At 33.8% G+C, this 57671-nt stretch carries 57 protein-coding genes and 1 pseudogene (2 of these 58 cut by a window edge); 20 read left to right on the top strand and 38 right to left on the bottom strand.

Features of this window, described 5'->3' with window-relative positions:
- From Q7C23_RS19220 to Q7C23_RS19155, 14 genes are all read right to left on the bottom strand, one after another.
- A protein-coding gene (locus tag Q7C23_RS19220; RefSeq protein ID WP_375034010.1) for a DUF3857 domain-containing protein crosses the window boundary here: on the bottom strand, positions 1 to 664 show its 5' end (the start). Its footprint begins 1244 nt before the window's first position; the window shows 664 of its 1908 coding nt (coding positions 1–664); the start codon lies at positions 662 to 664; the stop codon falls past the left edge of the window.
- A 63-nt stretch (positions 665 to 727) separates the two neighbouring features.
- Positions 728 to 1180, bottom strand: coding sequence for a D-aminoacyl-tRNA deacylase (gene dtd / locus Q7C23_RS19215; protein ID WP_375034009.1), 453 nt, complete (start codon positions 1178 to 1180; stop codon positions 728 to 730).
- Positions 1181 to 1266: 86 nt separating this feature from the next.
- Positions 1267 to 2250, bottom strand: coding sequence for a ribosome small subunit-dependent GTPase A (gene rsgA / locus Q7C23_RS19210; RefSeq protein WP_029270592.1), 984 nt, complete (start codon positions 2248 to 2250; stop codon positions 1267 to 1269).
- A 306-nt stretch (positions 2251 to 2556) separates the two neighbouring features.
- On the bottom strand, positions 2557 to 3639 hold the full coding sequence (locus Q7C23_RS19205) for a bifunctional 3-deoxy-7-phosphoheptulonate synthase/chorismate mutase type II (RefSeq protein ID WP_099709674.1): 1083 nt from the start codon (positions 3637 to 3639) through the stop codon (positions 2557 to 2559).
- Positions 3640 to 3651: 12 nt separating this feature from the next.
- Positions 3652 to 4512, bottom strand: coding sequence for a prephenate dehydrogenase (locus Q7C23_RS19200; protein WP_375034008.1), 861 nt, complete (start codon positions 4510 to 4512; stop codon positions 3652 to 3654).
- A gap of 85 nt (positions 4513 to 4597) precedes the next feature.
- Entirely contained in the window at positions 4598 to 5743 is a 1146-nt protein-coding gene (locus tag Q7C23_RS19195; protein ID WP_375034007.1) for a pyridoxal phosphate-dependent aminotransferase, read from the bottom strand.
- 95 nt (positions 5744 to 5838) lie between these two features.
- A complete protein-coding gene (locus Q7C23_RS19190; protein WP_375034006.1) occupies positions 5839 to 6675 on the bottom strand; it encodes a prephenate dehydratase in 837 nt (278 codons plus the stop codon).
- Positions 6676 to 7096: 421 nt separating this feature from the next.
- Positions 7097 to 7369 (bottom strand): hypothetical protein, encoded by a 273-nt coding sequence (locus Q7C23_RS19185; RefSeq protein ID WP_375034005.1) that lies wholly within the window; start codon positions 7367 to 7369, stop codon positions 7097 to 7099.
- Positions 7370 to 7372: 3 nt separating this feature from the next.
- On the bottom strand, positions 7373 to 7597 hold the full coding sequence (locus tag Q7C23_RS19180; protein WP_375034004.1) for a hypothetical protein: 225 nt from the start codon (positions 7595 to 7597) through the stop codon (positions 7373 to 7375).
- A gap of 205 nt (positions 7598 to 7802) precedes the next feature.
- On the bottom strand, positions 7803 to 8012 hold the full coding sequence (locus Q7C23_RS19175; RefSeq protein WP_375034003.1) for a hypothetical protein: 210 nt from the start codon (positions 8010 to 8012) through the stop codon (positions 7803 to 7805).
- A gap of 6 nt (positions 8013 to 8018) precedes the next feature.
- The gene (locus Q7C23_RS19170; protein ID WP_375034002.1) at positions 8019 to 8510 is read right to left on the bottom strand and encodes a hypothetical protein; all 492 of its coding nucleotides are present in this window, start codon (positions 8508 to 8510) and stop codon (positions 8019 to 8021) included.
- 148 nt (positions 8511 to 8658) lie between these two features.
- Positions 8659 to 11055, bottom strand: coding sequence for a ribonucleoside-diphosphate reductase subunit alpha (locus Q7C23_RS19165; protein WP_375034001.1), 2397 nt, complete (start codon positions 11053 to 11055; stop codon positions 8659 to 8661).
- Positions 11056 to 11307: 252 nt separating this feature from the next.
- A complete protein-coding gene (locus Q7C23_RS19160) occupies positions 11308 to 12285 on the bottom strand; it encodes a ribonucleotide-diphosphate reductase subunit beta (protein ID WP_375034000.1) in 978 nt (325 codons plus the stop codon).
- Between the two features lie 332 nt (positions 12286 to 12617).
- Entirely contained in the window at positions 12618 to 13190 is a 573-nt protein-coding gene (locus tag Q7C23_RS19155; RefSeq protein WP_072969681.1) for a DUF3109 family protein, read from the bottom strand.
- Positions 13191 to 13582: 392 nt separating this feature from the next.
- Between Q7C23_RS19155 and Q7C23_RS19150 the strand changes: the two genes are divergently transcribed.
- The 3 genes from Q7C23_RS19150 (at position 13583) to Q7C23_RS19140 (ending at position 15080) form a co-directional block, all read left to right on the top strand.
- Entirely contained in the window at positions 13583 to 14161 is a 579-nt protein-coding gene (locus tag Q7C23_RS19150; RefSeq protein WP_194657393.1) for a MarC family protein, read from the top strand.
- Between the two features lie 107 nt (positions 14162 to 14268).
- Complete coding sequence (locus Q7C23_RS19145; protein WP_056187321.1) at positions 14269 to 14472, top strand: hypothetical protein; 204 nt, start codon at positions 14269 to 14271, stop codon at positions 14470 to 14472.
- 2 nt (positions 14473 to 14474) lie between these two features.
- Complete coding sequence (locus tag Q7C23_RS19140) at positions 14475 to 15080, top strand: FAD-dependent oxidoreductase (protein WP_375033999.1); 606 nt, start codon at positions 14475 to 14477, stop codon at positions 15078 to 15080.
- A gap of 112 nt (positions 15081 to 15192) precedes the next feature.
- Here Q7C23_RS19140 and Q7C23_RS19135 read toward each other — a convergent pair whose 3' ends face one another.
- From Q7C23_RS19135 to Q7C23_RS19115, 5 genes are all read right to left on the bottom strand, one after another.
- Positions 15193 to 15510: a hypothetical protein gene (locus Q7C23_RS19135; RefSeq protein WP_375033998.1), complete on the bottom strand. Its 318-nt coding sequence runs from the start codon at positions 15508 to 15510 to the stop codon at positions 15193 to 15195.
- A gap of 76 nt (positions 15511 to 15586) precedes the next feature.
- Positions 15587 to 15952: a nuclear transport factor 2 family protein gene (locus tag Q7C23_RS19130; protein ID WP_375033997.1), complete on the bottom strand. Its 366-nt coding sequence runs from the start codon at positions 15950 to 15952 to the stop codon at positions 15587 to 15589.
- 18 nt (positions 15953 to 15970) lie between these two features.
- The gene (locus Q7C23_RS19125) at positions 15971 to 17548 is read right to left on the bottom strand and encodes a S41 family peptidase (protein WP_375033996.1); all 1578 of its coding nucleotides are present in this window, start codon (positions 17546 to 17548) and stop codon (positions 15971 to 15973) included.
- Positions 17549 to 17980 (bottom strand): cytidine/deoxycytidylate deaminase family protein, encoded by a 432-nt coding sequence (locus Q7C23_RS19120; protein WP_375033995.1) that lies wholly within the window; start codon positions 17978 to 17980, stop codon positions 17549 to 17551. It abuts the gene before it with no gap.
- Between the two features lie 5 nt (positions 17981 to 17985).
- Positions 17986 to 18579, bottom strand: coding sequence for a HupE/UreJ family protein (locus tag Q7C23_RS19115; protein ID WP_194657399.1), 594 nt, complete (start codon positions 18577 to 18579; stop codon positions 17986 to 17988).
- 171 nt (positions 18580 to 18750) lie between these two features.
- Here Q7C23_RS19115 and Q7C23_RS19110 point away from each other — a divergent pair, with 171 nt between their 5' ends.
- Entirely contained in the window at positions 18751 to 19182 is a 432-nt protein-coding gene (locus Q7C23_RS19110; protein WP_194657400.1) for a TerB family tellurite resistance protein, read from the top strand.
- A gap of 148 nt (positions 19183 to 19330) precedes the next feature.
- Here the strand turns inward: Q7C23_RS19110 and fbp are convergent, their stop codons facing one another.
- On the bottom strand, positions 19331 to 20341 hold the full coding sequence (fbp, locus tag Q7C23_RS19105) for a class 1 fructose-bisphosphatase (protein WP_375033994.1): 1011 nt from the start codon (positions 20339 to 20341) through the stop codon (positions 19331 to 19333).
- A gap of 251 nt (positions 20342 to 20592) precedes the next feature.
- On the opposite strand from fbp, the gene Q7C23_RS19100 reads away from it, so the two are divergent.
- A complete protein-coding gene (locus Q7C23_RS19100; RefSeq protein WP_375033993.1) occupies positions 20593 to 21081 on the top strand; it encodes a GNAT family N-acetyltransferase in 489 nt (162 codons plus the stop codon).
- A gap of 72 nt (positions 21082 to 21153) precedes the next feature.
- Positions 21154 to 22413, top strand: a complete 1260-nt coding sequence (locus Q7C23_RS19095; protein ID WP_375033992.1) for an aspartate kinase — start codon at positions 21154 to 21156, stop codon at positions 22411 to 22413.
- Positions 22414 to 22514: 101 nt separating this feature from the next.
- Here the strand turns inward: Q7C23_RS19095 and Q7C23_RS19090 are convergent, their stop codons facing one another.
- Complete coding sequence (locus tag Q7C23_RS19090) at positions 22515 to 24938, bottom strand: T9SS type A sorting domain-containing protein (RefSeq protein WP_375033991.1); 2424 nt, start codon at positions 24936 to 24938, stop codon at positions 22515 to 22517.
- 286 nt (positions 24939 to 25224) lie between these two features.
- Here Q7C23_RS19090 and Q7C23_RS19085 point away from each other — a divergent pair, with 286 nt between their 5' ends.
- Positions 25225 to 25374, top strand: a complete 150-nt coding sequence (locus Q7C23_RS19085; protein WP_375033990.1) for a hypothetical protein — start codon at positions 25225 to 25227, stop codon at positions 25372 to 25374.
- A gap of 79 nt (positions 25375 to 25453) precedes the next feature.
- Here Q7C23_RS19085 and Q7C23_RS19080 read toward each other — a convergent pair whose 3' ends face one another.
- From Q7C23_RS19080 to Q7C23_RS19070, 3 genes are all read right to left on the bottom strand, one after another.
- On the bottom strand, positions 25454 to 27631 hold the full coding sequence (locus Q7C23_RS19080; RefSeq protein ID WP_375033989.1) for a TonB-dependent receptor domain-containing protein: 2178 nt from the start codon (positions 27629 to 27631) through the stop codon (positions 25454 to 25456).
- Between the two features lie 120 nt (positions 27632 to 27751).
- Positions 27752 to 28807: a helix-turn-helix domain-containing protein gene (locus Q7C23_RS19075; protein ID WP_375033988.1), complete on the bottom strand. Its 1056-nt coding sequence runs from the start codon at positions 28805 to 28807 to the stop codon at positions 27752 to 27754.
- 44 nt (positions 28808 to 28851) lie between these two features.
- Entirely contained in the window at positions 28852 to 29187 is a 336-nt protein-coding gene (locus tag Q7C23_RS19070; RefSeq protein WP_375033987.1) for a helix-turn-helix transcriptional regulator, read from the bottom strand.
- A gap of 178 nt (positions 29188 to 29365) precedes the next feature.
- Between Q7C23_RS19070 and Q7C23_RS19065 the strand changes: the two genes are divergently transcribed.
- The 4 genes from Q7C23_RS19065 to Q7C23_RS19050 all read left to right on the top strand — a co-directional run bounded on the left by Q7C23_RS19065 (position 29366) and on the right by Q7C23_RS19050 (position 35316).
- Positions 29366 to 29575, top strand: coding sequence for a DUF5808 domain-containing protein (locus tag Q7C23_RS19065; RefSeq protein ID WP_375033986.1), 210 nt, complete (start codon positions 29366 to 29368; stop codon positions 29573 to 29575).
- Between the two features lie 324 nt (positions 29576 to 29899).
- Positions 29900 to 33331: a hypothetical protein gene (locus Q7C23_RS19060; RefSeq protein WP_375033985.1), complete on the top strand. Its 3432-nt coding sequence runs from the start codon at positions 29900 to 29902 to the stop codon at positions 33329 to 33331.
- A gap of 63 nt (positions 33332 to 33394) precedes the next feature.
- Complete coding sequence (locus Q7C23_RS19055) at positions 33395 to 34015, top strand: hypothetical protein (RefSeq protein ID WP_375033984.1); 621 nt, start codon at positions 33395 to 33397, stop codon at positions 34013 to 34015.
- Positions 34016 to 34245: 230 nt separating this feature from the next.
- Positions 34246 to 35316 carry a glycosyltransferase gene (locus Q7C23_RS19050; protein ID WP_375033983.1) on the top strand — a complete coding sequence of 357 codons (1071 nt, stop codon included), beginning with the start codon at positions 34246 to 34248 and terminating at the stop codon, positions 35314 to 35316.
- 1 nt (position 35317) lies between these two features.
- On the opposite strand, the gene Q7C23_RS19045 is transcribed toward Q7C23_RS19050, so the two are convergent.
- The 3 genes from Q7C23_RS19045 to Q7C23_RS19035 all read right to left on the bottom strand — a co-directional run bounded on the left by Q7C23_RS19045 (position 35318) and on the right by Q7C23_RS19035 (position 38773).
- The gene (locus tag Q7C23_RS19045; protein WP_375034039.1) at positions 35318 to 36613 is read right to left on the bottom strand and encodes a porin; all 1296 of its coding nucleotides are present in this window, start codon (positions 36611 to 36613) and stop codon (positions 35318 to 35320) included.
- 171 nt (positions 36614 to 36784) lie between these two features.
- Entirely contained in the window at positions 36785 to 37864 is a 1080-nt protein-coding gene (locus tag Q7C23_RS19040) for a sensor histidine kinase (protein WP_375033982.1), read from the bottom strand.
- Between the two features lie 225 nt (positions 37865 to 38089).
- The gene (locus tag Q7C23_RS19035) at positions 38090 to 38773 is read right to left on the bottom strand and encodes a response regulator transcription factor (protein WP_375033981.1); all 684 of its coding nucleotides are present in this window, start codon (positions 38771 to 38773) and stop codon (positions 38090 to 38092) included.
- 233 nt (positions 38774 to 39006) lie between these two features.
- On the opposite strand from Q7C23_RS19035, the gene Q7C23_RS19030 reads away from it, so the two are divergent.
- The 4 genes from Q7C23_RS19030 to Q7C23_RS19015 all read left to right on the top strand — a co-directional run bounded on the left by Q7C23_RS19030 (position 39007) and on the right by Q7C23_RS19015 (position 44677).
- Positions 39007 to 41793 (top strand): TonB-dependent receptor domain-containing protein, encoded by a 2787-nt coding sequence (locus tag Q7C23_RS19030; RefSeq protein WP_375033980.1) that lies wholly within the window; start codon positions 39007 to 39009, stop codon positions 41791 to 41793.
- A gap of 177 nt (positions 41794 to 41970) precedes the next feature.
- Entirely contained in the window at positions 41971 to 43161 is a 1191-nt protein-coding gene (locus Q7C23_RS19025) for a hypothetical protein (protein ID WP_375033979.1), read from the top strand.
- 105 nt (positions 43162 to 43266) lie between these two features.
- Positions 43267 to 43605: a T9SS type A sorting domain-containing protein gene (locus Q7C23_RS19020; RefSeq protein ID WP_072969701.1), complete on the top strand. Its 339-nt coding sequence runs from the start codon at positions 43267 to 43269 to the stop codon at positions 43603 to 43605.
- Positions 43606 to 43696: 91 nt separating this feature from the next.
- Positions 43697 to 44677, top strand: coding sequence for an acyl transferase (locus Q7C23_RS19015; protein WP_375033978.1), 981 nt, complete (start codon positions 43697 to 43699; stop codon positions 44675 to 44677).
- Positions 44678 to 44750: 73 nt separating this feature from the next.
- Here the strand turns inward: Q7C23_RS19015 and tyrS are convergent, their stop codons facing one another.
- Complete coding sequence (gene tyrS, locus Q7C23_RS19010) at positions 44751 to 46046, bottom strand: tyrosine--tRNA ligase (protein ID WP_375033977.1); 1296 nt, start codon at positions 46044 to 46046, stop codon at positions 44751 to 44753.
- Positions 46047 to 46234: 188 nt separating this feature from the next.
- Between tyrS and Q7C23_RS19005 the strand changes: the two genes are divergently transcribed.
- On the top strand, positions 46235 to 47236 hold the full coding sequence (locus Q7C23_RS19005; protein WP_375033976.1) for an NAD-dependent epimerase/dehydratase family protein: 1002 nt from the start codon (positions 46235 to 46237) through the stop codon (positions 47234 to 47236).
- 5 nt (positions 47237 to 47241) lie between these two features.
- Here Q7C23_RS19005 and Q7C23_RS19000 read toward each other — a convergent pair whose 3' ends face one another.
- Genes Q7C23_RS19000 through Q7C23_RS18990 form a run of 3 tightly spaced genes read right to left on the bottom strand, consistent with a single transcriptional unit; the run spans position 47242 to position 49801 of the window.
- Positions 47242 to 47715, bottom strand: a complete 474-nt coding sequence (locus tag Q7C23_RS19000) for a DUF4296 domain-containing protein (RefSeq protein ID WP_375033975.1) — start codon at positions 47713 to 47715, stop codon at positions 47242 to 47244.
- Positions 47716 to 47724: 9 nt separating this feature from the next.
- Positions 47725 to 49065 carry a dihydroorotase gene (locus tag Q7C23_RS18995; protein ID WP_375033974.1) on the bottom strand — a complete coding sequence of 447 codons (1341 nt, stop codon included), beginning with the start codon at positions 49063 to 49065 and terminating at the stop codon, positions 47725 to 47727.
- A gap of 10 nt (positions 49066 to 49075) precedes the next feature.
- Positions 49076 to 49801, bottom strand: coding sequence for a polyprenol monophosphomannose synthase (locus tag Q7C23_RS18990; protein ID WP_375033973.1), 726 nt, complete (start codon positions 49799 to 49801; stop codon positions 49076 to 49078).
- A gap of 105 nt (positions 49802 to 49906) precedes the next feature.
- Here Q7C23_RS18990 and Q7C23_RS18985 point away from each other — a divergent pair, with 105 nt between their 5' ends.
- From Q7C23_RS18985 to Q7C23_RS18975, 3 genes are all read left to right on the top strand, one after another.
- The gene (locus Q7C23_RS18985) at positions 49907 to 50599 is read left to right on the top strand and encodes a DUF4271 domain-containing protein (RefSeq protein WP_375033972.1); all 693 of its coding nucleotides are present in this window, start codon (positions 49907 to 49909) and stop codon (positions 50597 to 50599) included.
- Between the two features lie 14 nt (positions 50600 to 50613).
- Complete coding sequence (locus Q7C23_RS18980) at positions 50614 to 51363, top strand: uroporphyrinogen-III synthase (RefSeq protein ID WP_026983527.1); 750 nt, start codon at positions 50614 to 50616, stop codon at positions 51361 to 51363.
- 283 nt (positions 51364 to 51646) lie between these two features.
- Positions 51647 to 52117 (top strand): Lrp/AsnC family transcriptional regulator, encoded by a 471-nt coding sequence (locus tag Q7C23_RS18975; protein ID WP_041518480.1) that lies wholly within the window; start codon positions 51647 to 51649, stop codon positions 52115 to 52117.
- A gap of 127 nt (positions 52118 to 52244) precedes the next feature.
- On the opposite strand, the gene Q7C23_RS18970 is transcribed toward Q7C23_RS18975, so the two are convergent.
- The 3 genes and pseudogenes from Q7C23_RS18970 to Q7C23_RS18960 all read right to left on the bottom strand — a co-directional run.
- Positions 52245 to 52931, bottom strand: coding sequence for a zinc metallopeptidase (locus Q7C23_RS18970; RefSeq protein WP_375033971.1), 687 nt, complete (start codon positions 52929 to 52931; stop codon positions 52245 to 52247).
- 104 nt (positions 52932 to 53035) lie between these two features.
- The gene (locus Q7C23_RS18965; protein ID WP_375033970.1) at positions 53036 to 53422 is read right to left on the bottom strand and encodes a DNA-binding response regulator; all 387 of its coding nucleotides are present in this window, start codon (positions 53420 to 53422) and stop codon (positions 53036 to 53038) included.
- Positions 53423 to 53449: 27 nt separating this feature from the next.
- A pseudogene (locus Q7C23_RS18960) lies at positions 53450 to 53548 on the bottom strand (DNA-binding response regulator); the annotation flags it as partial.
- Between the two features lie 34 nt (positions 53549 to 53582).
- Between Q7C23_RS18960 and Q7C23_RS18955 the strand changes: the two are divergent.
- Complete coding sequence (locus Q7C23_RS18955; RefSeq protein WP_375033969.1) at positions 53583 to 53984, top strand: MmpS family transport accessory protein; 402 nt, start codon at positions 53583 to 53585, stop codon at positions 53982 to 53984.
- A gap of 71 nt (positions 53985 to 54055) precedes the next feature.
- Here the strand turns inward: Q7C23_RS18955 and Q7C23_RS18950 are convergent, their stop codons facing one another.
- From Q7C23_RS18950 to leuS, 4 genes are all read right to left on the bottom strand, one after another.
- Positions 54056 to 54649 (bottom strand): hypothetical protein, encoded by a 594-nt coding sequence (locus Q7C23_RS18950; RefSeq protein WP_375033968.1) that lies wholly within the window; start codon positions 54647 to 54649, stop codon positions 54056 to 54058.
- A complete protein-coding gene (locus Q7C23_RS18945; RefSeq protein ID WP_375033967.1) occupies positions 54639 to 55109 on the bottom strand; it encodes an RNA polymerase sigma factor in 471 nt (156 codons plus the stop codon). The genes Q7C23_RS18950 and Q7C23_RS18945 overlap by 11 nt, the downstream gene beginning before the upstream one ends.
- A 2-nt stretch (positions 55110 to 55111) precedes the next feature.
- Positions 55112 to 55957, bottom strand: coding sequence for an alpha/beta fold hydrolase (locus Q7C23_RS18940; RefSeq protein WP_375033966.1), 846 nt, complete (start codon positions 55955 to 55957; stop codon positions 55112 to 55114).
- A gap of 293 nt (positions 55958 to 56250) precedes the next feature.
- Positions 56251 to 57671, bottom strand: partial view of a leucine--tRNA ligase gene (gene leuS / locus Q7C23_RS18935; RefSeq protein ID WP_375034038.1) — the final stretch only. The gene runs 1447 nt beyond the window's last position; only the last 1421 of its 2868 coding nucleotides appear in the window; its start codon lies off the right edge, out of view; the stop codon is at positions 56251 to 56253.

The following is a 57671-nucleotide window of genomic DNA, read 5'->3' as shown; positions in this document are numbered from 1 at the left end:
GACTTAAACTTTCCGATTTCTGAGCTAATATATTAGTCGCAACATAACTTAATTGCGTATCAGTATCTAAGGTTTTCTTGATTGCATAACCCGAAAAATGGAATTCTTTCTTTTTGAATCCGAGGTTATTAGGAAAAGTAACATTCAAGACAGATTTCTCAATACTTACAGCATAACCTCCCAAGAAATACCATTGAGGTAAAAAAGCTGTATTTGAACTTTCAATCTCGCTATTGTAAACCACAGTAAAAGGATAAGAAACCGGAGTATATTCTAAAAAAATTACACGATTGTCCGAAAAAAGAGTACTTCCGCTGACAGCACTCTGGTCTTTAAAATCTTTTCTTTTAACTTTCTTGATTTCATTGCCAAAAGCATCATAAACAATTGCTTCAATACTTTTTACTGAAGTTGATTTATCATACCCCTGATAAGCATCGATATCACTTAACCCCGTTCCGTTAAAAACCGTTACCACTCTTTGTATTTTAATATTCATGCTGCGTTGCGAAGTAATGACAATATCCATTTTGTCTAAACGTACAACAGCGTCTGCATTTGCCTTAAGACTATCTGAAATAGTTAATAAAGAATAATCGCTCTTTTGAGCAGAAGAAATAAGCGTAAACAATAAAAAAAACAACGCAAAAAAAGGGCTTTTCATTAGTAAGTAATTTCTTCAAATATATATTATTTTTAGAAATCCTTAACATTTGTTTAGTATTTTTTATTCCCTGTTTTTGCTGTCCATTATAATTGTAACAGGCCCATCATTTAACAGGCTGACTTTCATATCAGCACCAAAAATTCCGGTCTGTATTTTTTTATTAAAGTCTTTTTCCAGGGATTTTACGAAGGTCTCATACATCGGAATAGCAAACTCTGGTTTTGAAGCTTTTATGTACGAAGGTCGATTGCCTTTTTTTGTAGAAGCATGAAGTGTAAATTGGCTTACTACAATAATATCGCCATCAATGTCCTGAACCGAGCAGTTCATGACGTCATTTTCATCACCAAAAATTCTCATTTTAATGATTTTTCCAACCAGCCAATCAATGTCTTCCTGAGTGTCCGTATCTTCAATACCAACTAATACTAATAATCCTTTTTGAATATCGGCAGTTTTATTTCCTTCTACAGTTACTGACGCTTGGGAAACTCTTTGAAGAACAACTCTCATATATTTAGTCTTAAAGTTGGAAAGTCATAAAGTTGAAAGTCCGGAATGTACATTATGACTTTTAGACTTTTGACTTTCGACTGTTTTTATTTCTGGTTTCTGGTTTCATCGCTAATTTTACGATCCTCATCATAAGTGTCTGTACGATAATTTTCTTCATCGCCTTCGAGGATTTTCAAATAACTATTATAACGGGACCAGGCGATCTCGTCTCTTTCTAATGCGGCTTTAATAGCACAATGCGGCTCTTCTTTATGCAAACAGTTATTAAACTTACATTGATCTTTTAATTTGAAAAATTCAGGAAAATAACCGCTAATTTCTTCTTTCTCCATATCTACAATTCCAAAACCTTTAATTCCGGGTGTATCAATAATTTTGGCATTAAAGGACAAATCGTACATTTCAGCAAAAGTCGTGGTGTGCTGACCTTGTTTACTGGCTTCAGAAATGGTTTTGGTCTTAAGATGTAAAGAAGGTTCCATTGCATTTACCAAAGTCGATTTTCCAACACCCGAATGTCCCGAGAACATACTTACTTTACCAATCATCATTTCCTTCAACTCATCAACTCCTTTCATTTCAGTCGAGGAAACACGAAGACATTTGTAACCAATTTGCTGATACACATATTGCATATACAATTGATCTTCCAAAGTTGGTTCATCAAAAGTATCTATCTTATTAAAAACCAAAATAGTCTCAATATTGTAAGCTTCGGCAGTTACCAGAAAACGATCTATAAAATTGAAAGTTGTTGGCGGATTATTAATCGTGATCAATAAAAAAACACGATCAATATTCGACGCAATAATATGCATTTGATGCGAAAGGTTAACCGATTTACGAACGATGTAATTCTTTCTTTCGTGAATATTAAAAATCGTTCCGGTTACTGCATCTGAAGTTTCTTCCAATTCATAATCGACAATATCGCCTACAGCAATAGGATTAGTACTTTTAATACCTTTCATCCTAAACTTCCCTTTCATACGGCATTCTATAAAATCGCCTTGTTCCGATTTTACGGTGTACCAACTTCCTGTAGATTTATATACGAGTCCTGTCATTCTTTAATTTTAGATTTCAGATTTTAGATTTCAGATTGAAATTAAATCTTTGCAAAGATAAATGAATAATTTTAAAGATTGTCCTCGGTTTCATCCGTAGGGATAAAGATTATGATTATTGATTACGTCCCCACGGTTGAAACCGTGGGCTATATATTATAAAACAAAAATCCCCACTCTTCTTTCGAAGAAATGGAGATTTTAAAAAAACAATCTATTTTTAAATCTATGATATAAGAAAACCAAATAACAAAATTCAGACAAAACCAAATTTAACTTATATCACTTATATGTTTTTAGAGAAAATTATGCGTTGAAAATTTTCTCCTGGTGACCAATACTTTCCTGGTGGATTGCTTTGAACATTCTCAAAACAAATTCTTCAGTAAGACCTTTTTTCTCCCCCTCTAAAATCATTTTTCCTAAGATTTCATTCCAACGGTTGTTTTGAAGAATCGCTACGTTTGCATCTTTTTTCACCTGACCAATTTCGTCAGCAACTTTCATACGTTTTCCTAATAACTCTAATAAGTTAGCATCAAGTACGTCGATATTAGCTCTTAGTTTAGTCATTTTTTGGCTGTACTCATCTGTAGTATCATCTGTTTTTCTGATAGTCAAATCTTTAATGATTTGTTTCAAAGCATCAGGAGTCACTTGTTGAGCAGCATCAGACCAAGCGTTGTCCGGATCGTAGTGCGTTTCGATAATCATACCATCGTAATTCAAATCTAAAGCCTCTTGCGTTACTTCAAAAATCATTTTACGATCTCCAGTAATGTGAGATGGATCGATGATTAATGGTAAATCAGGGAATTTATTTTGTAATTCGATAGCAATTTGCCATTCTGGAATGTTTCTGTATTTTGTTTTTTCGTACGTAGAGAAACCTCTGTGAATAACTCCTAATTTCTCAATTCCAGCCATGTGTAAACGCTCAACACCACCTAACCATAAAGCTAAATCCGGGTTTACTGGGTTTTTAACCAAAACGATTTTATCAGTTCCTTTCAATGTATCAGCAATTTCCTGAACTGCGAAAGGGTTTGCAGTTGTACGGGCACCAACCCATAAAACATCGATATCATGTTCTAAAGCTAATTTACAGTGAGCTGCAGTCGCAACTTCAGTTCCCATCAATAAACCAGTTTCTTTTTTAGCTTTTTGTAACCATTTCAATCCAATTTCTCCAACACCTTCAAATCCTCCCGGACGCGTTCTTGGTTTCCAGATTCCAGCTCTGAATACACTAACTTTTGAATCTTTTAATTCATGAGCAATCTTTAATACTTGATCTTCCGTTTCTGCACTACAAGGTCCAGCTATCACAAGTGGGTGATTTAAATTGAAATCTTCTAACCACTTTCTCATTTCTTTTTTATTTTCCATCTTAATTCTAATTTACTTTTTAGTTGTTGTTAATCCGTTTAGTATCTCTTTTATTTTATTTGTGCTTTCCATTTCTTCAAAAATGGCGTTGTAATTATCTTCTTTTAGCAAATCTCTAAACCGACTGAGATTTGAAATATATTCTTCTAATGTTTCAATGACGTGCTCCTTGTTCTGCTTAAAAATCGGTGTCCACATTGCCGGAGAACTTTTTGCTAAACGAACTGTACTTTCAAAACCACTTCCCGCCATGTCAAAAATATCCTGTTCGTCTTTTTCTTTGTTCATTACCGTTTTTCCGAGCATAAACGAACTAATGTGCGACAAATGCGAAACGTAAGCAATATGTTTATCGTGCGAAGTCGGATCCATATATCGAATCCTCATTCCAATTTCGCTGAAAAGCTGTAATGCCTTTTCCTGCAATTTAAAAGTGGTTTTTTCCACTTCACAAATGATGTTTGTTTTTCCTTTAAACAAACCTCTTATCGCCGCCGAAGGTCCAGAAAACTCTGTTCCTGCAATTGGATGCGTTGCGATAAAATTTCTTCTTTTTGGATGATTGGCAACTGCATCACAAATTGGCTTTTTAGTCGATCCTACTTCAAAAACAATTGTTTTATCACCAACCAAATCCAATACTTTTGGCAAAACAACCAGCGCCACATCAACCGGAACCGAAACAATTACGAAGTCAGCCTCAGCCAAACCTTCAAAACTTCCCGCCTGATCGATAACACCCAAGTCAATTGCTTCCTGCAAATGTTTCTCGTTATTATCTATTCCTAAAATAGTAGCACCAGGATGTTGATCCTTGATGTCCAGCACCATCGAACCTCCTATTAACCCTATTCCTATTACGTATACTTTCATAATTCTTTTTTGTTTCTTAACCGCAAAGTCCGCAAGGCCTTACGCAAAGTTCGCAATCTAAAGTCTAAAATCTTGTTTCTTGTTTCTAAAACCGATCTATCGCCTCTTGTACTTTTTCTTCTTTCACACACAACGAGAATCTGATATATCCTTCTCCATTGCTTCCGAAAATTGTTCCCGGTGTGATGAAAATATGTTTCTCGTATAATATCTCGTCAATGAACTTTTCTGCTGATTTGATTCCTTCCGGCAATTTCGCCCAGACAAAAAGCCCAACTCCTTCTTTATAAACTTCACAGCCTAATTTTTCTGCTAGTTTTTCTGTTAATTCTCTTCGGCGTATGTAAATTTTGTTTTGATCTTCGAACCATGATTTATCACAATTTAAAGCAGCAACTGCACCTTTCTGAATTCCGTAATACATTCCGCTGTCCATGTTGCTTTTTACTTTTAGAACCGCATCGATAATTTCAGGATTTCCTAAAACCATTCCAACTCTCCAGCCCGCCATGTTGAACGTTTTGCTTAAGGAGTTTAATTCTAAAGCCACTTCTTTAGCACCTTCAACCTGCAATAAACTTATTGGGTTATCATTCAAAACAAAACTATACGGATTATCATTGACCAATAATATGTTGTGTTTTTTAGCAAAAGCAACCAATTTTTCAAATAACGCTAAACTTCCTCTTGCTCCTGTTGGCATGTGCGGATAACCCAGCCACATGATTTTTACTTTCGAAAGATCTAGTTTTTCTAAAGCTTCGAAATCCGGTTCCCATGCATTCGCTTCTTTCAGATCATAATAAACCGGAACCGCTCCTACCAAATTGGTTACCGAAGTATAAGTCGGATAGCCTGGATTCGGAATTAAAACGTGATCGCCTTCATTTAAAAAAGCTAACGAAATGTGCATAATTCCTTCTTTTGAACCCATCAAAGGCAAAATCTCATTATTCGGATTTAATTCAACACCAAATTGATTCTGATAAAAATCTGCCATCCCTTTTCTCAATTCCGGTAATCCCTGATAGCTCTGATAACCATGCCCGTTTTCATCTTGAATTGCCGCGGCAACCGCTTCAATTACTGCTTTCGACGGACTCAAATCAGGACTTCCGATTCCCATATTGATGATAGATTTTCCTTCAGACATTAGTTGACGCACTTCTCTCAATTTTGATGAGAAGTAGTATTCTTCAACTGTATCTAATCTTTTTGCTGTTGTAATCATTTCTTTTTTTGCTTTAGGCTTTAAGCTGTAAGCTTTAGGCTTTTTTATTCTTTCTTTTGACTTTTTATATTGCTTTAGGCTTTCTTCTTTAACTTCTAACCTATATAAGGCTTTGTATTTTTATATTCTCCTAACACTTTAAAATATTCTGCCATAATGTTTAGTAACGTTTTAGCTTTTGCAAAATCTTCGTATTTCTCAAATGTTACATCCACGAAAAACGAATATTTCCAGGGTGTTTCAATTTTTGGAAGCGACTGAATTTTTGTTAAATTCAGTTTGCAGTCGCTCATTACATTCAAAACTGCTGCTAAACTTCCTCTTTTGTGATCTAATTCAAATTTGATTGAAGCTCTGTTGATTTCGCTTTCCGGTAAAAATGAATTCTGTTTTTTTATAATTACAAAACGAGTCATATTGTTTTTGATCGTTTGAATTTCCGGAGCGATGATTTCTAAATCATACATTTCAGAAGCCGTTTTGCTTGCAATTGCTGCGATTCCGGTTAACTTTTTTTCCTGAATTCTTCTGGCCGTTTCAGCTGTATCTTTATCTTCAACCAATTTGATGTTTGGATACTGTTTTAAGAAATCCATACATTGCAAAATGGCCATTGGGTGTGAATGAACTTCTTTTATATCTTCAATTTTCTGACCTTTTAAAGCCATTAAATTTTGGTGAATGCTTAAATAATGCTCTCCAATAATGTGTAAATTATTCTTATCAATCAATGCATAATTCGGAATAATTGGACCTGCAATCGAATTTTCAATCGCCATAACCGCCTGATCCGATTTTCCTGAAAGAAGGCTGTCGATTAATTCTTCAAAAGACAAACACTCATCAATAGCCACATTTTCAGAGAAATACTCATTCACTACCTGATGATGGAAGGAACCTTTTATACCTTGTATTGCAATTTTAGTTGTCATATATTCAAAAAAAAATCCTGATTTTCATCAGGATTGTATATTAGTTTTATTTGTCTTTTATATTTCTCAAATAACCATAGCACAATCCTCACTTCTACTAAAGAAGAAATAAAAAGAGTTGCTAAAATAAAAACGGTTAGATGCCATTTTGTTTGTGTTATTATTTAAATTCTCTGCGAATGTATAAATTATTTTTAGCGCACCAAAAAAAATAATGTATTTTATGAAACAAAAAAGGATTTCTTAACAAAATCTACCGGTTTTGTAGGATAATTTAATAAATCGATCTTAAAATGCGATTTATACAATTGGGTTTGAGGAAGGTTCTGATATTCTGAGATGCTAAGGCGCTAAGATTTCCTTTGAATTGCCTCCTGCTTTAGCAGGAGGCAATTCAAAACAATCAAATAAATAGCATTCATTATTCAAGAATTAGAAATTCATCGAGAAACTCTTTTTCTTGATTTACATATAAAAAGTAATTTCCAATTTTATTTTGCTCAATTACCGAACGAAGCTCTAATTTTATTTCAAGACAAGGAGTTACAATAAACTCATGATCGACCACTATAGCAATAGATTTTCGAGAAATTAAACATTCTTCCCGATACTCTTCATCAACGTTGTTATAATATTCAATAGCAAGGTTATAAAATACATCTTTGTCTTTAATGATATTAATATCTAAATCCATATGTTATTCTATAATTTTACAATTTACGCCAATTCTTTCAGCTTGTTTTAAGAACTCTTTAGCTATTTCTATATCTTCAATTTCCAAAATTACAATGCGATCATCCAAAAGTAAATCAGTATTTGTTTTAGAATCGAGTAATGAAATCCCAAGTTTTTCATGTTGTAATTTAGTAAGAGATACTTTCTGCAGTCCTTCCCTCCAACTTTCTAATACTACTTTTGTCATAAATACCTTTTATTGCTTCAAATACACTATTTCAATTTTTTACTTTTCTCCAACAAGATTTTGATCGCTCAATATCATGAAATAAAAAAGTCATTTTTCTTATCATCAATCATAATAAATTTTGCTGGTGGTCTATTTTCATTATCGTAAAGCTTTAAAGTATCAACAGAAATTTTCCATATACCATATTCATCATTAGAACTCCTTAAGACATTTTTTCTAGCCATTTTTTTTGCGAATTATACTTTTGTTCTAATATTCTATAGGTATTATCATCTCTTAAATATAAAATGCTTACTACGTAAGCATAGCCAATTGTTGGATAAGAATCAGCAGTAATTCTATATATAATATCTTTCTTCTGGGCATTAATAGAACTAACTGTCAAAAATAAAACTAATATAATCTTCTTCATTCGAAACTATCTTTTAACTGCATTAAAATTCTCTTGATTTATAAGCTTTTTATCCAGCATAAGTTTCAACCAATCCTCAGCTTGTTTTTTAGAAGATTTATCCATTTTACTGATATCAATTTTTGAAAAATCTTGATAATCTTCGTGAACGGCATATTTCTCACACAGAGCTTTGAAATAATCAAAATAACATCTTTCGTAATTGTATTTCACAGCCATGATTTTAGCATAAAACATAGTACTATCAGTTCTTATTTCGAAAGGAGATTCCATAAAGCTATAGAAAAGCTCATCATAAGAATCCCGATCACCTCTATTTTTAATTCTATGAATTAATGTATCATAAGGTGTAGTCATAGTGTTCATCGTTATCACATCATCCTGAGTAACCTCATACAATTTATTATCTTTCTTTACTTCTTCTTCTTTTTGCTCTATCTTTTCCTTACATGAAATAAAAATCAGTAGTAACAATATAAATGCATATTTGCTTTTCATAAAATTTCTATTTAGTTAATTTCTAGTGCCGATTGTAGTGGAAATAGTTCCTAAAAAACAAAAGCAGCTACCATTACGATAACTGCTTTCTATTATTTAAAGATATAAATCTTTTCTCTTTACTCTATTATCTTTCTTCTAAAAAAAATTAAGACCCACACATTTCACAATCCTCAGGACCTGCGGCTTGAGCTTTAAGCAACATCGCTTTATATTCCTCAATATTGATCTCTTCTGTCTCTGCTGCTGCTAAGGCTGGTGCTGTTTCTTCTTTTTTATCATTGTTTAATGTGAATTTAATCGCATCAACCGCTGATTTCGTTCTCAAGTAATACATTCCTGTTTTTAAACCAGACTGCCAAGCATAGAAATGCATTGACGTAAGTTTAGAATAGTTTGCATCTTGCATGAACAAGTTCAGTGATTGTGATTGGTCAATGAAATAACCTCTTTGACGAGACATATCAATAATATCTTTCATCGACATTTCCCAAACTGTTTTGTATAGTTCTTTTAAATCTGCTGGAATCACATCAATATTTTGAACTGATCCGTTGTGACGCATAATTTCTTGTTTCAAAGTTTCATTCCATAAACCTCTTTCTACTAGATCATGAAGCAAATGTTTGTTTACTACAATGAATTCTCCAGACAATACACGACGTGTGTAAATGTTTGATGTATATGGTTCAAATGCTTCGTTGTTTCCAAGAATTTGCGAAGTCGAAGCAGTAGGCATCGGCGCAACTAACAATGAGTTACGAACACCATGTTCTACAACTTCTTTTCTTAATGAAGCCCAGTCCCAACGGCCTGATAATTCTTCATCTTTCATTCCCCACATATTGTATTGAAATTCTCCTTTAGACATTGGAGAACCTTCAAATGTAGAATATGGTCCTTCTTCTTTCGCCATTTCCATAGAAGCGGTTACAGCTGCGAAGTATAAAGTTTCGAAAATTTCCTGGTTTAATGCTTTAGCCTCATCACTTGTAAATGGCATACGCAACATGATGAAAGCATCTGCTAAACCTTGTACTCCCAATCCAACCGGACGGTGACGCAAGTTAGAGTTTTCTGCCTCTTTAACCGGGTAATAATTTCTGTCGATTACTTTGTTCAAATTACGAGTTACACGTTTTGTAACATTGTAAAGTGCCTGGTGATCAAATTTTCCGTTTTCAATGAACATTGGCAACGAAATAGAAGCTAAGTTACAAACTGCAATTTCATCTTTAGAGGTGAACTCCATAATCTCTGTACACAAGTTAGAAGAACGAATTGTTCCTAAATTCTTGTGGTTTGATTTACGGTTTGCTGCATCTTTATACAACATGTATGGTGTTCCTGTTTCGATTTGTGATTCAAGGATTTTCTCCCATAATTCACGTGCACGAATCGTTTTTCTTCCTTTTCCTCTAAATTCATAATCCAAATACATGGCTTCGAATTCTTCTCCGTAAACATCATATAATCCTGGACATTCGTTCGGACACATTAATGTCCATGTTGTATCTTCCTGTACACGTTTCATGAATAAATCTGAAGTCCACATCGCGAAGAATAAATCTCTTGCACGCATTTCTTCTTTTCCTGTATTTTTCTTCAAATCCAAAAATTCAAAGATATCAGCATGCCATGTTTCGATGTAAATCGCAAAACTTCCTTTACGTTTTCCACCACCCTGATCTACGTAACGAGCCGTATCGTTGAAAACTCTCAACATCGGAACAATTCCGTTTGAAGTTCCGTTTGTACCACGAATATAAGATCCTGTCGCACGAACGTTATGAATAGAAAGACCAATTCCTCCCGCTGACTGCGAGATCTTAGCTGTTTGTTTTAAAGTATCGTAAATTCCATCAATACTATCATCCTGCATTGCCAAAAGGAAACAAGAAGACATTTGCGGTTTTGGAGTTCCGGCATTGAACAACGTTGGCGTTGCATGCGTGAAGAACTTTTTAGACATTAAATCGTACGTTTCAATAACCGATTTTAAATCGTCTAAGTGAATACCAACCGAAACACGCATCAACATATGTTGTGGTCTTTCTACGATTTTTCCGTTTATTTTAAGCAAATACGAACGCTCTAAAGTTTTGAAACCAAAGTAATCGTAATTGAAATCTCTTGTATAAATAATATGAGAATCTAAAAATGCAGCATTTTCCTGGATCACATTAAATACTTCATCCGAAAGTAATGGCGCTTCTTGTCCATTTCTTGGATTTACGTAGTGATACATATCTTTCATCGTTTCTGAGAAAGATTTTTTAGTATTTGAATGTAGGTTTGAAATTGCCACACGTGCTGCTAATTGAGCATAATCAGGATGCGCAATAGTCATAGAAGCCGCCGTTTCTGCCGCAAGATTATCCAGTTCAGAAGTAGAAACCCCATCATACAATCCCTCGATAACTCTCATCGCTACCTTAACAGGATCTACAAGCTCATTTAAGCCGTAACACAATTTTTTGATTCTTTCTGTAATCTTATCGAACATTACGGGCTCTCTGTGGCCATCTCTTTTTACTACATACATAAGCTTACTATTTATTAGTTATTGAAAAAATGAAAGACACTAGAAAACGAATTCCAGCCCTTAAACATTGCGTGTTTTTAAATTATTTTTTGAGAATTATCGAATTCTCAATAGTTGCCTGCTCCCAACCTATGTAATAGATCGAAAATGCAAAAAATTGTTACTGAATCTACGATTTGGGAAAGAGATTCAATCTTAAAAAAATGATTTTATTCTTTTAGCGTTTTTGGAGTCGCTAAAATATTTTGTTGTCTAGAAATCTGCGTCAAATGAAATTTTCTGAGCATCGCTGTCTGTGTTCATCACACCTGATTTTTGATACTCGGCAACACGTTTTTCAAAGAAATTAGTTTTTCCCTGAAGAGAAATCATATCCATGAAATCAAACGGATTCGCTGATCCATACACACGATCACAACCTAATTCTACTAACAATCTGTCTGCAACAAATTCTAAGTATTGCGTCATTAAAGTCGCATTCATTCCAATTAAACTTACCGGCAGCGATTCTGTCACAAATTCTCTTTCGATATCTAAAGCATCCACAATAATTTCTTTAATTCTGTCTTTTAGCACTTTGTTAACCAAGTGATGATTATGCAAGTGAACTGCAAAATCACAGTGTACGCCTTCATCACGAGAAATCAACTCATTAGAGAAAGTCAAACCTGGCATTAAACCACGTTTTTTCAACCAATAAATAGAACAGAAAGCACCTGAGAAGAAAATACCTTCAACAGCAGCAAAAGCAATTAGTCTTTCAGCAAATGAATCAGACTCGATCCATTTTAAAGCCCAGTCTGCTTTTTTCTTAATTGCAGGGAATACTTCCAAAGCATTAAACAACTCTGCTTTTTCAGCTTCGTCTTTTACGTAAGTATCAATCAATAATGAATAGGTTTCACTATGAATGTTCTCCATCATGATTTGGAAACCATAGAAAAATTTCGCTTCAGCATATTGTACCTCATTTACAAAATTCTCAGCAAGGTTTTCATTTACGATTCCATCAGATGCAGCAAAAAATGCTAAAATGTGTTTAATGAAATATCTTTCTTCGTCACTTAATTTATTGTTCCAATCTGTCAAATCCTGGTGTAAGTCGATTTCTTCCGCAGTCCAGAAACTAGCTTCCATCTTTTTGTACCATTCCCAAATATCATGATGTTTGATAGGAAAAATAACGAAACGATTTTTATTTTCTTGTAATATTGGCTCGACTTGTGACATGACTTTTTATTTAATTTTTATGCTGAATTTTTACTTATTCAGAACGATTACAAAGATTGTCATTTGTAGCCAAAAATGAAAGCCAAACTTATTCACAATTCGATGTAGTTTTTAACAACGCCTAAAAAATGAGATACTTTTCAGACAATAATTAAATATTTGTAAATGAGCCGTTTAATACAGCCATTTACCCCTAAAGCCCCTGTAAAATATAGACTTTTTGGAATAATAAGCAAGAAATTTTAATTGTTTTTTAAAAGTTTTTTTTGAGTTAAAACTTTATTTTTTGAGTTAAATTACATCCTCTTAAAGCGGTACCTATAGCCCCTCGATTATTTCGAATTTTTAAGCTCTTCCGCTACTTTTTCGAGTTCCAAATACCAGTCTTCACCAAAGCGGCGAATCAAAGCTTCTTTGACAAATTTATAAACCGGAACTTCCAATTCTTTTCCTAAAGAACAGGCATCATCGCAAATATCCCATTTGTCGTAATTCACCGCAGCAAATTCTGTAAAGTCTTTCACACGGATTGGGTATAAATGACAAGAAACGGGTTTTTTCCAATCTACGATTCCCTGGTTATAGGCTTGCTCGATGCCACAAAGCGCCGTTTTTCCGTCGAAAATGACGTAGGCACAATCTTTTTCGTCAATTAATGGCGTTTCAAGATCACCATCAGTTCCCTTTACCCAGGTTCCCTGAGCTTCGATCGCAGCAATTCCTTCTTTTCTTAAAAAGGGTTTTACTTTTGGGTAGATTTCTTCCAGAATTTTAGTTTCTGCTTCGCTTAAAGGCGCACCGGCATCTCCATCAACACAGCAGGCTCCTTTACAAGCTGACAAGTTGCACACAAATTCTTTTTCAAGAATATCTTCTGAAATAATGGTTTTCCCTAATTGAAACATGATAATAAAGTACTGTAATTTATAAAGTACAAAGATAGGCAAAGAAAGCAGATGAAATGAGATTAAATTTTGCCGTAGTATGCGGGAATGTTTTACCACAGAGTTGCACAAAGGTTTTTCACAGGGTATCGCAAAGTTTAATTTATATTTGGTTGTGTTTTTCTACGTTCACAAAGCTTTGAGATTAAACTTTAGTGCAGCTTATTAAAAACCTTTGTGCAACTCTGTGAAAAACTTTGCGAATCTCTGTGGTACAAATGACTATTTGTTACAAATATTACTTTTTTAACACTCAAAACGTGTTTTTATAACAATAATACATCGTATCCAAAAAACACCTATCTTTATTATCTACCTTTGCAAAAATTTTAAACGCTTAAAATCAAAGTAATATGTTAGAAATCGACTTCAAAGAAATCGTCACTGTAAGTATGGTCCTTTTTGCTGTAATTGATATCGTAGGATCTATTCCGATTATTGTCAATTTACGAGCAAAAGTAGGGCACATTGAATCTGAAAAAGCTTCGATTGTAGCCGGACTGATTATGATTGTTTTTCTTTTCGTTGGAGAAGGTTTTCTAAATCTTATTGGAATCGATGTACACTCCTTTGCCGTGGCCGGATCTTTTGTACTATTCTTTTTAGCGTTGGAAATGATTTTAGGTATCCGAATTTATCGTGATGAAGAACCAGGATCGGCTTCTATTGTACCACTTGCTTTTCCTCTAATTGCCGGAGCAGGAACAATGACGACTTTACTTTCACTTCGATCTCAATTTCATACCATCAATATTATCATTGCGATTTTGTTGAATATTATCCTAGTCTATATTGTTTTGAAATCATCCAAAAAAATAGAAAATTTATTAGGAGAAAACGGACTTGGCGTAGTACGCAAGACATTTGGAGTCATACTTTTAGCAATTGCTGTTAAATTATTCGCTGCTAATGTTAAAGGTTTGTTCGTCTAACGGATATTTTTATAAATTTACCCCATAAAATTTCTAAAACAGGACTTTTAACATATTTAGAATATGTATAAAGTTTAGTTTAATTTTTAGACAAACAAACCACCATTATGAAAATCTTTACTTCAATCTTAGTGCTTTTAGCATTAGCTTTAATTGTTTTTAATATTACACAATTAGACTTTAAAAATCCTTTTCAGGGAGATAGCGGTGTAGCACTTATTGGGATCGCAGCTGCATTTTGTGCAGTATTAATTCTTTTGATTTTTAGAATTTCAAAAAGAATTGAAGAGAAAATGCACGATAACAGATAAACATGTTTGACGTTCTTATTATTGGCGGAGGCGTATCTGGCATATCTTGTGCTCTCGTTTTAGGTTCTGCAAAAAACAAAGCCTTTGTTACCGCTAAAAAAACCGGAATCTTCACGCATCAAAAGAATTCTTCGCTGCAGGAAGCGATCTTCTATAATGCATACGGAATAACTCCTGGTAAATTAGGATCTGAATTACTTGTAGAAAGCACACAGGATCTTGCCATGACTTATCCTCATATTACTCAAATTCCAAACGAGAAAGTAATTAAAGTTGAAGGCTCTTATCCTGAATTTACAGTTACTACAAACAAAAACGCATACAAAACAAAAAGCATCGTTATCGGAATTGGTTCTGCCAATACTTTTGACATTGAAGGTTTAATGCAGTATATTGAACCACACAAAAAAGCACTTCCCGAAAAACAACGTATTCAGCTTAAAAACGACGATCATAAAGTGACCGATGGTATTTATGTTATTGGAACTTTAGCCGGCTGGAGAAGTCAATTAGCTATTGCTGCAGGAAGTGGTGCTGCTGTTGCTACAGATATTCTGACTTTATGGAATAACGGCGTGCAGACTCATGCGCATGATAGTATTCGATAAAATTTAAAACATAAGTTTTTATATAATTAAACCATTAAGAGATTAAGAAAAATTAAGACTTTGCGCTTAATAACTTAATCTCTTAATGGTTTAATTTTTTATTTCTCAATTATTATTTTACTGAAATAATCTCAGTTACTTTAATATGTTTTTCCTCTTCTGCTTTCCAGATTTCTCCTTTTACAGAAACATTATCTCCAATTTTTAATTGTTTGTAATTTTCAGGACCACCAACATTTACAATGCTGATCGTTGCGAAATACACTTCTTTGGCAGCTGTAGAGATTTTAGCTGTATAACCATCTTTTCCAGCTTCTATTGAATCTACTTTTCCGGTAACTGTATTAGAACTGCTATCTTTCATAGTTTTACAAGAAATTACAAAAGTCATTAAAACGAATAGAAAGCTTAATTTTTTTAGATTTTTCATATTATATATTTAACCACAAATCTCGAACTATATCAGCGAAGATTCGTTACATTATATTTTAATAAATTATTATTATTTATTGTAATTGAATGCAGCTTCCCGCAATAACTTTTAAGTTTTCATCAAATTGTTTCCAAACTCTGATATACCGAAGCACACCATCTATAGGACTATTATCAAAAGAACCTTTTAATGAAACTGTAACTGCAACTACAGCCGTATCACCAATTAGATTTATGGTTTGATCGGAAGCTTCAATAGTAGTAATTTTCATTTTGCCTGAACGATAGGAAGCCAAATCAAATTCTTTTGTAATTGTATTTCCATCGGGTAAATTAAAAAGCAAATCGTCGTGGAGGATTTTTTCAAAAAACAAAACATCAGCATTTTTAACAGCAGTCAAAAGTTCTATTTCAGCATTTACAACGGCCTCTATTTTCATATTAAAAAGTTTTCAGCGTTATTTTTTCGGATTTTGAACTGCCTTAATCATGGCGTCTTCTTTCAAAATCACATCGTAGTAATATATTTCACCATATAATTGTCTGGCAAATTCAGCAGTGATATAACGATTCACTAAAGGTTTGGTTTTGTCTAATTTCAAATCTAAACCAGTCATAAAAATATAGTTTTTGAATTTCTTGAAATAAACATCCGAGTTTTTCATTTCAGCCAAAAACTGATTAAACTTAAGTCCGGCAAAAGCTTTTCGGTTTTTATCCAATTCCTCAAAAACAAAATGCCCGACTACTCCGGTTTGAAGCAAATAACCAACATTTTCATTTCCGTGCTCTGCTTCCATCGGAACAAAAACATCGGGAACAATTCCACCTCCACCGTATACAATTTTACCTTTTGGCGTTTTAAACTTTAACGAATCGGCTACTTTTATACTGTCTTTTGCATAAAGCTCACCTGATTTTATACGAGATTCTGATTCTTTAAAATATTCTTCGTTTCCTTTTTTATAAGGTTTTTGAATTGATCTTCCGGTTGGAGTATAATATCTTGCCACCGTTAAACGTACAGCAGATCCATCATTGAAATCCATTTCGCGTTGTACCAAACCTTTTCCGAAAGAACGGCGGCCAACAATAGTTCCACGATCATTATCTTGTAATGCTCCTGCTAAAATTTCACTTGCAGAGGCGCTATTTTCGTTAATCAAAACATAGACTTTTCCGGTTTCAAAACTTCCAGCTTTTGTGGCGTATGTTTTCTCTGTTGTTCCGTTTTTATTTTTAGTAAAAACGATCAATTGTTTGTCTTTCAAAAATTCATCGGCAATAGCGACCGCTTCTTCCATATAACCACCACCGTTATCACGAAGATCGATCACAAGCGACTGAATTCCGCTTTGTTTTAATCTTGTTAAACCGGTTTTGAATTCATTAAAAGTAGTTTCGGCAAAACGATTTATTTTGATGTAACCGACATTATTTCCAAGTAACAAAGAAGCATCAACACTTTTTATCGGAATAACATCTCTTTTTACTTTAAACTTCAGTTTCTTTTGTTCCGATTTTCTAAAAACAGTCAATTCAATTTCAGAACCTTGTAAACCTTTTAATTTAGAGAACAAGCTATCGGAAGGCAATTTTCTGCCAAATAATTTCGTTTTTCCGGCAAATAAAATTCGGTCTCCCGATTTTATTCCGGCTTTCGCTGAAGGTCCGTTTTCGATTGGTTTTATAATCGCAACAGAATCTTTATACATATAAAAATTAATTCCGATTCCAACGAAATCACCTTTCATGCTTTCAGCAACTTCAGCCTGTTCGCTTGGCGGAATATAAACAGAGTGTGGGTCTAATTTGGATAAGATATTATCAACTGTCAGGTTTACAATTGAATCTGTATTGATACTGTCGACATATTCATTATTGATAAAATCGATCAGTTTATTAAGTTTTGTTTTGGAGTAATTTTTAGCCAAAAGTCCGTCATCAACGGGAGCATTCATCAGGCTTCCGAGGACAGTTCCGAGAGCAAAAGTCGCTCCGATCACGATTGGCAAATATTTCGAATTAAATTTCATTTACTCTTCTAAAACAGAAAGATGTTCAACTTCTACACCTGCTTTTAATAAAAATTGAATTCCGGCATCATCGCGATATCCGTTTTGGTAAACCACTCTCTTTATCCCGGATTGATGTATTAATTTACTACATTCTTTACAGGGTGAAAGTGTAATATACAAAGTAGCACCTTCACAAGATTGTGTTGATCGGGCTACTTTTAGGATTGCATTTGCCTCGGCATGCAGAACCTCCCAGCGGGTTAATCCTTCATCATCTTCGCAGCAATTTTCAAATCCGGATGGCGTTCCGTTGTATCCATCAGAAATAATCATCCGGTCTTTAACGATAATGGCACCAACCTGTTTACGTTTGCAATAAGAAAGCGAACCCCATTCTCTTGCAATACGAAGGTATGCTTTATCGTACTTATTTATTTTTTTTAAATCCATTTATTTTATCTGTTCCAAATTGGGCTTTCAATAATCATCGGAATCACAACTCCGATAATAAAAGCCGACATTACAAGTGCCCAATCCCGTTTTGAAAAACGAAATACGGTCTGCACGATATAGGATAGTATCAATACTACAAAAACAACAACTAATTGTGCTGCTTCGATTCCTAATGCAAATTCGCCTAAAGGTAGTAATTTTGAGCTTGGCGACCCTCCTAAAATAGTCTTAAAATAATTAGAAAAACCAAGTCCGTGTATAATTCCGAAAAATAACGTCACCATAAAAATTAAATTCACACCTTCATTTTTAGTTGCTTTTCCTGCTGTAAAAAGATGAAATATGGCGGTTATCAAAATGGTGATCGGAATTAAAAACTCTACAATATTTACTTTAATAGCGATGATTCCAAAGACAGAAAGCAACAAGGCCAGGGTGTGACCGATCGTAAAAAGTGAAACCAAAAGCAAAATGCGTTTCCAGTCTTTAAACAAATACGGGATAGTTAAGGCGATTAAAAAAAGAACGTGATCGTAGGCGTGGATATCTAAAACGTGTTTTAATCCTATCTGAAAATAAATCCAAAATTCTGACATAGGGGTAATGGTATTAATTGATTAAGGGGATGTAAACTTACGATTTATTTTGAAAAGTAAAGAAACCGTACTATTAAAACAACGCAGAAAAATAAGTTAAATTTTATGAGAAATTTAAAATGTTAAATTAAAATAAGATTTATCTTTGTTCTATATAAAACCCTATTAATTATGCCATTTTCAGAATTATTTGATAACGAATTCAAACAAAGAAACAGAGGTCATTTCTCTGCAATTGTGCGTGTAGCTTATGCTGACGGAAAAATTAATGACGAGGAAAAATCGTTTTTAGACAAACTAGCTTCAAGATTAGAAATTTCAGAAGAAGAATATACAGAAATCCTTAAAGATCCTTGGCAACATTCTATAAATCCTCCTTATTTATATGCACAGCGTTTAGAGCGTTTGTACGACTTAGCGAGAATGGTTCACGTTGACCACCATTTAGGGGATCAACAAGAAGTTATGTTAACCCGCATGGGATTAGCTTTAGGATTTACGCCAGGAAACGTAAACCATATTATTAGAAAAGCTTTGTCTTTAGTAGACAAAAAAGTAGACTTAGATACTTTTCTTTTCGAAATGGAAAATATGAATAAATAGTAAACAGTGTTCCCTTTTTTAGCGTTCAGTTTCGAACTGAGGCAAAAAACTGAAACTGAGCTTTAAAAACAAAACCCGATAATAATATTATTATCGGGTTTGTCTTTTATAGTTCCGAATGAGACTGAATACTAAAAACTGAACACTGCTAGCTAATTGCTTCTGCCATAAACTCTTCAGCTTTTTCTACCATATTATAACTTCCGCAGAAAAACGGAACTCTTTGATGCAATTCCGTTGGCTGGATTTCCATAATTCTACCGAAACCATCTGTTGCCTTTCCTCCCGCTTGTTCAGCAATAAAAGCCATCGGATTACATTCGTATAACAAACGTAGTTTCCCTTTTGGCGCTTTTGAGCTTGTCGGATATAAATAAATACCTCCTTTAATCATATTTCGGTGAAAATCTGACACTAAACTTCCAATATATCTTGAAGTATAAGGTCTGTCATCCTCTTCACGCTGACAATACTTGATGTAATTTTTTACTCCTTGCGGAAAATGAACATAATTCCCTTCATTTACCGAATAGATATTTCCGTCTTTCGGATATTTCATATTTGGATGTGAAAGATAGAATGTTCCGATTGCCGGATTCAAAGTAAAACCATTCACACCATGTCCGGTTGTATAAACCAGCATTGTTGACGTTCCATAAATTACATATCCTGCTGCTACCTGATTGATTCCCGGTTGTAAAAAATCCTCGCTTGTTACCGGCGTTCCAATTGGTGTAATTCTTCTAAAAACAGAAAAAATAGTTCCTACTGAAACATTTACATCAATGTTTGAAGATCCGTCAAGCGGATCCATTAAGATCACGTACTTATTATTATGACTGTTGTCGCTCCCCTGAACAGTTATAAAATCGTCGTTTTCTTCTGAAGCAATTCCACAGACAATCTCACGGTTTATTAAGGTCTGAATAAATACTTCGTTTGCATAGACATCTAATTTTTGCTGGTCTTCGCCCTGGATATTTTGTTCGCCTGCAGCGCCAATTATATCGACTAATCCAGCCTGATTTACTTTATAGTTGACAACCTTAGCTGCCAAACGTATAGAGTTGATAATTCGGGAAAGCTCCCCCGACGAATACTGAAATGCTTTTTGGTTCTCAATAATAAACTCTCCCAGTGTTTTATTGCGTTCTTCCATTACTATATCGTTGTAGATTTATTTTTAAGTCACAAATATCGTTTATTTTGTGAGAATGATTTAAAAATTATTTTGTTAGTTTGCTACTATTGTATATTTGCTAATTAAAGCCGGAAAGCACATAGTAAAAACACACTTTTTTAGCTAATAAACGCTTAATAATAAGAATATAGAAATTGACCTTAAGAAAAAGTGTACACAAATAAACACTTTAAAACAAAGGGCAATACAGAAAATAAATTTTAAAAATTATGAATATTAGAAAAGGAAATCCTGAGGATATGAAATCAGTTTTAGGATTGATACAGGAGTTGGCAATATTCGAAAAAGAACCTGAAGCTGTCGTAATAACCGAAGAAGATTTAGTACGCGATGGTTTTGGTGAAAAACCATTATTTCATGTCTTTGTTGCAGAGATTGACAATAATGGACAACAGAAAGAAATTGTTGGGATAGCATTATACTATTATCGTTACTCAACCTGGAAAGGAAAAACAATACATCTTGAAGATTTGATTGTGAAAGAAAAAATGCGTGGTACAGGTTTAGGTTCTGCGCTTTATGCTGAAATCATGCAACAGGGAAAAAGAGATAATGTGAGAAGAATTGAATGGAATGTTTTAGACTGGAATACACCTGCTGTTAATTTTTATAAGAATTCAGGCGCAAGAATTCTTGAAGACTGGCAAGTAGTTCAAATGGATGAAGCAGGAATTAATTCATTTCTGGAAAAATTGTAAAAAAACTAGCCACAAATAAAGAACTAATTACTGGCAGAAAAATAAAAAAAAACAGCATATACAAAATTAAAAATGAGAGTATTTAAATTTGGAGGAGCATCGGTAAAAGATGCAGATGGAATTAAAAACGTTTATGACGTTTTACAAAAAGTAGGTTACGAAGATGTGATTTTAGTCGTTTCGGCGATGGGAAAAACAACGAATGCTCTTGAGGTTGTGATCAAGAATTATTTTGAGAAATCGGCAGAGTTGAATTCATCTGTTCAGGAAATTAAGAAATATCACAATCAAATATTATTAGATTTATTTGAAGATGAAAAACATGCTGTTTTTGCAGCTGTAAAGGATCAATTTACAGAATTAGAATATTTTTTAGCACATAATAAATCTCCAAATTACAATTTTGTTTACGATCAGATTGTGAGTTTTGGAGAGTTAATTTCGACTACTATTTTAAGTCACTTCATGAATTTCATGGGAATTAAAACGCAATGGCTTGACGTTCGTAACTTCATTAAAACCAATGCAAACTATCGTGATGCAGAGGTGGACTGGGAAACTACACAACAACTTATCAGCAAAAATGTTCCAAGAAAACAATTAAACATCACACAAGGTTTTTTAGGTGCCGATGAAAATAATTTCACAACCACTTTAGGTCGTGAAGGTTCTGATTATACTGCAGGAATTTTTGCTTATTGCTTAAATGCCGAGAGTGTAACAATCTGGAAAGACGTTCCCGGAGTTATGAATGCGGATCCGCGTTATTTTGAAAATGCGAGTTTGTTAAACCAGATTTCTTATCGTGAAGCGATCGAATTGGCTTTTTACGGAGCTACGGTAATTCACCCAAAAACATTGCAACCATTACAGAAAAAAGAAATTCCTTTATATGTAAAATCATTTATCAACCCATTATTAAAAGGAACATGTGTTTCTAAAGGTGTTGATCTTGAACCACAATATCCTTGTTTTATCGTAAAAAGAGAACAGCTTTTAATTTCGCTTTCTTCAATTGATTTTTCTTTTATCATGGAAGAAAACATCAGTGAGATTTTTGGTTTATTCCACGAATTCAAAATCAAAGTAAATTTAATTCAGAATTCTGCGATTAGTTTTTCTGTTTGTGTAGAAGATAAATTTGGAAATTTCAATGAATTGAATGCCATTCTTTCGAAAAAATTCAAAGTGGATTTTAATGAAAATGTGACTTTATACACAATTCGTCATTTTACAGAACAAGCTGCGCAAACCGTTGAAGACAATAAAGAAGTTTTATTGAAACAAGTGAGTAGAGAAACTATGCAGATTGTGACTAAAGAGCTAAATTAGTTTTAGACAGCTTATATTACTAAAATTCAGCAGAAAAAATAAAGGTCTCACCAAAAAGTGAGACCTTTATTTTTTTATCAGCCAACTCAAAAAAAGGTATTTTATTTTACAATTTTCACAATACCTGATTGTCCATTGCTGGTTTTTACTTTTACCAATAATATACCGTGTTGATTTGATAAATGATCAGAGAACAATGTCACAGTATTATTTGAAACCGTATACATATCTTGCTTTATCAATTTCCCTAATAAATCATAAATCTGAATATTAACCAGAGTTCCGTTTGTATAATCAGGCAGTTCTAATACCACATAATCTTTCATTGGATTAGGATGGGCTTTTATAGAGAATACCTGAGTATCATTCTTAAATTCGTTGTCAGAAATCCCAAGATTTGCATCGCTGCCGGTGTAAACAATTCCTCTTCCTACGGTACTCATATAAACCCTGCCAAAAGTATTCATATCTCCAATTACAAAATTACCATTTCCTGTTCCGCCAAACTCATACGCATCATCATTTACACGAAGCCATGTAACGCCCTGATCAATAGAACGAAACACACCGGTAACTCCATTTACTGTTCCCCAAATATATATAGAAGGATATGTTTTTCCAGGAGCTACTTTGCCAATACCTACAGCTGAAGCAGCTGTTACATTTGCTGAAGGAACAACAAAAGTCAGACCGCCATCAATTGAACGTTTTAAACCTCCGCCATTCATTGCAATCCAGATGTGTCCTGCATTACCGGGAACAGTTCGAATTAATTTTGAACCCCATGAACCGGCATTACCTGCAGAAACAAAATTAACCCCTCCATCAGTACTAATCATCAACAATCCTGTTAGTTGATCATAAACATAAAACTTATTATTGGTTACCTGGTCAGAAACCGGGATTGCATCACTAACACTTATACCGTTACAGGTTGTCCATGTAGTTCCGTTATCAACAGAACGATATATACTTGTTGCACCGGAAGGACAATGCAAAATGATATTCCCATCGTAAGACAAGACTGCTCTGCCTTTTTGTCCCATTAAGGCCGCTGTAGTTTTGGTCCATGTCGCACCTTGATTTCCAGAATAATACATGAACTCCCCTAACCTCACAATTTTGTTTGTGTTTCCCGCAGCATACGTAATAGAAGTTGAAGTACCCATAGTCGGAGCATGTTGCGGAGCAAAAACAGTTACATCTGTATGTTTAAATCCGTCAAAGTCGCCAATTACACTCATTAATGGACCAGATGGAATACTTATTAAATCTAAAGGAACTGATTCTTCAATACCAATTGCATCAAATTTCCAGGTAGTTTTAACTGCATTAATATCATCGCAAGTAAAAAGTCCGTTTCCTGAAACAATACTTGCCTGAGATGTATTTGTCGGATTAAATTTAAAATCTGTTGCCCAGTGTATTGACTGACCAGTAACCCATGTACAGCCATTACTTTCAAAAGAAAATCCGGAATTACCAACTAAATCTCTCCAAGTACTTCCTCCGTCTGTACTTACATAAAAATGATCCCCATATACAGCTGTCCCCCCAGGAGTAGTATATTGGAACGACCATGTGTTTGTCGTTGAAGCGATTAATCGTTGTGGATTTACCGGATCTACATCAATACCTCCAAAAGGCCTTGTAATACCAGCTGGCGTAATGTCTGTAAAAATTCCTGTACTGCTTAATTTTGATATTTTTCCTTGGGTTCCATTCCAGGGTCCTTCCTGGTCAGCATAAGTAATCAATAAAGATCGATTTGAATCTAAAACAGCACGCTGCGGCATATAAGATGTTGTGGCTCCTGAAACAGCAGTCCAGCTAATTCCGCTATCAAGACTTTTGTATAGATTAGAAGCTCCAACTTGTGAAACCCCGGCATAAATAGTTTGTGTTTTACCTCCTGAAACCGAAGCCGGATCCAAAACAACAAAACATACCCCATTTGCATTTGAAGTTGTAGTAACTGGAAAACCTGACAACTTATTCCAAGTCAAACCGGCATCAATACTTTGAAAAATACCATTGTTTCTTGTTCCGCAATAAATAATATTCGAATTATTTGGATCAACAGCTAAACGTTCACCATTCGAACGCCCCATACCATTACCGTGTGCTTTAAATTGAGAAGTCACTTCAATTTCAGTAAATGTATTTCCTTTATTTGTGGATTTTAAAATAGCCGTTTTTCCATTATTAAAATAACTGGTTCCAACCAATAAGTAGACCACATTATTATTTTGCGGATCTATTGCCAACGATTCGACGCCAAAATAACCAACCTGATCTATACTTAGCCAATCCAGCAAAGAGATCCATTTTTTATTAGTAGCATCCCATCTGTAAGCACCGCCAACATCAGTTCTGGCATATTTTAAATCTGCATCATTTTTACTGGTAATAATTCCAGATACAAACCCCCCTCCTCCTATCTGAACATTCTTCCACACATTTTGTGCTTTTCCTGACAAGGAAGCCAGAAGCAATAAAAAAAGTAAAAAATAGTTTTTCTTCATTTTAGTAATCATTTAAATTATGGTTTAAGTAAATTCTTAGATCAAAAATATTCTCAATTAACTATCGAAAATATTTCACATTAACTTATGGTTAAATTGACAACAAGTATACATTTTTATTTTTTAAATAAAAAATATATTCGAAAACGTAACAATTAAAAAATATAATCATTTAAGTGCTGTTTGCATTTATAAAAGAACTATAGCTACAAAATTTATAAAAGCATATTTCAAATATTAAATATCCATTGTTCTTAATTGTTTGTAAAACTTATATCTTTAAATAATGAAATACAATCAAGAACCATCCGAAGAAGAAAAAAATAACTGGAACAACGATCCTAAAAATTGGATCTGGGGTATCTTCTACTACAATCCGCAGGACAAAAGAATATTTCCACCAAAACGAATAAAAACAAATGGGCTGGACCATTAATTTTGGCACCCAATCTCAGTTTTCTTTGCGGTAATATTAATACTTGTTTTACTTATATTGCCAGGATATATCGGGTAATTTACCTCGCCCTACTATTCTCCGTCTGCTCAATTTCTGATTTCTTGTAATTTGTTTTCTTAGAATTTCCAAAGCTATAGATCGCCATAATTCTAAAATAGTTTGTTGTGTAAGTTCTATGATAATATATTTGAGTTTGCCCAACATTATAATCTCCGGAAACCATAAAGTCATGAAAAATATCATTTGCGGTAAAATTCAATTTTAAGGCATCTTTAAAAAAGTTTCTTTCGATTCCTAATGTTACTGTTGAACGGCTATTATCGGTTCGTAAACCATAACTTTTATCCCCCAAATACCAGGCAAGTAATTGAATTTTGAAAAGGTTTGGAATCGAAAATGTATTATTGGAATACAAATATATCTGAGGTTTTATAGGTCCTGACTCATATTCATAAACGTTATCAATAGCTTTCGTTAAATTCATACTTACGGTATTGGTCGAATTCCACCATTTGGCTGCAAATGATTTTGAAAGGGAAGTAAAAAAAGTATGTTCTTTTTCTAAGTTTAAGGATCTCAAAATATAACTATTGGGTGTATCACCTCTCAGTGCTGCCGCAGAAATAGGATCTGTTTTGTAAGTATATCCAATTTTAAAATCAAACTTTTTATACATTGTGCCAATTTCAAATGCATGAATTTTTTCCGGAAGTAAATCAGGATTTCCTTCGATCGTTGTAAAGGGATCCTGATAAATAACATACGGATTTAGCGCCTGATATCTTGGTCTCGTAATTCTTGACACATACGAAAAATGAGCTTTCCAATCTTCAGAAAAATTCATATTTAAAAGTACGTTGGGAAAAAGATTTCCATAGTTTTTCTCGAATTTTTGAACCCCGTTTGCATTTGTGTACAAATTATATTTCGTCCATTCGCCTCTTGCGCCTACAGAAAAATCAAACTTGTCACCAATTGAACTTCCGTAATTAAAATAGGCCGCACCAATACGTTCCTGATATTTAAAATCGCTCGATAGTTCGTCATCAAACTCAAAGTTCATATCATCTGCAGCTGCAATCAAAAAATCTGTAGCTGATTTTATTGTCGCATAACTATACTTAGCTCCCGTTTCTAGTCTAGTGTCTTCTTTAATTTTTTTTGAATAATCGACCTGAGTAGCCATTATATTTATGGCATTACCAACATTATTTTTAAGATACTTTTGTGTAATAACGTCATTTGCCACACCATTTTCATCAATAAAATCTTTTATGGTTCCGTTATAATTAGAATATTGCGATCCAATAAATAATGATGCCCCTCTTTTATCCGTTATTGCATTGTAATTCAAATTCACAAACTGATTCAGCAAAACATCATTTTTATCAATATCAGTAGCATAAAAGCTATTCCCTGAATTATATTCAATTGCATTTCGACTTTCAACCACGCCACCTAAATCTTCAATATTACCACTATAGGCAAGCGAGATGTAATTTTTTCCAGAAAAAGTATATTGAACTCCAAATCCGAAATTAGAATAATTATTAAACTGCCGTTTCCAATCTGTGGTCAATTCTGACCTCATAAATTCCTCCAGATCTGGTCGTGTTCTGGTTGTGTACAGTAGCTCTCTCCCTTTTCCTAATTGTAAACCGTAATTTGTAATAAAAGAAAATTTTCCTTTTGTGTAATTAAAGTCAAGCAGTGTATTGGTACTTGTCCCTGCAAATTCAGAGACAGTTACTTGCTGACTCGCCGTTCCCATAATTCCATTTTCAATATTTTTTTTGGTAATAATATTAATTACTGCTTTCCCTTCGGCATCATACTTTGCTGAAGGATTTGGAATTACTTCAATTTTCGAAATTTGCGAAACCGGGATTGCAGCAAACCTTTCGTAGTTAATCAATATTCCGTTAAGGTAAATGATCGCTTCTCCTTTTCCGAGTACACTAATTTGCCCTTCAGCAACAGTTACATTTGAAACCCTGCTTAATAACTCATTTACAGAACTACTGGTCGAAAGCAATGTATTGGCTACATTTACTTCGATTGTTCCGTTTGAAGAATGCTTTACTAATTGCGTTTGTTTTTTAATGACAACCTCATTTAACTCATTATTCTTGACGACAATCTTATCTGAATTAGCTTGTGCTGTCTGTGCCTTTGCTCCAATCGAATAGAAAAGCAGACAGTAAATGGAGAAGAGAACTGAAACTTGGAATTTCATAAATTTTAGAGATTATAAATTTGACTTTTATGTGACAAAAGTCAATCGAAAATCGCTAAATGAAGTCCCCGAAAATGGAATCAGGAGTACGGATTTATAAATCAATACTCTGTGTAATCGTTATAAAATCTGCAACTGGTAGTTTAAAGGTGTTTTTCCGGTATGTTTTTTAAAAGCAGCAAAAAAAGCCGACTTAGAATTGAAACCTACATCATAACCTATAGATTCTAAAGTGAATTTATCACTTGATTTTATAATTTCGCAGGCTTCGTTTATTCTGAATTCGTTGATAAAACTCGTAAAATTCTTCCCCAGATTATTATTTAAAAACTGAGAGAGTTGGTGACTTGAAATGTTTACTTCCTTAGCCAAATCCTGTAAAGTCAAATTAGAGTTTTTAAACAATTCTTTCTCAATCATTACATTTTCCAATTTTTGGGATAAAATAGCTACTTCTGCTGAATCTATTTTCTTTCCAGAATACTTCTGATTATTCAAAAGAAACAAATCATCGGTCTTTTTTCGGTATAAAAGAATCGAAATAATTAAATAGAGAATAAAAGAAAAAACTACTGCTCCGCTTATATAAGTTGCTCCGGGAGCTCCCATTATGGATAGAAAATAAAAAAGAAATAATAAAAAATTCCCTAGAAAAAGCATTCCAAACCAAGTTTCTGCCGGAGTTGCTTTGTGTTTTCTGCTTATGATTTTTGCCAATATATCTTTGATTGCAATACCTGAAAAAACAATGTATACAAACCATTGAAAATAAATAATTCTTATAAAGTAAAAGCGCCAGAGTTTTGGGTAATCTTCATACGGAAATACAACACCTACAGTAATAATAAGAATCGCCCAGAAAAGAATTGTGAGTTTCCAGGATTTCGGCATTATATTGATTTCTTCGATTGCCGATTTAAGAAAATAATACAAACAAGGACCAATAAAAAAGCAAGCTGTAAGCCCAAATTGTAAATACATTTTTGGCAAAGCCGAATCAAAATACACAAATACCGACTTCCCGATTCGTATGCTTAGGGCAAATAAAAGTGCTCCAAGGAAATAATTGGTCAGGTATTTTTTCTTTGTAAAGAAGAAAAAATAAACACCTAAAATAATTCCGTTAAAAACTCCCAAAGCACTAAAAAAGAATAAAAGCTCCTTACCTGTATCCATGATTTAAGTTTATTTTATCACAACAAAGCTAAAAAAAATTACGGCTATTGGAGTTTTTTATTCGCTTTCAAATCTTTAATTATCTTTTTCAGATCTTTTATTCGCTCTTCATATTGTGCAATTAAAGTATCTGATATTTGAATGGTACCATCTGAAGATGCGGCTTCTTTTTGATTCGTCTCTATTTTCAATAATTCTTCAGAAGTTATATCAAAAATTTTACAGATTTTAAAAATATGATTCGCCCATGAGCTACTTTCCCCACTTTCCATTCTGGCATAAGCTGATTGTGATATATTGAGATAATCTGCCGCTTCTTCTTGCGACATATCTCTATTTTTTCTCAGTAATTTGAGTTTATTCCCTATCAGAATATTCATAATTCACATTATTTTCCTTTCAAAACCATAGAGGACACTTTAATAAATATATACTCACAAAAACAACTTATTTTTAAAAGAAAAAAACAACAAATAACATAATTACCCGATAATCGCATAATACAAGCGTTTACAAAACTGTAATTTAGCCTGATAAGAAAACTTTATAAGTTAAACTATGAGTTTTAATAACGAACCCGAAAATCAGGACAAATGGCAAAACGATCCGGACAACTGGATCTGGGGATTTTTTTATTATAACCCGGAAGACGACCGACTTTTTCCTCCGAAGAGAATCAAACAATTAGGATGGACGATTAATTTTGCCAATCCAAATTCTGTCTTTTTAATCATCGTCATAATTGCCATCGCTTTTATTTTTTCATAAATGCCAAATAAGTAAGCCACTGTCATTCCTGAAAACATGAAATTACATCTTTTAAAATATAGTGTTGCAATTCTTTTCTGCACCTACTTAGCTTACTTTTTTTACCATTCCAGTCACGATACCAATAATATTAAAATGATAATTTCAATTATTCTGACGGTTTCATTTTTTATTTTAATGATAAATCAAATAAGGAATACCAGATAATTTTTGGTCTTGCATTTTCATTTTTACAAATAGTATTCCTTTCTAAAGAGCGAAACTATACATCCAAAATTTCCCAATTATAAATACTACTTTTGGCTTTTTAGAGTTAAAGTATTTATGTTGAAAAAATTACTGTTTTTAACGGTTATCCTCTGGTTTTCTGGACTTCATGCCCAGGAAACAGAATCAGCGTATAAAACCAAAAAAGTAATTGTTACGAGAGACACCATTCATCTGGAAAAATTTAGCATTAATTCGAGTTTCTTTCAGCTATTAAATACCAAAAATGAACCTGTCGATTCTACCTTTTATAAAATCGATTTTCAAAAAGGATTTTTATTATTGAATGAAAAATACCCTTCATCTTCTGATACTTTAATTGTCAATTACCTAAAATATCCAGATTTCTTAACCAAAGAATATGGTCTTTATAAGGAAAGCCAGGTAGTGAGCAATGACGTTGGAACGGAAAAATTGTATAAAATAGAAAATCCAAACGCGAAAAAAGTCACTCCTTTTGATGGTTTGAATACCTCCGGAAGTATTACACGCGGCATCACGATTGGTAATAATCAAAATACCGTTTTAAACTCCAATCTTGATCTTCAGATTACCGGGAAAATATCAGATAAAGTTAGTCTTCGGGCTTCACTTCAGGATAGTAATATTCCGCTACAGGATGGCGGATACTCTCAAAAGCTGGATCAGTTCGATAATATTTTCATGGAACTTTTTAGTGATGACTGGAACATTCGCGCAGGCGATGTTTTTTTAGAAAATAGAAAAACGCAATTTTTAAGTTTTAATAAAAAGGTACAGGGACTTTCAACCAGTTTTAATTTTGGGAATGACGAAAGTAAAACCAACGTTTTTGCATCGGTTGCTTTTGTAAAAGGACAATATGCTAAAAGTACTTTTACAGGACAAGAAGGGAATCAAGGCCCCTATAAACTAAAAGGACAAAATGGAGAATTGTATGTTTTGGTTATTTCCGGTTCTGAGCGGGTTTATGTCAATGGTGTTTTGCTGAAACGAGGCGAAAATAACGATTATATAATTGACTATAATGCCGGAGAAATTGTGTTTACTTCTCTTTTTACGATTACATCTGAAATGAGAATTAATGTTGAGTATCAATATTCAGAACGAAATTATAATCGATTAGTAACCTACGCCGGTGCGACACATGAAAACAAAAACTGGAGTTTTGGAGGTTATTTATATTCTGAAAATGATTTAAAAAATCAGCCTTTACAACAGAATCTTTCACCAGAACAGGTACAGATTTTGAGTCAGGCCGGAGATGATCCGACACTCATGACTGCGCCATCTGCCTACGTGGATAAATATGTCGATAATAAAATTCTGTACAGGAAAACATTGGTAAATTCAGTTGAAATCTATGAATACTCCAGCGATTCTAGTGAGGTTTTGTATAATGTAAAATTTAGTCTTGTCGGAAATAATCTTGGGAATTACATCATTCAAAACAGTAATACAGTCGAACGAATTTTCGAATATATTGCTCCGGTGAATGGAATCTCACAAGGAAATTATGAACCAATCGTACAATTGGTTTCGCCAATAAAAATTCAGGTTGCCACTTTTTTAGGAAAATACAATCCTGACGAAAAAACTGCTGTTGATTTTGAAATTGCCATGAGCAACAACGATAAAAATTTATTTTCTGGTATTGACGATGCAAATAATGATGGAATTGCGCTTAAAACTAATATCAAAAAACGACTTTTTACCCGAAGCTGCACTTTAGACGGATTTGCAAATTATCAATTTGTACAAGAAGATTTTAGATCTGTGGAGCGTTTGTATAATATTGAATTTAACCGTGACTGGAATTTAAATACCACCCTATTTGGCAATCAAAGTTTGTTGGTTACCGGTTTGAATTTTAATTTGTTTGCTAAAAAAGAAACTTCAAATATTGGTTTGTTTACTTATCAATTTGAAAAATTAGATTATACTGAAAGTTATTCGGGAGCACGACATACTACAACCGCATTTTTTAAGTTAAACAAATGGACTATCGAAAATCAGGGTAGTTTTTTGAATTCTGATGCCACGACGTCAACATCGAAATTCATTAGAAATCAAGCCAAAACCAAATATCATTTTGGAAAAAACTGGATTGGAGGCAGCTTTCAAATTGAAGACAATCAGGAAAAAGATAAAATTAGCAATCAGTTTTCGGCCCTGAGCCAAAGATTTTCAGAATATGGTGCTTTTATTGGACGTGGCGATAGTACGAAAGTTTATGCTGAGCTAGGTTTTTTACAACGTCGCAACGACAGTTTACAAAATGGATTGTTGCAGCATGTAAACAATTCGCAAACATATTATTTCCGATCAAAATTGATTCAGAATAAAAAAACAGATTTAGCTGTTTATGCGAGTTACAGAACTTTAGATTTTACGGACGCTACTCGAAAAAATGAACCTTCGTTAAATTCGAGAATTCTATACACTGACCGTTTTTTTAATCAGTTGATGCAACTTGGAACGGCCTACGAAACGAGTTCAGGAACTATTGCGCAACAGGAATTCACTTATATTGAAGTTCCCACCGGTCAGGGTGTTTATACCTGGAACGATTATAATGGTAACGGAGTTCAGGAATTGGAAGAGTTTGAAATTGCCCAATTTTCGGATCAGGCCAGATTTATCAGGATCTTTTTACCGAATCAGGTTTACATCAAAACGAATCAAAATAAATTTTCGCAATCTGTGGCTTGGAATCCTTTGCAATGGCAAAATGAAAAGGGTTTTAAAAAGTTGCTCTCCTATTTTTACAATCAGACTTCCTTTATCATGGATCGAAAAGTAAAAAGCGAAGGTGAGCGTTTGGAACTGAATCCGTTTGCTTCTTCAGAAGAAAACATTTTGGGATTAAATTCGAGTTTCAGAAACAGTTTATTTTATAATAGAGGTAAACAGAAACATTCAGTTACGTATTCCTATCTGGTCAATAAAGGAAAAAATTTGCTTTCAGTTGGTTCACAAACCGTTACAAACAACTCGCACCAATTGCAATACACACATTTATATCAAAAAAGCTGGCTGTTTAATTTCTTTACCAAAACTATTAAAACCGATTTGGTTTCAGAAGATTTTGTCGAAAAAAACTACGATTTAAAAGGGTATCAATTGGCACCAAAAATCAGTTATTTGTTTTCAAAAAACACGAGTTTAGATTTCTTTTATGAATTTCAGAACAAAGAAAATCAAATTGGAAATTTAGAAACTTTGCGCCAAAACCGGCTTGGAACATCCTTTTCTTATGCAGGTGAAAAAAAAGTTACGGTAAACGGGGAGTTTTCTTTCTATGAAAATAAATTTGATGGAAACGAATTTTCATCTGTAGGTTTTCAGATGCTGGAAGGACTTCAGGCTGGGCAAAACTTAGTATGGAAATTGCTTTTGCAGAAAAATATCACCCAGTTTTTAGATGTAAATTTAAATTACCAAGGGCGTAAAAGCGAGACCGGAACAACAGTTCACACAGGAAACGTTCAGCTTCGTGCTTATTTTTAATGCTTTACGAAAAAGCTAATCATAAATTGATTAATTTTAATTGAATTTTAAACTCTTAACCTCATGAAAAAATTATTTTTACTTTGTTTTCTAGTTGTTTTGTCTGGTAATTTTTATGCTCAGGAAACTGCAACCACAACAAAAGCCAAGAGTGAAGCAACGGCTAAAAAGAAAAAGGCTGAAGCCGATAAAGCAGCAGCCGATGCAAAAAAAGAATCAATAAAAGCTAAAAAATCGGCAGATGATGCAACTGCGGCAGCATCAAAAGCTAAAAAAGAATCAGCAACCTCCACTAAAAAAACAGCAGATAAGGAAGCTGCAAAAGCAAAAAAATCAGCAGATGATGCAACTGTAGCGGCATCAAAAGCTAAAAAAGAAGCAGCAAGTTCTACTAAAAAAACAACAGACAAAGAAGCAGCAAAAGCAAAAAGCAGTGCTGATAAAGCCAAAACTAGTGCAGCCACTGCCGATGCAGCATCAAAATCTGCTAAAAAAGAGGCAACCGCAACTAAAAAAACAGCTTCAAAAACAGCTAGTAAAACTTTAAAAGAAACGAACGAAAAAGCACCATCTGTACCGGACAAAGTTACGGGAGAATACAATGGCAAAAAAGTATACACAGGCCCAAGAGGTGGAAAATACTATATTAATAAAAACGGAAATAAAACGTATATTCAGGATTAGAGGAAGGTTCAGAGGTACTAAGGTGCTAAGGCTCTGAGATGCTGAGCTTGTAAGATACAAAACTTTGAAGTCGAACTTATGTTCGGCTTTTTTATTATTCAAACCTTAGTCCCTCAGAGCCTTAGCATCTTAGAACCTTAAATAAAATATACAGTTAATAATTTAGTAATGTGTGCGAAATACCATAAAAAACATATTTCTTTATCTTCGTTTTTAAAAAGCGTTAAACTATGAGCATTGACTACTCTGCGAACAAAACAATTTTAGTTGCTCCCTTAAACTGGGGATTAGGCCATGCCACTAGATGCATCCCAATTATAAAAGCGCTTCAGGAAAATAATTTTATTCCGATTATAGCTTCTGATGGAGTTGCGCTTGCGTTACTTCGAAAAGAATTTCCTTACATACAAACCTTAGAATTACCTTCTTACCATATTGAATATGCTAAAAATGGTAAAAATTTCAAATGGAAACTGATTAAGAATCTTCCGAAAATGATTACAGCCATTTTGGATGAGAAAAAAATAGTGAATTCCTGGATTAAGAAACACGGAATTGACGGTATTATCTCAGACAATCGTTTGGGAGTTTTTAGCCGAAGAATTCCATCTGTTTTTATGACACATCAATTGAATGTGATGACTGGAAACACCACTTGGTTTACCAGTAAATGTCATCAACATATTATTAAAAAATATACCGAATGCTGGGTTCCTGATACCAATGAAGGTGCCAATCTTACGGGTGAATTAGGACATTTAAAAAATACTGACCTGAACTTAAAATATATTGGTCCGTTAAGCAGAATGCGTCAAAAGGAAACGCCGAAAGTGTACGATTTAATGGTTATTTTGTCCGGGCCGGAACCTCAACGTACTTATCTGGATGAGAAATTGCAAAAAGAAATTGTAAACTTTAATGGCAAAGTTGTTTTTGTACAGGGTATTGTGGAGAAAACACAAAACAAATGGCAGGCCGGAAATGTAACGTATTATAATTTCATGAACTCAAAACAACTGGAGCAAACTTTTAATGAAAGTGAGTTTGTGCTGTGCCGTTCAGGTTATACAACGGTTATGGATTTGGCAAAATTGGGCAAAAAAGCTTTTTTCATTCCAACTCCGGGACAATACGAGCAGGAATATTTGGCGATTAAACTTCAGGAAGAGAATTTGGTACCTTACGCAATACAAGACGACTTTACCATTGAAGATCTTTCAAAAGTAAAGTCGTTTAAAGGTTTGTCTCAATTTAAAAATGATATTGATTGGGACAAGTTATTTTCTGTTTTCGAAGACTAGCTTAGAAGTTAAACTGCGCTTGTAAACGCAATAAATTTCCTTCTTGTCTGTTAATAGGGCGCGCACTGTCTTCAAAAGTTCTGTCGGCGATAACATATTCTGCAGTTAATTCAAATGCTTTGATTGGTTGCCATTCGATACCAAATTGGTAATCTCTCACGACGTAACTTCTGGCATCTTTTTCATATTTTTTGCCTCCATCATAATATTGAAATTGGGCATAGGGATAAATATGCTGTTTTTTGATATCCCATTTATAATTCAGTAAAACATATCCTCCATTCAAACTAGATACATCAACTGTTTTTGTTGCAGTATTATATCGGGGGCCTTTACCAATATTATATTCGGTTTGGATTCCGAAAGGTTTTGGATACAAAACAAAAGTTGCACCTACTCTTTCATCCTTTACGTATTTTGGATTATTGACAGTAACGCCTGTAGAAATTTCGTCTGTAAAAGCCCACTTTCCATCATAAGCCTGAATTCCTGGTTCAATAATCTGACTTCCAATCACAAAAGGATAACTTACTCTTGCCACAACATTCAAATCTCTGTTGGCATCAATTTTATTAGCAATTTGTCCATTATAAACTCCAAAGGCAAAAACTCCAAAATCGCCTGAACCTTTGTATCCGTCTTTAACTAACATTTCAAAACGTTCTCTGATTTCTGCGGGAGCCCAATAAAAAATCACCCCCAAATCACGTTCATTTGCTATTGAACTGTTTATTCCATCAGCACGGTCTAAAGTTAAACGTTGCGAACTAGACTGCATGTTTATGAATCCATACGGAATTTTACTTTGCCCTACACGAACACGATATTCCCTTTTCTTATCAAAAGAAAGATCAAAATATAAATCACGAATTTGAACGAAATTTTGGATTCCAGTTACTGGTGAACTAGCAAAATCAGGTTGGAAATAAAAGAAAACATTAGGATGAACCTGTCCTGAAAACACTAAACGAGCGCGACGAATAAAGAGTCCGTTGTTTGCTTTTGCGTCTGGAGTGGTTGAAGTTGTTCCCCAAGATTTGTCACATTGGTCGCAAGCAACTTTATCGTTTGTCGAAAACAAACCATTGTAACGAACTTGTGCATAACCTCTTAAAGAAATTTTATCGTACCAATGTTCTTCGACCCCACCGCCAGATTTAGTTTCCGGAAGTTTTGCTTTATTGATGGAATCGAGAAGTCGAACTACTTCTTTTTTTACATCTTCTTTATTCAGTTCCTGCGCGTTTGAAACACTAGCAAATAGCAGCAAAATTGCTAAAAATTTTATCTTCATTATTTCTTTTTTCTTTGACACTAAATTTCAAGTGCAAAGATGTAACCTCCTGTGTTAAGAAATCATTAACAGGATGTTACCATTATAAGAATATTTGTTTCGAAATAGTTAGGCAATTATTACTGAAATCAATACACCTTACTCTACGTGACTTTATGTTAATTGAAATTACAATTATTTAACCTCAGTTTTGACAGTTTTATTCGCTTTTTCAAGTGTAAACGAGAATTCTGAGCCAATTCCGAACTCACTTTCTACATAAACTTTCTCTTTATGCGCCTCAATAATGTGTTTTACAATCGCTAAACCTAAACCAGAACCACCTTCAGAGCGGGTTCCGCTTTTATCTACTCTGTAAAAACGTTCAAAAAGTCTTGGAATATTTTGTTTTTCAACACCTTCGCCATTATCACTGATACGGATCAGGACTTTTTTCTTGGTTAAATTTACAACACCCACTTCGGTCAGGCCACCGACTTTTCCGTATTTAATAGAGTTCACAATCAAATTCTCGAGAACTTGTTGGATTCTGTCCTGATCCCCACGAATAATAACCGATTTTACATTTCGGCTTTCAAAAGCCAGTTTGATTTTCTTTTTGTCCGCTTTCATTTCTAATAAATCAAAAACATTCTGAATCAATTCTACAATATCAAAATCGGTTATATTCAAATCCAGATCACCAGATTCTAATTTGGTAATCATATCCAAATCTTCTACTATATAGATAAGACGCTCTACTCCTTTTTCGGCACGTTTTAAATATTTTTTTCGGATGTTTTTATCATCCATCGCACCATCCAATAAGGTAGAAACATAACCCTGAACGGTAAACAAAGGGGTTTTAAGTTCGTGCGAAACATTTCCTAAAAACTCTCTTCGGTACTGCTCACGAATTTCAAGCATTTCGATTTCCAGCTTTTTATCAGTAGCAAACTTTTTCACTTCTCGCGAAAGCGTTTCCATATCGGTAGTAATAGGTTGATTGATTAGTGTTGTTGATTCTAATAACGAAACCTCATCGTAGATTTTTTTCACCCTTCTATAAATGAAGCGTTCTACACGATATTGCAAAACCAAAAAAGAGAAAATATAAATTGATAAAATAAAAATTATTCCAAAAGCGATCTGATGATTCAATTGGCCTTTATAAAATAACGACATTAACATCAGTACGAATGCAGTAGCAAAAAGGCTTATGTATAATGCCGATTTTACAGCAAACTTGTATGTTTTTTTAAAATTAATTTTCATTGATATTATTTAACCATTAAGAGATTAAGAAAAATAAGCTTAACTCAAAAACCATATAAGAAATTGAAGATCATATAAATGTAATGAACTTCAATTTCTTATATGGTTTAAATTTATTGAATGTTTTGAAAACAATTTGAATCCGTTTTAATCTTAACTAAAATTCCACCGTAGAACTAAAACCTTAGCGACTTAGTATCTTAGAACCTTAGTATCTTAAAAAAACTAAACTTCAAATTTGTATCCTACTCCTTTTATTGTTTTAAAAAGATCTTCTCCGATCTTTTCACGTAGTTTTCTGATGTGAACATCGATTGTTCTTCCTCCTACAACTACCTCATTACCCCAAACTTTATCAAGGATTTCATCTCTTTTAAAAACTTTTCCGGGTTTTGAAGCTAATAAGTAGAACAATTCGAATTCTTTTCTTGGTAAAGCGATTTCGACATTGCCTTTAATGATCTTATATTCTTCACGGTTAATCTCGATACCGCCAACGTTTAAGGTATCGCTAACTACTTCTTGTTCTTTTAACCTTCTTAACAAAGCCTTTACTTTGCTGACCAATAATTTTGGTTTTATTGGTTTGGTAATATAATCATCTGCACCTGCATCAAAGCCAGCAACTTGAGAATAATCTTCACTTCTTGCTGTTAAAAATGTTATGATAACATTATTTAATTCAGGGATTTTTCTGATGTGCTCACAGGCTTCCATTCCGTCCATTTCAGCCATCATCACATCCATAATAATTAAGTCCGGCAATTCTTTTTGAGCTTTTGTTATGGCGTCTTTTCCATTTGAAGCTGTTACAATTTGATAGCCTTCCTGAGCAAGGTTATAGCCTACAATTTCCAGGATATCCGGTTCATCGTCAACTAATAAGATCTTGGTTTGTGTTTTTTTCATAAAATAGCAAAAATTGAGTTTTTTTCATCAAATTCTATTCTTCTAAATCCGATGATTTGTAATTGCGATGGTAAATATAACAATAAATCAACGGTTAAAAATTCGTGTTAACGGTAATTTAATTTGGTAACAATTTGATAATCTTCAAGGAACAAAAACATAACAAGTAGCTAACATGAACTTTACAGTACGGTCATTTCTTTGCACAAAAATAAATTAAACACAACACTGAAATGAAATTCAATTTAAAATTTCTATTATTCACATTATTTATCTGTACGATTTCAATCGCACAAAACAAAGGTACAATTTCTGGCTTATTAACAGACAAAGAATCTAACAATCAGCCATTACCATTTGCAAATGTCCTTCTTAAAGGAACTAACATTAGCGCTAACACTGACATTGACGGAAAATATTCGTTAAACGTAAATCCTGGAACTTATACTATAATTTTTAGCTTCGTAGGATATGAATCTGTAGAAAAACCTGTAACTGTTAAAGCTAATGAAACTGTTACCTTGGATCAGGTTCTTTCTTCAGGAGGTTATACTCTTAAAGATGTTGTAGTAAAAAACACTAGCAGTAGAGAAAAAGAAACTGCCTTACTACTAGACCAAAAAAACGCTGTTGTTATCAAACAAAGTATTGGTGCACAAGAGATGTCTAGAAAAGGAGTAAGCGATGTTGAAGATGGATTAACTAAAGTTACCGGAATTACAAAAGTAGACGGAAGAGGTTTATTTATCAGAGGACTTGAAGACCGATATAATAACTTATTAGTTAACGACTTACAAACGCCTTCGAACAGTCCTTTCAAAAAAATAATTCCATTAGATTTATTTCCAACTGACATTGTAGGAGTTTTAAATATTTACAAAACATTTAATCCTAACATCTCAGGTGATTTTGCAGGAGCTACTGTTAATATCGAAACCAGCCAGCCAAAAAACATCACTAAATTGAATGTTGGATTTGGATATACTACAAACAATAATTTAAAGAAATTCCTTCTATCGGATGATGCAAATACAACTGAAGGAACTTTTGGACTTTTAGGAAACAAAAGAGAACTTCCATCTGTTTTTGGGTCAGTTCCTAGTGGTATAAAATTATCTCCGGATCAATACCATAATGCCTATGGAGATAAAAACTGGGATGTTGACGAAACTGCCAGTCCGTTAAATTCAAGTATTGGCTTTTTACATTCGCAAAAATTTAGTCTTGAAAAAGAAAGAAACATAAGTTACATCATGTCGGTTAACTTTGACAATAAATACATTTTTAGAGAAGGAGTTGAAAGAACTTTTAACCTTGGTCAGGGTAATTACGACAACAACTTATATAACACAACATATGCTTACCAAACTACGTTTTCTGGTTTAGCGGGTTTAAAATATAAAACAAATCGTTTGAACCTGAACTTCAACACCTTGTTTATTCAGGCTACTGAAAGCAAAATCCAGGATCAGTTAGGTTACACTAACAGTTTGGCAAACGTAACCAACAATCTTATCAGAATGAATCAATTTGAAGAATCTCAATATTGGAATACGCAATTATTTGGTGATTACAAATTGACTGAAGACGGAAAACAAACTATTAAAGCAGGGGGTTCATACGTAAAAACGGGTTTCCAACAGCCTGACAGAAAATTCATTACAGGTTCAAAACTGAATGATGATGAGATCAATATGTCTTATGGAGGTAACAACTTAAACCGTCAGTATTTAGATGTAAGTGGAAACTTTTATTTCTCGGCTCTTGCAGAGTACAGCCTTAAATTTGGTGACAAAGAAAAGATGAACAATCTTACTGTAGGATATAACAATTTCATCAATGACATGGAATCAAGCTACCGTTTTTTCTCTGGAAGAAGGAATATAGAGAAAAATTATACTGCCAACCTAAATACAATTAGTTCTGAAATTAATCAGGATATCGATAACGGGATTTTGTACGTACAGGAAGAATCTAACGGAGATTACAAAGTAAAATTAAATCAGTTCGTTAATGCTGGTTACCTTAATTTATATTGGACATTTGGCGAAAAATTTGATTTAAATGCTGGATTAAGAGCTGAAAGTTCAACCCGCGAAATTAAATACAGACAATTAGGAGACCCTTTTGGAAGCCCTTACAGAACTAAAAATGACGACAAGCTGGATTTCCTACCATCTTTAAACAGTAAATATGCTTTAAACGAAAACAGCAATCTACGTGCTTCTTTAAGCAAAACTATCACAAGACCAGTTGCAATGGAATTACTTCCGATCAACTACATCAATGCTGATGGAACTTCTGAAAGTGGAAATTCAGATTTATTAGACAGCGACAACTACAATGTTGATTTCAAATACGAATTATTTCCTAACAGTAAAGAAGTTTTTGCTATTGGCGCATTCGGAAAAATGATTGAGAATCCAATCGAAAGAGTTTTTAAACCAACTGCTAATAGTGGTGGCCAGATCACAACCTTCAAAAATTCTGAGCAAGCTATAATTTACGGTGCTGAACTGGAAATGAGTTTACAATTAAGCAGAATTAATGAATCACTATCTAACTTTACTTTCGGATTCAATACTTCTGTAATGAGTACTGATGTTAAGATTGATTTAACACAACAAGGAAACGAGCTTGAAAACAGCACTCATCGTAAACTTCAGGGAGCTTCAAACTGGATTATAAACAGTGACCTTAAGTATGACTTTAAATTAAACAATGACTGGAAAAACTCGATGACGTTAGTTTATAATGTTTATGGGGACAGAATCTTCGCTGTAGGTTCTTCAGGAATGGATCACATTTATGAAAAATCATTTAGCAAATTAGATTTTATCTGGACAAGTAATCTTTCAAAAAATATCGAATTAAAATTTAGTGCAGAAAATTTACTGAATCCTTACTATAAAAAAGAATTAGGAAAAGACAGTACTATAGATATTACTGAAAGTTCATTAATCGTTCGTGATTATAAAAAAGGAGTTGGATTTTCTGTTAATCTTGGATACACATTTTAATAAAAACAAAAAAGAGTCGTAAGGCTCTTTTTTGTTTTTAGCCCGTAACATAAAATTTACATACAGCTAATTGTTATATAATACTTTAGTAACAATTAGCTAACTAAATTTAGAAACCTCAATAGTACTTTTGAATCAAATAAATAACACAAAAAAATAATTTTAAAATCATTAAAAATGAAAAAATTAGTCTTAAGTCTTTCTCTAATAAGCTTGATTTTCGCAAGTTGTTCTTCTAGCGACGATGATGTTGTAACGCCTCCAGCTACTGGTTCAGGTGAAATTACAGGAGATATTACAGCTTCAAAAACTTTTATCAAAGGAACATATACCCTAAGTGGTACAGTAAGAATAAAAAGTGGTGTAACATTAACATTTGACGCAGGATCTACAATCACTGCTGATGCAACTAACGGTTCAGATGCTTTATTAGTTGAAAAAGGTGGTATTTTAAACATTGCAGGTACTGCAGCAGAACCAGTTGTTTTTACAGAAAAATCTAAAACTGCAGGTTCATGGGGTGGAATAATTATGTTTGGTGATGCTCCAATCGTTTCAGGAAAAACTGCTGATGGAACACCGATTACTACTGCTACTTCAGAAGATGGAACAAACATCGTTTATGGTGGTTCTAATCCTACTCACAGCAGTGGTTCATTAAAATATGTTCGTGTAGAATATGCTGGAAAAAAGATTCTTGATGGAAATTCAGAAATGAATGGTTTTTCATTTTACGCAGTAGGTTCAGGAACAGTTTTAGAAAACTTAGTTGCTTACAAAGGTGCTGATGATGGTTTTGAATTTTATGGTGGAACTGTAAGTGCTAAAAACTTAATTTCTTACGGAAATACAGATGATTCTTTTGACTGGCAAGATGGATGGCAAGGACAAGCAAACACTAACTGGTATGCTTACCAAGTTGGTGCTGGAAATTTCGGAATGGAAATCGAAGCAAAAAGTGTAAACAATTTGTTTTTTCCTAAAGTTTCTAACATTACTTTAAGAAGAGCTGCTGGAACAGCAACTGAAGCTTCAGGTTCTGTAGAATATGATGCAATCCAATTCAAAAAAGATGGAAACGGTGAATATTCAAATGTTGTAATATCAGGATTTACTACAACAGGATCTGTTGCAGTAAGAATTCAGGAAGCTGCTACAAATACAAATCAGGTTGCTGGTGGAAAAATAAAAATGTTAAACGTAAAAGTTGCTGAAGCTGCAACTCCTTTAACAGGAACTGGTGCTGCAGGATTTACAGTAGCTTTCCCTACAGGAAACTTCACAACAAGTACAACTGCAACCGGAGCTGCTTTAACTCCTGGAGCGTGGGCAATTGTTGACGGTGTTAACTTATTAGAAAAGCTATAGTCATCACAATCAAAATGTTAAAAACATCCTAAATATTTAGGATGTTTTTTTTTGGCGTAATTTTTGAAAACTTTTTTGTATATTTACTGTAACCAAAATTACGCGATGGCAAAAAACTACTTTTATATTACATTCTTATTGGCATTTTTCTTTACTGTAAGTGTTTCAGCACAAGACAGTAAGCAATTACCAAAACCTCAAGAGCCTACAACTATTGAGGGTCTAAGCTTGTACCCTAATCCAGTGACAAACGGAAAGGTTTATATCTCTTCTAAAAATGACTTAGAGAAAGAGGTGATTGTTTTTGATGTTCTCGGAAAAAAAGTAATCCAAACACATCTGTCTTCAAAAGAATTAAACGTTTCTGATCTGGTTCCCGGCGTTTATATCATCAAAATATACGAACAAGATGCCTCTGCAACCCGAAAGCTCATTATTCGGTAAAACATAAAAAAACAAAGCTCCAAAATAAACATTGGAGCTTTTTTATTGTCTTTACTTCTTCCAATTATTAATATCTTTGCACAAAAAAGTTTTGATTACAGCCAACGATATCTTTACCATTTCAAGTCAGAAACAATTTGAAAAAATAGCACTAAAAGTGTTTCGTTTTCAGCACGAGAATAATAAGGTATATCGTGATTTCTGTGATTTTTTAAAAGTGAATCCACAACAGGTAAAAACATTGGAACAAATTCCATTTTTACCGATACAGTTTTTCAAAAGCCACAATGTCGTTTCTAATTCAGATCCTGCCGAAGTAACTTTTACCAGCAGCGGTACAACCGGAATGATCACCAGCCGTCATTTAGTGACCGATGTTTCCCTATATGAAGAAAGCTACCGAAACGGGTTTTCACAATTTTACGGCAATATTGAAGATTTCGTTGTTTTAGCCCTTTTGCCGTCTTATTTGGAACGCGATGGCTCTTCGTTAATTTACATGGTCGAAGACTTGATAAAACTATCCAATCAGGCCGAGAGTGGGTTTTATTTACACAACCACGACGACTTAATTAAAAAACTGACCGCTTTAGATGAATCCGGGCAAAATGTGATTTTAATTGGAGTTACTTATGCTTTGTTAGATTTGATCGAAAAACATCAATTCAATCTTCAAAACACCATTATTATGGAAACTGGAGGAATGAAAGGCAAGCGTAAAGAAATGATTCGGGAAGAATTGCACGAACAGCTTTGTAAAGGTTTTGGTGTTTCTACTATTCATTCCGAATATGGAATGACAGAACTTTTGGCACAAGCCTATTCTTTAGGTGAAGGTATTTTCGAATGCCCGTCCTGGATGCATATTTTAGTTCGCGATCCCGAAGATGCCCTCACTTATGTGAATGATGGAAAAACCGGCGGAATTAATGTTATTGATTTAGCCAATATCAATTCGTGTTCTTTTATCGCCACGCAGGATTTAGGCAAAAAATATCCCAACAACTCTTTCGAGGTATTGGGACGTTTTGATAATTCTGATATTCGTGGTTGTAACTTAATGGTTCTTTAAAAGTTTAATCGTTGATTTGTTAAATCGGTTAATCGCGTTTTACAATCGGTTAAACAATTACACGATTAAACAATTAAACCACTCTAATCACAAAATAGTTTTTCTTCCCACTTTGTAATAACACAAACTGATTGTTGATTAAATCATTTGCTGTTAGAACAAAATCTTCTTTTATTTTTTCTCTGTTTACCGAAATTGAATTTGCTGTTAAGGCACGTCTCGCTTCTCCGTTTGATTTAAAGAAACCTGTTTTTTCATTTAAAACCGAAACAATCTCCAAACCGTTTTCAAGATCAGCTTTTGCAATTTCTGCTTGCGGAACCCCGTCAAAAACTTCTAAAAAAGTCGCTTCATCTAATTGCTTCAAATCTTCTGCAGTCGAATTTCCAAACAAAATATTCGAAGCCTGAATCGCTTTTTCTAATTCTTCTTTACTGTGAACAAAAATCGTGATTTCTTCAGCCAGTTTCTTTTGCAATACTCTTAAATGTGGAGCCGCTTTGTGCTCTTCGATTAAAGCGTCAATTGTTTCTTTGTCTAAGAAAGTAAAGATTTTAATATATTTTTCAGCATCAACATCTGTTGCGTTTACCCAAAATTGGTAGAATTTATAAACTGAAGTTTTATCAGCATCCAACCAAACATTTCCACCTTCAGATTTTCCGAATTTAGATCCGTCAGCTTTTGTAATTAAAGGCGTTGTTAAAGCAAATGCTTTTGCATTTTCTCCACCCATTCTACGCACTAGTTCTGTTCCAGTAGTGATATTTCCCCATTGGTCAGAACCTCCCATTTGCAAAAGGCAGTTATTGTTTTTATATAAATGGTAAAAATCGTAACCCTGAATCAATTGGTAGGTGAATTCTGTGAAAGACATTCCCTCTCCTTCTCCGCTCAATCTCTTTTTAACAGAATCCTTCGCCATCATGTAATTTACCGTGATACGTTTTCCAACTTCACGGGCAAAATCAATAAAGGAGAATTCTTTCATCCAGTCATAGTTATTTACCATAACCGGAGCATTTGCTTCTTTTGAATTAAAGTCTAAGAAACGAGACAAAACACTTTTGATTCCTTCTACGTTTTTAGCCAAAGTTTCTTCATTCAATAAATTTCTTTCGTCAGATTTTCCAGATGGATCACCAATCATTCCGGTCGCACCACCAACTAGGGCAATTGCTTTATGACCAGTTCTGTTTAAATGAACCAATAAAATAATCTGAACCATGCTGCCAATATGCAGTGAATCTGCCGTTGGATCAAAGCCTATATATGCAGTTGTTACTTCTTTCAGTAATTGTTCTTCCGTTCCAGGCATACTGTCATGATATAACCCACGCCACTTTAATTCTTCAACTAGATTCTTCATTTTTTAAAATAATTTGTGCAAATGTAATCAATGTCAATATCAATATCAAAAAACAATTTCAATGTAATTGCCACAAAGGCTCTAAGACACAAAGAAGAATTACAAAAATTTAAAACTTTGGTGCAAAATGAAAAAACTTTGTGCCTTTGCGCCTTTGTGGCAAAAAAGCAAAAACTTATCTTTACAAAATGGTATTAGTAACTGGAGGAACAGGTTTAGTTGGCGCACATTTATTACTTCATTTAATTGAAAATGGAGAAAACGTTCGGGCAATTTACCGAAGTCAAAATAACATTCAGAAAACAAAATCGGTTTTTGAACTGTATGGGAAAGCTCATTTATTTGAAAAAATTAATTGGCTTGAAGCAGATATTTTAGACGTTCCTTCTCTCGAAATTGCTTTTATTGATATTGAATATGTTTACCATTGTGCGGCTTTGATTTCGTTTGATCCAAAAGATGAAGAAGGACTCAGAAAGACAAATATCGAAGGAACTGCCAACATGGTTAATTTTTCTTTAGCCAAAGCAATAAAGAAATTCTGTTTTATAAGTTCCATCGCTGCTTTGGGAGATATAGCGCCTCACGAAACTTATATCACTGAAGAAACAGATTGGAATCCCGAAAAACCACACAGCGATTATGCCATTTCTAAATATGGTGCAGAAATGGAAGTTTGGCGTGCTGTTCAGGAAGGTTTAGATATAATTATTTTAAATCCGGGCGTTATTTTAGCCACAATTCCCACGTCAAAAATTTACAATGAAGGAAGTAGTCAGCTTTACATAAGAGTTGCTAACGGACTTTCATTTTACACTCTCGGAAGTACCGGTTTTATTACTGTAAATGATGTTGTCAGAATCGCTTTTGAATTGATGAAAAGCGACATTAAAAACGAACGCTTCACCTTAATTGCAGACAATATTGTTTTCAGGGATATTCTTAATACGATTGCAGAAGTTTTAAAAGTAAAAAAACCTCGCTTTCATGCAAATCCATTTTTTATGAATTTCCTTTGGATTGCCGATGGAATATTTTCGACTTTGTTTTTCCAGAAAAGACAAATGACAAAAGCGACTGCAAAAGCTTCTTATTCTAAAAATCTGTATTCGAATGAAAAAATAAAAACCGCTCTGGGAACGGTTTTTCTAGATGTTCATCAATATATAAAAGACAGTTCGAAGTTGTAAAAAAACTATCTTATTTGTCTGGTTCTTCTTATTGAATCAATATTTATACGTCTTGAAGGCTTCTTTATAGAATCGTTTACATTTGTTTTTACTTTAGGCTTTTTAGCAGCAGCTTTCGCAGCTTTCTTCTCTTCAATTTTCACAATTGAATCGGCTGCCCTCTGCTGTACCGCTAAACGTTTACTAATTTCATCAAACATATCCTTGTAAGTGTCATAATCAGCTGCATAATAAATATTACTTTGTGCAAACTGCAAACTATCAACCTTGTATTTTTTTAAAATAAACTTTTTTGGATCGGCATCAATAGAATCTAAAGACAATGGATTTTGGTATTTCATTGCATCCATAAGAGACAAATCATACACAATATCAATCATTTTCCCTTTCTCAATAAGCCTTTTTGGCTCTTTGACCAATTCTTTTTTACAACTTACAGAAAGAAACAAAACCAATATTATAAATACAAAATTCTTCATTTACCCTTTTTATCTATCAAACAATAATCTTTTTCCAGCGCGGATATCTTTTACTTTAAAATTATTATAAACCATTTCTCCATTTACAAAAGTATGTGTGATTCTTGATTTAAAAGTAAAATTCTCAAACGGTGACCAACCGCATTTATATAAAATATTCTCTGGTTTAACACTCCATGGCAAACTTGGATTCACGATTACCAAATCGGCAAAATAACCTTCTTTGATAAAACCTCTTTTTTCGATTTTGAAAATTTTAGCCGGATTATGACACATTTTCTCGACGATTTTTTCAACAGTGATTTTCCCCTGATGATGCGCTTCAAACATGGCTACAACAGCATGTTGCACTAACGGACCTCCAGATGGGGCTTTTAAATACGACTGCATTTTTTCTTCTTTGGTATGAGGCGCGTGATCTGTTGCTATAACATCAATACGACCATCATTCAACGCTTTCCAAAGTTCAGCACGATCTTCGGCAGTTTTAACCGCAGGATTCCATTTAATGAAATTGCCTTTAGTTTTATAATCTTCGTCGGTAAACCAAAGATGATGCACACAAACCTCAGCTGTAATTTTTTTATCTTCTAATGGAATTTTATTCGTGAACAATTCCATTTCTTTTGCAGTCGAAAGGTGAAAAATATGAAGTCTTGCTCCTGTTTTTTTCGCCAAAGCAACCGCTTTTGAAGACGAAATATAACAAGCTTCCGCACTACGGATTAAATGATGCGCCGTTACCGGAATATCATCACCATATTGTTCTTTGTATGCAGCAAGATTATTCTGAATTGTAGTTTCATCTTCACAATGAACTGCAATTAACATTGGTGTACTTGAGAAAATTTTCTCTAAAGTTTCTTCTTTATCAACCAGCATATTTCCGGTAGAAGAACCAAGAAATATTTTAATCCCAGCAACATTTTTTGGATTCGTTTTTAAAACTTCTTCCAAATTATCATTGGTTGCGCCCATCATAAACGAATAATTCGCAAATGATTTTTCGGCAGCAATCACGTATTTATCTTCAAGAATTTCCTGAGTAACCGCATTTGGAACCGTATTTGGCTGTTCGATAAAAGAAGTAATTCCTCCCGCAACTGCCGCTCTTGATTCTGATTCAATATCTCCTTTGTGTGTTAATCCCGGTTCTCTAAAGTGAACCTGATCATCAATTGCACCCGGAATCAAATAACTTCCTTCGGCATCTATAACTTTACAATCAGATGTTTTTAGGCTGATGCTATCCGAAATCTCAACGATTAAGTCGTTTTCGATCAAAACATCACCTTCAAAAATTGATCCTTCGTTTACAATTTTAGCATTTTTGATTAAAATCCTGTTCATCGCCCTGGCTTTATAATGTATTGAATAATTTTTTTAATCGAAGAGAAATTACTCCTAGTATAGCTTCTTTGATAATAGCATTGCTCATTTTTGAAACTCCTTTAGTCCGATCCGTAAAAATAATCGGGACTTCTGTTATTTCAAATTTACCACAATATGTTCGATATTTCATTTCGATTTGAAAAGCATATCCAACAAATTTAATTTTGTTCAGATTTATCTTCTCCAAAACCTCTCTTTTATAACAAACAAAACCTGCAGTTGCATCATGAATTTTCATTCCGGTAATGAATTTCACATAAACAGAAGCAAAATAAGACATTAATACACGGCTCAATGGCCAGTTTACCACATTTACCCCCGTTACATAACGAGACCCAATAGCTAATGCCGCACCTCCAAAATGACAGGCGTCGTACAATTTTTCAAGATCATTGGGGTTATGGGAAAAATCGGCATCCATTTCAAAAATGAAATCATAATTACGTTCCAAAGCCCATTTGAAACCATGAACATAAGCTGTTCCTAAACCTGATTTTTTGGCCCTTTTTTCTAAAAATAATCTTCCAGGATATTCTTCCTGTAATGCAATCACTTTATTGGCAGTGAAATCTGGTGAATTATCATCAATAATTAGAAGATGAAAAGGTTTATGTTGCGAAAGAACAGCTCTAACTATACTTTCAATATTTTCGATTTCGTTGTAAGTGGGAATTATGACAATACAATCATTCATTTTTCTCGGTAATTTCACCGCAAAAGTAAACTTTTTATAGCATTTGATTCATAATAAATATATAATAAAACTATTGAGACAAAAAATTACTAATTTTGTGTCGTTATGATTGAACAACTTACTCCCAGAATTCTAGAAAACAAAGATTGGGCAACACTTTTATTTGTGGTGACCTTTGCCGTTGTTGCAATGACAAAATCAGCTTACGAAACCAGATTCAGCGAATTTAGTAAGCTTATTTTTTCGGATAAATACGCAAAAATTTATCGTGACAACAACAATTTAAAAAGCAGTTTTACAATTGGCCTGTTTTTCGTTCAGGTTATTTCGTTTGCTTTTTTCATTCAGCTTACGATGCATATTTTTTCACAGGATCCAAAAACCGGAACTTATAGTATATTAAAAACCGACTGGATTTTATTCATTCAGATCGCAACCTTTTTACTTTATTTCATTCTTGCGAAGTATTTAATCGAGAAAATTGTAGCAACTTCTTTCAATATTGACGACTTTGCAGACCTTTTTAACTTACAAAAAGTGACCTATAGAACCTATATTGGAGTTTTAATTCTGCCAATTAATGCTGTTTTGTTCTATTATGAGAATATTCCCAAAATTATTCCGCTAGCAATAATAGGCGTTTCGCTGTGTCTAAGCCTCTACTCGTATTTTATTTCGATTAAAACATATCAAAATGTAATAATCGGCAAGTTATTTTATTTTATTTTATATCTTTGCGCTCTTGAAATAGCCCCTTATTATTTTCTCTATTATTGGATTACAAAAGGGAGTGCTTAGAAAATGTTTATAATATGAAAGTGAAAACAATTTTGGTGTCACAGCCTGAACCTAAAGTGGAGAATTCTCCTTACTTTGAGCTCCAACAAAAACACAAAATAAAAATTGATTTCAGACCATTTATTCATGTGGAAGGGGTTAGCGCAAAAGAGATTCGATTGCAAAAAATCGATCTTAATCATTACACTGCGATCATTTTAACAAGTCGAAATGCTGTAGATCATTTTTTTAGAGTGGCTGATGAAATGCGTTACAAAGTTCCTGAAGGATTGAAGTATTTTTGTCAATCTGAAGCTGTTGCATTTTATCTGCAAAAGTATGTAGTGTACAGAAAGCGTAAAATTTACGTAGGCGCAAAAGATTTTGCGGACTTGTCCCCTCTTATTAAAAAATACAAGGATGAAAAATTCTTGTTACCAGCTTCTGACCAATTGAATGCAGATGCACCTGTTACTTTAAACAACTTAAAAGTAGATTGGGCACAAGCTATTTTTTACAAAACGGTAATGAGTGACTTATCTGATTTGGCTGATGTTTATTATGACGTTTTAGCGTTTTTTAGTCCAACGGGAATTAAATCATTATTTAAAAATTTCCCCGACTTTAAACAGAACAATACCAGAATTGCTGTTTTTGGAAGCACAACTCAAAAAGAAGCTTTAGATCACGGTTTAAGAATTGACATTCTTGCTCCAACACCTGAAACACCTTCTATGACAATGGCTTTAGAAAAATACATTAGTGAAGCAAACAAAGGGAAATAATCCTTTTAACATACAATCTTTAAAATTCCAAATACCAACTTTACTGTTGGGATTTGGATTTTTTTTTATTTCACCATTAAGAAAATAAAGAAGTATGCTTAATGCTTACTTTTAAAGATTACTTAAGACCCAGCTTAATTTTCTTAATACCTTAATGGTAAAAAAAATTAACGCCAAGAGTAACAATTCAAAACTTCCTTTTTTCGAATATTTTAAAGTTTTATTACTAAATTTGATTTCTAACTAAAACCTAAACAACTAAATTAGTTTCAAATTACAACTCATGAAAATCAACTCACTTATAATTGAAATTGACGGTATCGACAAAGAAATTCTTCGTTATTTAATGGATGATGCCCGAAAACCTATTTTACAAATTGCTAACAAAATAGGCATTTCCGGAGCTGCAATTCATCAGCGTTTAAAAAAACTGGAGCAATCGGGTGTAATTTCAGGATCAAAGTTTACTGTGAACCCAAAAGTTTTAGGTTATAACACTATGGCGTTTATCGGCGTTTATCTGGACAAAGCTTCCAGAAACTCTGAAGCCGTAAAAGACTTAAAAAAAATACCGGAAGTTTTAGAATGTCATTATACTACTGGAAACTGGTCGGTTTTAATTAAAATTATTTGTCGCGACAACGAACATTTAATGCAGCTTTTGAACACTAAAATTCAGGCTATTGAAGGAGTTTCCAGAACAGAAACTTTTATTTCGTTAGATCAGCAGATTGACAGGCAGATTCAACTTTAGAAAATAAAAATTCCAATTGAATTGAATTGAGCTTATTTTAAATTGAAAACCCGACAGTCCAAACTGTCGGGTTTATTTTTATTCCCAATTTTGGAATTTGGAATTTTTATATTGGAATTTTTAACTTTTAATTCCTTCTATTCCCTGAATAAATCGAAATATAATACAACAGCGTCGCAATAGAACCAATTGCAGCAACCACATAAGTTCTTGCAGCCCATTTTAAGGCATCTTTTGCTCCTGCCTGCTCTTCTTGTGTCAGCATGTGTTTATTTTCTAACCAGGCTAATGCTCTGTTACTCGCATCGTATTCTACAGGCAAAGTAATGATTGTAAATAAGGTTGTTGCAGCAAAAATGACGATTCCGATTAATAATAATTGCGGAAAAGTTTTGATCATTAAGATTCCTGCCAATAAAATCCATTGTACGTAATTAGACGCAACACTAACGATAGGCACCAACTTAGAACGCATGGTCAGCCATTCGTAACCTATCGAATGTTGTACAGCGTGACCACATTCGTGCGCCGCAACCGCAGCCGCAGCCGCATTACGGTGATTATAAACCGCCTCACTTAAATTAACTGTTTTGTCTGTCGGATTATAGTGATCTGTTAACTGCCCTGGAGTCGAAATAACGCGAACATCCCTGATTCCATTATCGGCCAGCATTTTTTCGGCGATCTCTGCACCGCTCATTCCATTTCTTAATTGCAGCTTAGAATATAATTCGAACTTACTCTTCAACTTTGAACTCACCAGCCAACTGAACAACATAATTGCCCCGGCAATAATTAAATATCCGCTTCCCATATCTCTATATATTTTTTAATTTATCTTTAAAGTTACAAAACAGACAGCAAATTATGAACCACTTTAACAAAATGTCATTTTGACATCACTAGACCATTTTTGTCTCAGTTCAGCATATTGTTCTTAAGCAAAAAAGCAATCAATTCTGCCACATTTTTAATTTTATATTTTTGAAGAATATTTCGCCGATGTGTTTGTACTGTCAGGAAACTCAAAAATAAATCGTCTGCAATTTCCTGTGTCGATTTTCCTTTAGAAAGAAGCAAAGCAATATCACGTTCTCTTCTGCTCAAACCCGGAATACGCTCCAGATCTTCAGACAATGGTTGACTGATTATTGTTTTAACTTCTTCACTAAACACAATTTCTCCATCTATAGCTTTATAAATACAATCTTTAAATTCATTAAACGAAGCATTTTTTAGAATATATCCGTTACCTCCATTCTGAATAAATTGCATTACCAAACTCCGCTCCGATTGACTGCTCATACCAATGATCACAATTTTAAGATGTTTTTACTTAATAGTTTTACACAAATCCACACCATTTATTACTGGCAGAAAAATATCCATTAAAATGAGATCGACCGCATTCTCTTCTATATAATCTAAAAGGGATACTCCCGAATTTTAATTAAATAATTTTATTATGAAATCGATTTTAAAAACTTTAGCAATTGTATTCACTCTTTCTTTTACAGCAATTTCCTGCAGCAGTGACAACGACGAAGATAACTCAGCTCCGGCTTCAAGAGATGTGAAATATGAAATTACTGGGAACTTTACAGGAACAGCATCTGTTACTTATTTTGAAAAAGGAGGAAATGGATTAAACGAAGACCTTACAAGCCTTCCCTGGACTAAAGAATTTACTGCAGAAGCAAAATCTATGGGAGCATCACTAAGCGCTAGTGGCTACGGAGGTGTTGCAGGACAAACATTAACTGGAAAAATTTACATTGGTGGAAAATTAGAAAACGAATTAACTGCAACAGCAAATAGCGAAGGTATTATAGTACTTCCTCTTACACCATATGTTTTCCCGCAATAAATTTTAGTTTAGATTTTAGATTTTTGTTTTTGGTAAAAGTAAAGCTTCGCAAATCGCGAAGCTTCTTTTTTTTATAGCTCTAACTGGTTGTTGACTTCTTCAAACTTCTCAATCAGACTGTTTATTTTATCCTTTTGTTTTTTAATTTGTTTCGGGCGAATATAAAACCAGTTAAATATCATCCAGAACAAAGTTAATCCGTAGGTCAAACTTATTCCCAAAAGAGTCATTCTGCTTGCGTATTCATACATATACAAACAAATTCCAGTCGTAAGTGCTATAAAATAAAAAGTCATCATTTTGGTTTGCAAAAATTGTTGTTTCTTTTTAATTAAAATCAAGTTCTGGAGGTATTCGTTATTCGTTTGTGTAGTTTCAATATTTTTATACTTACCCAATAATTTATTATAAGTGAATAAATAAATCACCATAGCCAAAATTGTTATAATGATTCCGATTTTAGTCGAAATAAACTGCGGCTGATAATAATACCAAACAAAAAGGATAAAAAAAGAAGTTGCAAGAAGCAGAAAATTGGTAACCCATAAACTGCGCACTGCCGCTTTTTTAAACTGTTTTAACCTGGCCATCAAATCCTCGATATTAGGCTGACTTATGGTTTGTTTTTTCCATAAATTTTTGAAATCTATATTATTATTGTCCATTTTCTTTAAATTTTTGAGTCAGTTTTTCTTTTATCCTGTGGATTTTCACCCTAACATTCGCTTCTGAAAGCCCCACAATTGTAGCGATTTCCGCTTGCCTGACGTCTTCTAATTCCAGCGAAATAATAATACGCTCTGTTTCCGGTAATTCCGCTATACATTTGTATAAAAACTGAATCTGCGGTTCTAATGATTGTTGTTTTTCTTCTGTAAGATGATGCGGTAAATCTGATTTAAGAAAACGTTTCTCTTTCTCAATCTGCCTCAAGCAATTATTAGAAGCAATTCTGAAAATCCAGGTTCCGATGCTGGACTCATTTCGAAAAGTGTCCAACTTTTGCCACACAATTATGAAAGTTTCCTGTGCGAGATCCTGTGCAATGTCATAATCATTAACAAAACCCATGCAAAGCCTGAATATTCGATCCCAATACGTTTTATAGATTTGTTCAAATTCCATTCTTACGATTTTAGAAAATTATTCAATTGCCCTAAATACCAATCTTTGTCGTCGTACATTATAAAATGCATTCCTTTACTGGCATATTGAAAATTAGCTGTTTTTAAATTTTTATATTGCCCTTCAATTGCTGGTTTTAAATTTATAAAATAAGATTCTAATAAAATTAATGGCGGACATTTTATAGTGGCAATTTTCTCCCTTAAGTCAATATTGAAAAAATCACAATACATTTGAGCAAACGTTACCCGATCCGATTTTACGCTCCAGTCTACCACCATTTCCAGTTTAGAAGTCTCGGCTAAAAGTCTCGGCATAGTTTGTTTTTGCATATCATAAAATTGAGTATCATTCATTGCTGTCATTTGAGTAACCATTGCAGAACAATCGTTGTTTTCTTTTGATTTAAAAGAAAGATCGCTCAAAGCCGCCAAACACGGAAGTGCATCTACAACTACAATTTTCCCAATTAAATCCGGATAATCAGCTGCAATGGCAAGCGCTAAACCGCCTCCCATACTGTGACCAATTAAGATAGGTTTTTCGATTTTATTGTTTTTGATATAATTGGCGATTTCATTTTTCCAATTTTCAAAAGAAGGATTTGGCTGTGGTTTTACTCCGGCGAAACCGGCCATTGTTAAGGTATAGCAAGTGAAATCTTTTTCGAAAACTGCTTTAGTTTCATCCCATACCGCTCCGGAAGAAGCAAATCCAGGAATAAATATAAGAGCTTGTTTTCCTTTTCCGGTTTTAGAAACTTCAAACGGATATTGTTTTGTCTGTGCAAAAACATTTAAACATAATACAGAAAATAAAAGGGCGATAATCAAAATATACTTTTTCATTTTTATAAATTTTAAGTTGTTAAATAATCGGATCCGCCCTTTGGATACGAGAACATTTAAAATGTTACAATGAAAATGAAAACTTCAATAAAAAAATTCTAATTTCCAATTTCTGGACGTTTTTTAACCGCAATGCACGCAAAGGTTTACGCAAAGTACGCAAGTTGTTTTACTCGCAAAGACGCTAAATCGTAAAGTTTTTTTTTGCAATCTTATGAAAACAAAAAATCCCAAACCCCAATCGTAAAATTGGAATTTGGAATTTGGAATTTTTAAAATATTGGAATTTTTATTTACCCCACAAGGTTAATGATCTTTCCTGGAACAATAATCACTTTATTTGGAGTTCTTCCATCTAATTGACGTAACGTTCTTTCATCTTTCATAATGATTTCTTCGATTTGCGCTGCGGTTAAATCCAAAGGCAATTCGATAGTGAAACGCATTTTTCCGTTAAACGAAACAGGATATTCTTTACTGCTTTCAACCAAATGTTTCGCATCAAAAATAGGAAAATCAACTGTCGCAATTGAAGTGGTATGACCTAATTGTGCCCATAATTCTTCTGCAATATGTGGTGCGTATGGTGAAACCAAAATGGCCAACGGTTCTAAAATTGCTCTTGAATGACAATTTTGAGAAGACAATTCATTCACACAAATCATAAATTGAGAAACCGAAGTATTGAAAGAGAAATTCTCAATATCCTCTGCTACTTTTTTAATGGTTTTATGTAATGATTTTAAGTTGTCTTTTGTTGGTTCGTCGTTGTTTACGATTAAACCATTATTCTCATCAATGTATAATCGCCATAATTTCTTCAAGAAACCAAATACTCCAGAAATACCAGCGGTATTCCAAGGTTTTGCTTGTTCTAAGGGCCCTAAAAACATTTCATATAAACGCAATGTATCGGCTCCGTATTCATTACAAATATCATCAGGAGTTACAACATTATATTTTGATTTCGACATTTTTTCGACTTCACGGCCAACGATGTATTTTCCGTTATCATCTGTGATAAATTCTGCATCAGCATAATCTTCTCTCCATGCTTTGAATTTTTCAACATCTAATTCATCAGAAGAATTAACCATTGAAACATCAGCGTGAATTGGCTGTACTTTATGGTCTCCTATTTTATTTTTTGAAACAAAACTATTCGTTCCTTCAATCCTATAAACAAAAGCACTAGTTCCCAAAATCATTCCCTGATTGATCAGTTTTTTGAATGGTTCTTCAGTCGGAGCAAAACCTTTGTCTTTTAAGAATTTATTCCAAAAACGAGAATACAATAAGTGTCCGGTTGCGTGCTCACTTCCGCCAATATATAAATCAACGCTTTCCCAGTAAGCTAAAGCCTCTTTGCTCGCAAATTCATTTTCGTTGTGCGCATCCATATAACGCATCCAATACCATGAACTACCTGCCCAACCTGGCATGGTGTTCAATTCAAGAGGAAAAATAGTTACATTGTCAATCAACTGCGTACTAACTACTGAACACTTAACACTGTCCCAAGCCCAAACAACCGCATTTCCTAACGGAGGCAAACCATCTTCGGTTGGTAAATATTTTTCTACTTCAGGCAAAATGATTGGCAAATGTTGCGCATCGATCATTTTTGGTAATCCATTTACATAATAAACCGGGAAAGGCTCTCCCCAATAACGCTGACGAGAAAAAACAGCATCACGCAAACGGTAATTTGTTT

Origin of the sequence: Flavobacterium sp. LAR06, from assembly GCF_041946075.1 — a bacterium.
In the GTDB taxonomy this organism is placed as follows: Bacteria; Bacteroidota; Bacteroidia; order Flavobacteriales; family Flavobacteriaceae; genus Flavobacterium.
This window is presented reverse-complemented; position numbering and strand designations above follow the sequence as displayed.

What these genes read in the sequence shown, in the direction of transcription:
- Q7C23_RS19030 (WP_375033980.1), top strand. Translation starts at nt 39,007, where the DNA reads ATGAAATTCAATTTAAAATTTCTATTATTCACATTATTTATCTGTACG.
- Q7C23_RS19205 (WP_099709674.1), bottom strand. Translation starts at nt 3,639, where the DNA reads ATGGAAAATAAAAAAGAAATGAGAAAGTGGTTAGAAGATTTCAATTTA.
- Q7C23_RS18975 (WP_041518480.1), top strand. Translation starts at nt 51,647, where the DNA reads ATGAAAATCAACTCACTTATAATTGAAATTGACGGTATCGACAAAGAA.
- Q7C23_RS19040 (WP_375033982.1), bottom strand. Translation starts at nt 37,864, where the DNA reads ATGAAAATTAATTTTAAAAAAACATACAAGTTTGCTGTAAAATCGGCA.
- Q7C23_RS19125 (WP_375033996.1), bottom strand. Translation starts at nt 17,548, where the DNA reads ATGAAATTTAATTCGAAATATTTGCCAATCGTGATCGGAGCGACTTTT.
- Q7C23_RS19095 (WP_375033992.1), top strand. Translation starts at nt 21,154, where the DNA reads ATGAGAGTATTTAAATTTGGAGGAGCATCGGTAAAAGATGCAGATGGA.
- Q7C23_RS19115 (WP_194657399.1), bottom strand. Translation starts at nt 18,579, where the DNA reads ATGTCAGAATTTTGGATTTATTTTCAGATAGGATTAAAACACGTTTTA.
- Q7C23_RS19070 (WP_375033987.1), bottom strand. Translation starts at nt 29,187, where the DNA reads ATGAATATTCTGATAGGGAATAAACTCAAATTACTGAGAAAAAATAGA.
- Q7C23_RS19060 (WP_375033985.1), top strand. Translation starts at nt 29,900, where the DNA reads ATGTTGAAAAAATTACTGTTTTTAACGGTTATCCTCTGGTTTTCTGGA.
- Q7C23_RS19110 (WP_194657400.1), top strand. Translation starts at nt 18,751, where the DNA reads ATGCCATTTTCAGAATTATTTGATAACGAATTCAAACAAAGAAACAGA.
- Q7C23_RS19090 (WP_375033991.1), bottom strand. Translation starts at nt 24,938, where the DNA reads ATGAAGAAAAACTATTTTTTACTTTTTTTATTGCTTCTGGCTTCCTTG.
- Q7C23_RS19170 (WP_375034002.1), bottom strand. Translation starts at nt 8,510, where the DNA reads ATGAAAAGCAAATATGCATTTATATTGTTACTACTGATTTTTATTTCA.
- Q7C23_RS19080 (WP_375033989.1), bottom strand. Translation starts at nt 27,631, where the DNA reads ATGAAATTCCAAGTTTCAGTTCTCTTCTCCATTTACTGTCTGCTTTTC.
- Q7C23_RS18985 (WP_375033972.1), top strand. Translation starts at nt 49,907, where the DNA reads ATGATTGAACAACTTACTCCCAGAATTCTAGAAAACAAAGATTGGGCA.
- Q7C23_RS19150 (WP_194657393.1), top strand. Translation starts at nt 13,583, where the DNA reads ATGTTAGAAATCGACTTCAAAGAAATCGTCACTGTAAGTATGGTCCTT.
- Q7C23_RS19025 (WP_375033979.1), top strand. Translation starts at nt 41,971, where the DNA reads ATGAAAAAATTAGTCTTAAGTCTTTCTCTAATAAGCTTGATTTTCGCA.
- rsgA (WP_029270592.1), bottom strand. Translation starts at nt 2,250, where the DNA reads ATGACAGGACTCGTATATAAATCTACAGGAAGTTGGTACACCGTAAAA.
- Q7C23_RS18950 (WP_375033968.1), bottom strand. Translation starts at nt 54,649, where the DNA reads ATGGACAATAATAATATAGATTTCAAAAATTTATGGAAAAAACAAACC.
- Q7C23_RS19055 (WP_375033984.1), top strand. Translation starts at nt 33,395, where the DNA reads ATGAAAAAATTATTTTTACTTTGTTTTCTAGTTGTTTTGTCTGGTAAT.
- Q7C23_RS19020 (WP_072969701.1), top strand. Translation starts at nt 43,267, where the DNA reads ATGGCAAAAAACTACTTTTATATTACATTCTTATTGGCATTTTTCTTT.
- Q7C23_RS19165 (WP_375034001.1), bottom strand. Translation starts at nt 11,055, where the DNA reads ATGTATGTAGTAAAAAGAGATGGCCACAGAGAGCCCGTAATGTTCGAT.
- Q7C23_RS19065 (WP_375033986.1), top strand. Translation starts at nt 29,366, where the DNA reads ATGAGTTTTAATAACGAACCCGAAAATCAGGACAAATGGCAAAACGAT.
- Q7C23_RS19180 (WP_375034004.1), bottom strand. Translation starts at nt 7,597, where the DNA reads ATGACAAAAGTAGTATTAGAAAGTTGGAGGGAAGGACTGCAGAAAGTA.
- Q7C23_RS19190 (WP_375034006.1), bottom strand. Translation starts at nt 6,675, where the DNA reads ATGACAACTAAAATTGCAATACAAGGTATAAAAGGTTCCTTCCATCAT.
- Q7C23_RS19035 (WP_375033981.1), bottom strand. Translation starts at nt 38,773, where the DNA reads ATGAAAAAAACACAAACCAAGATCTTATTAGTTGACGATGAACCGGAT.
- Q7C23_RS18945 (WP_375033967.1), bottom strand. Translation starts at nt 55,109, where the DNA reads ATGGAATTTGAACAAATCTATAAAACGTATTGGGATCGAATATTCAGG.
- Q7C23_RS18980 (WP_026983527.1), top strand. Translation starts at nt 50,614, where the DNA reads ATGAAAGTGAAAACAATTTTGGTGTCACAGCCTGAACCTAAAGTGGAG.
- fbp (WP_375033994.1), bottom strand. Translation starts at nt 20,341, where the DNA reads ATGGAAGAACGCAATAAAACACTGGGAGAGTTTATTATTGAGAACCAA.
- Q7C23_RS19130 (WP_375033997.1), bottom strand. Translation starts at nt 15,952, where the DNA reads ATGAAAATAGAGGCCGTTGTAAATGCTGAAATAGAACTTTTGACTGCT.
- Q7C23_RS18940 (WP_375033966.1), bottom strand. Translation starts at nt 55,957, where the DNA reads ATGAAAAAGTATATTTTGATTATCGCCCTTTTATTTTCTGTATTATGT.
- Q7C23_RS19000 (WP_375033975.1), bottom strand. Translation starts at nt 47,715, where the DNA reads ATGAAGAATTTTGTATTTATAATATTGGTTTTGTTTCTTTCTGTAAGT.
- Q7C23_RS19140 (WP_375033999.1), top strand. Translation starts at nt 14,475, where the DNA reads ATGTTTGACGTTCTTATTATTGGCGGAGGCGTATCTGGCATATCTTGT.
- Q7C23_RS19195 (WP_375034007.1), bottom strand. Translation starts at nt 5,743, where the DNA reads ATGATTACAACAGCAAAAAGATTAGATACAGTTGAAGAATACTACTTC.
- tyrS (WP_375033977.1), bottom strand. Translation starts at nt 46,046, where the DNA reads ATGAAGAATCTAGTTGAAGAATTAAAGTGGCGTGGGTTATATCATGAC.
- Q7C23_RS19175 (WP_375034003.1), bottom strand. Translation starts at nt 8,012, where the DNA reads ATGAAGAAGATTATATTAGTTTTATTTTTGACAGTTAGTTCTATTAAT.
- Q7C23_RS19155 (WP_072969681.1), bottom strand. Translation starts at nt 13,190, where the DNA reads ATGTTTCAATTAGGGAAAACCATTATTTCAGAAGATATTCTTGAAAAA.
- dtd (WP_375034009.1), bottom strand. Translation starts at nt 1,180, where the DNA reads ATGAGAGTTGTTCTTCAAAGAGTTTCCCAAGCGTCAGTAACTGTAGAA.
- Q7C23_RS19200 (WP_375034008.1), bottom strand. Translation starts at nt 4,512, where the DNA reads ATGAAAGTATACGTAATAGGAATAGGGTTAATAGGAGGTTCGATGGTG.
- Q7C23_RS18970 (WP_375033971.1), bottom strand. Translation starts at nt 52,931, where the DNA reads ATGGGAAGCGGATATTTAATTATTGCCGGGGCAATTATGTTGTTCAGT.
- Q7C23_RS19005 (WP_375033976.1), top strand. Translation starts at nt 46,235, where the DNA reads ATGGTATTAGTAACTGGAGGAACAGGTTTAGTTGGCGCACATTTATTA.
- Q7C23_RS19085 (WP_375033990.1), top strand. Translation starts at nt 25,225, where the DNA reads ATGAAATACAATCAAGAACCATCCGAAGAAGAAAAAAATAACTGGAAC.
- Q7C23_RS19135 (WP_375033998.1), bottom strand. Translation starts at nt 15,510, where the DNA reads ATGAAAAATCTAAAAAAATTAAGCTTTCTATTCGTTTTAATGACTTTT.
- Q7C23_RS18995 (WP_375033974.1), bottom strand. Translation starts at nt 49,065, where the DNA reads ATGAACAGGATTTTAATCAAAAATGCTAAAATTGTAAACGAAGGATCA.
- Q7C23_RS18990 (WP_375033973.1), bottom strand. Translation starts at nt 49,801, where the DNA reads ATGAATGATTGTATTGTCATAATTCCCACTTACAACGAAATCGAAAAT.
- Q7C23_RS18965 (WP_375033970.1), bottom strand. Translation starts at nt 53,422, where the DNA reads ATGAGCAGTCAATCGGAGCGGAGTTTGGTAATGCAATTTATTCAGAAT.
- Q7C23_RS19050 (WP_375033983.1), top strand. Translation starts at nt 34,246, where the DNA reads ATGAGCATTGACTACTCTGCGAACAAAACAATTTTAGTTGCTCCCTTA.
- Q7C23_RS19185 (WP_375034005.1), bottom strand. Translation starts at nt 7,369, where the DNA reads ATGGATTTAGATATTAATATCATTAAAGACAAAGATGTATTTTATAAC.
- Q7C23_RS19145 (WP_056187321.1), top strand. Translation starts at nt 14,269, where the DNA reads ATGAAAATCTTTACTTCAATCTTAGTGCTTTTAGCATTAGCTTTAATT.
- Q7C23_RS19160 (WP_375034000.1), bottom strand. Translation starts at nt 12,285, where the DNA reads ATGTCACAAGTCGAGCCAATATTACAAGAAAATAAAAATCGTTTCGTT.
- Q7C23_RS18955 (WP_375033969.1), top strand. Translation starts at nt 53,583, where the DNA reads ATGAAATCGATTTTAAAAACTTTAGCAATTGTATTCACTCTTTCTTTT.
- Q7C23_RS19120 (WP_375033995.1), bottom strand. Translation starts at nt 17,980, where the DNA reads ATGGATTTAAAAAAAATAAATAAGTACGATAAAGCATACCTTCGTATT.
- Q7C23_RS19100 (WP_375033993.1), top strand. Translation starts at nt 20,593, where the DNA reads ATGAATATTAGAAAAGGAAATCCTGAGGATATGAAATCAGTTTTAGGA.
- Q7C23_RS19075 (WP_375033988.1), bottom strand. Translation starts at nt 28,807, where the DNA reads ATGGATACAGGTAAGGAGCTTTTATTCTTTTTTAGTGCTTTGGGAGTT.